Origin of the sequence: Bradyrhizobium manausense (assembly GCF_018131105.1) — a bacterium.
In the GTDB taxonomy this organism is placed as follows: domain Bacteria; phylum Pseudomonadota; class Alphaproteobacteria; order Rhizobiales; family Xanthobacteraceae; genus Bradyrhizobium; species Bradyrhizobium manausense_B.
On sequence record NZ_JAFCJI010000002.1, the window covers coordinates 169,746 to 226,104 of the forward strand.

Sequence of the window (56,359 nt, forward strand, 5' to 3'; positions counted from 1 at the left end):
GCGGCTCGGCCACGGCGCCGCGCCGCGCATGAAGCTGTCGGAAAACGCGCTGCTCACCGGACACGCCGCCAGCGGCATGGTCAATCACGGTTTCATCGACACCGCGGCCACACTGCAGACGGTGGACAAGGCCACCGAAACGTTCGACGTGCGCAAGTCCAAGCGCGATCCGGAAGCCGCATCGCTCTCGGGCGGTAATCTGCAAAAATTCATCGTCGGCCGCGAGATCCTGCGCCATCCGACTTTGCTGGTGGTGAGCCAGCCGACCTGGGGCGTCGACGCTGGAGCAGCCGCCGTCATCCGCCAAGCCCTACTTGATCTCGCGACCGCAGGCGCAGCGGTGCTGGTCACGAGCCAGGATCTCGACGAACTCGCCGAGATCGCCGACCGCATCGCCGTGATGTTCCACGGCCGGCTGTCGGAGCCGCTCGCCGCGCGCGATGCGACACGCGAAAAGCTCGGCCTTCTCATGGGCGGCAGTAGCCTGGAGCCGGAGGAGGCCGCGCATGCGATTGGTGCTTGAGAAGCGAACTGAGCGCTCCCACGCAATCGCCCTGATCTCGCCGATGATCGCGATCGGCCTGACCATCGTGACCATGACCATCCTGTTCGCAATCCTCGGCAAGAATCCGCTTCTTGCGCTGCAAGCCTATTTCATCGCGCCGCTGACCGACGGCTATTCGCTCCAGGAGATCGCGGTGAAGGCGACGCCGCTGGTGATGATCGCGATCGGGCTGTCGCTATGCTATCTCGCCAACGCCTGGAACATCGGCGCCGAGGGACAATTCCTGGTCGGCGCCGTCGCCGGAAGCTGGATCGCCGTGAAAACGCAAGGCACTGACGCCGGCGCCTGGGTGCTGCCGGCGATGTTCGTGCTGGCCGCCGCTGCAGGCGCGCTCTATGCGCTGATCCCCGCGATCTGCAAGGTGAGGTTCGGCGCCAGCGAGATCCTCACCAGCCTGATGCTGGTTTATGTCGCCGACCTCCTGCTGGACTATCTCGTCCGCGGTCCCTGGCGCGACCCGAACGGCTTCAACTTCCCGACGACGGCCGACTTCGATCCGGTTGCGACCGTCCCGCTGCTGATCGAAGGCGGCCGGCTGCATCTCGGCTCGATCATCGCATTGCTGGTCGTCGCAGCAGCCGCGATCCTGCTCGGGCGCACCATCAAGGGGTTCGAGATCCGCGTGGTCGGAGCGGCGCCGCGCGCGGCGAGGTTCGGCGGCTTCAACGCCAACCAGCTGATCATCCTGACCTTTGCAGTGTCGGGCGCGTTGGCCGGCCTTGCCGGCATCATCGAGGTCGCCGGTCCCATCGGACATCTCCAGCCAGGCATCTCGCCCGGCTACGGCTTTACCGCGATCATCGTCGCCTTCCTCGGCCGGTTGAACCCGCTTGGAATATTGATTGCTGGCCTTTTTCTCGCGCTGACCTTCATCGGCGGCGAGCAGGCTCAGATCGCAATGAAAATCCCGCTGGACGTCACCAAGGTCTTCCAGGGCATCCTGCTGTTCTACGTGCTCGCGTGCGACTCCCTCATCCTCTATCGATTCAAGCTCGTCTTCCCGAACCGACAGGTGGCCCGTGGAGCTGGTTGAAGCCATCATCCTGTCGGTGCTTTCAGCCTCGACGCCGCTCCTGATCGCGGCAACGGGCGAGCTCGTGACCGAGCGCTCCGGCGTCCTCAATCTCGGCGTCGAAGGCATGATGATCGTCGGCGCGGCCTGCGGCTTTGCCGGCGCGTGGTTGACCGGATCGATCTTTATCGGGGCGCTGTTCGGCATCATCGCCGGCATGCTGATGTCGCTGATCTTCGCGCTGATGGCGCTTGGCCTCGCCGTCAACCAGGTCGCAACCGGGCTCGCGCTGACCATCTTTGGAATAGGCCTATCCGGCCTGATCGGCGCAGGTTTCGTCGGCGAGCGCATCGCGCCCGCAATCCATCTTTATATTCCCGGCCTCACCGACATTCCGCTAATCGGCCGCGTGCTCTTCGGCCAGGACGCCTTTGTCTATTTCTCCATCGCGCTCATCATCGCGGTCTGGTGGTTCCTGTACCGCACGCGCGCCGGATTGATCCTGCGTGCCTGCGGCGACAACCATGTCTCCGCCCATGCACTCGGCTACCCCGTGCTGCGCATTCGTACCTTCGCCGTGATGTTCGGCGGCGCCTGCGCGGGCCTTGCCGGTGCTTACCTGCCGCTCGCCTATACGCCTTTCTTCGTTCCCGGCATGACCGCGGGCCGCGGCTGGATCGCGCTGGCGCTGGTCGTGTTCTCGTCGTGGCGGCCGGGCCGGCTCGTGGTCGGCGCCTATCTCTTCGGCGCGGTGACGATCCTGCAACTGCATGCGCAAGGCTGGGGCGTTGGTATTCCCTCGCAATTCATGTCAGCACTGCCTTACCTCGCGACCATCATCGTGCTGGTCCTGCTCTCCCGCGCGCGCACTGGTGGCTCGACCGCACCGGCCGCGCTCGGCACCGTGTTCGTGCCTGACCGCTGATTTCATTCCGTGGCGTGCGCGATGGGGCGCACACGTTCCGGATCGTGGCTTTCCCCTGATGTTTGGAGATTGACGATGAGGAAATCACTTCTTGCACTGGCTGCCGGCCTCCTGCTTGCCGGGAGCATCAGTGCGGCCTCCGCCGCCGACAAGCTGAAAGTCGGCTTCATTTACCTCGGTCCGATCGGCGATCTCGGCTGGACCTACCAGCATGAGCTTGCCCGTCAGGCGCTGGTGAAAGAACTCGGCGACAAGATCGAGACCACCTATCTCGAAAACGTCTCCGAAGGTCCCGATGCCGAGCGCTCCATCGAGCAGCTCGTCCGCGCCGGCAACAAGCTGATCTTCACGACGTCGTTCGGCTACATGGACTCGACGCTGAAAGTCGCGAAGAAATATCCGAACGTGCATTTCGAGCACGCCACCGGCTACAAGCGCAACGCGAACTTGTCGACCTATTCGGCCAAATGGTGGCAAGGCCGCTACATTCAAGGCCTGATCGCGGCCAAGATGTCGAAATCGGGCGTGCTCGGCTATATCGGTTCGTTCCCGATCCCCGAGGTCGTTTCCGGCATCAACGCGACGATGATCGCGGCGCAGACGATCAATCCGAACATCAAGGTCAAGATCATCTGGGCCAACACCTGGTTCGATCCGGGCAAGGAGGCCGACGCCGCCAAGGCGCTGATCGACCAGGGCGCCGACATCATCATGCAGCACACGGACTCGCCCGCCGCGATGCAGATCGCCAGCGAACGCGGCAAGCTGGCTTTCGGCCAGGACTCCGAGATGATCAAGTTCGGCCCGAAGGCTCAATTGACGTCGATCCTCGACACCTGGGGCCCCTATTACATCGAGCGCGTCAAGGCCGAACTCGACGGCACCTGGAAGTCCGGCGACACCTGGGGCGGCCTCGACAGCCACATGTTCGCGATGGCGCCGTACACCAACATGCCCGACGATGTGAAAAAGATCGCCGAGGATGCCCAGGCCGCGATCATCGCGGGCAAGCTGAATCCGTTCAAGTGCCCGGTCCTTGGGCAGGATGGCAAGCCGATCGAGTGCAAAGGTGGCGATCACCTCGACGACGGCCAGATCCTCGGCATGAATTTCTACGTCAAGGGCATCGACGACAAGCTGCCGGGCAAGTAGCACGCTTCTTGCTTTGACTAAAACACCTGCTCCTCCCGGAGGAGGTTCGGAGGGGGTAGCCAGAAGCACCCGGCACTTCTGGCCGCCCCCTCTTTTAGTCTCAACCTGCCCGCATCGCGCGCGCCGCGGCGCCATGGCGGCGAATGAGGTCCGGAACGTCCAGCCCCGGGATCGCGCCGTCGACCACGGCCCAATTCCCCGCCACCATCACCCGGTCGGCACGATGCGCCCCGCACAGCACCAGCGCGGCCAGGGGATCGCCATGGCCGGAGAAGCGCAACTCATCGAGCTTGAACAGCGCGAGGTCGGCGGCCTTGCCGACCGCGATCTCGCCGAGTTCCGGACGGCCGACGCAGGCCGCCGAACCCTGGGTGGCCCAGCGCAGCGCGTCCTTGTGACTGACCTTGGTCACGCCGTAGCGCGCCCGCTGCACCAGGAACGCGGTTCGCACCTCCTGCATCAGGTTCGATCCATCGTTGGAGGCCGAGCCGTCGACACCGAGCCCGATCCCGACACCGGCCTCCTCCATCTCACACACCGGACAGCATCCGGAGGCCAGAATCTGGTTGCTGCAGGCGCAATGGCTGATCGTCGTCTTGGCCCTGCCGAGGCGCTTCATCTCGTCCGCATTGAAAAAGATGCCGTGCGCGAGCCAGGTCCGCGCGTTGAGCCAGCCGCACTGCTCGAGATAGTCGAGCGGACGGCAGCCATACATCTGCTGGCAGAATCTAGTCTCGTCTTCGGTCTCGGCAAGGTGGGTGTGCAGGCGCACGTCGAGCTTGCCGGCGAGATCGGCGGTGGCGCGCATCAGCGACGTCGTCACCGAGAACGGCGAGCACGGCGCGAGCGCGATCTGCACCATCGCATCCGCCCCGCGCTGGTGATACCTGGCGACCACGCGCGCGCTGTCGGCGAGGATGGTGTCCTCGTCCTGCACGACGCTGTCGGGCGGCAGGCCGCCGTCGCGCTGCGACAGATTCATCGAGCCGCGCGTCAGCAGCACGCGCATGCCGAGCCGCCTTGCGACGCCAACTTCGATGTCGACGGACTCTTCGAGCCCCGCCGGAAAGACATAGTGGTGATCCGTCGTGGTCGTGCAGCCCGAGAGCAGCAGCTCCGACATCGCCACGGTGACGCCGAGCTCCAGCGATTCGGGCGTCAGCTTCGCCCACACCGGATAGAGCGCCCGGAGCCAGGGAAACAGCTCGCGGTCCATCGCCGCCGGCAGCGCCCGTGTCAGTGTCTGATAGAAATGATGATGGGTGTTGATGAGGCCCGGCAACACGACGTGCTCGTTCGCATCGAACACCGCGACGTCCGCGGTCGCGGGGGTTGCGCCCGCGGGTACGAGTTCGATGATGCGGCCATCCCTCACGACGATCCCGCGCCTCGCGCCATCGGCGAGGATGGCGAGGGGATCCCTGATCCAGATCGGCTTTGCGTCGCTCATGCGCTTGCTTCTCCTCACATCCGCTGACGGTCGGCAAGGCAAGGGCCGGCCCGAGAGCGTGACTGCCGCGACTTGTCGTTGCTACTTCTTGTTGCCACTTGGCGCTGGTCTTGCAAGACTTTCCCTTAGGTCAAATCACCCGGCGCAGGCGCTGTCGCAGCCATGGACTTGAATACCATCACAGCGGTCTCCCATCCGCAAACGCGGGCCGAATTACCCATTTGGACACCAGGTGATGCTTGGCTTGCGGGCGGCACGTGGCTGTTCTCGGAGCCGCAGATCCACCTCACGCGGCTGATCGATCTCACCGATCTGAAATGGCCGGCGCTGGTGATTACGCCTGGTCACCTCAGCATCGCCGCCACCTGCACGATCTCGCAACTCGATGCGCTCACCTGCCCGCCTGGCTGGCTCGCAGCACCGCTGATCGGCCAATGCTGCCGCGCCTTCCTCGCCTCTTTCAAGATCTGGAAGACAGCGACCGTCGGCGGCAATCTCTGCATGTCGCTGCCGGCGGGACCGATGATCTCGCTCACCGCCGCGCTCGACGGTGTCTGCACGATCTGGAAGGCCGGCGGCGGCGAGCAGAGGATTCCCGTCGCCGAATTTGTCACGGGCAATCAGCGCAACCGCCTCTCGCCGGGCGACCTGCTGCGCCAGATCGATATTCCGATCGCCGCGCTGAAACGCCGCTCCGCATTTCGCCAGATCTCGCTCGCGCCGGTCGGCCGGTCCGCGGCCGTTCTGATCGGAAGCCTCGATAGCAATGACGCGCTGAGGCTGACAGTGACGGCATCGACCGTGCGCCCGATCCAGATATCGTTTCCTGGGCCGACCGATGCAAGCGCACTCCGTGCCGCCATCTTCGAGGAGATCGCCGACGATCTCTATCATACCGACATCCACGGCAAGCCACTGTGGCGCAAGCACATGACGCTGCGGCTTGCCGAGGAGATCCGAGCCGAACTCATGGGTGCAACGCCGCCATGAGCTTCGACATCAACGGCACGAATTTTCCGCAAGCGCCGGGCGCCGGCCAGTGCCTGCGCACGTTCTTGCGCGAACTCGGTCATTTCGGGGTGAAAAAAGGCTGCGACGCCGGCGATTGCGGAGCCTGCACCGTGCTGCTGGATGGCGAACCCGTCCATAGCTGCCTGATCCCTGCGTTTCGCGCGGAGGGACGCGCCATCACCACGATCGAAGGCCTCGGCGACGAGCATGGCGCGCATCCGATGCAGCAAGCCTTCCTCGACGCGCAGGGCTTCCAATGCGGCTTTTGCACCGCCGGCATGATCCTGACCTGCGTTTCTCTGAACCAGGCGCAGCGCACCGATCTCGGCGCCGCGTTGAAGGGCAATATCTGCCGCTGCACCGGTTATCGCGCGATCGAGGATGCGATCAACGGCAAGAACAATGTCGAGACAGGCGTCAAAGCCGGCGGAGCTTTCGGCCGCAGCCTGCCGGCTCCCGCCGGCCCGGACGTCGTCCGCGGCACGGCGCGCTACACGTTCGACACTGAGGTCGACAACCTTCTGCACATCAAGCTGCTGCGCTCGCCACACGCACATGCCAGGATCGTTTCGATCGACAGGGCGGCGGCGATGGCCGTGCCCGGCGTGCACGCCATCCTGACGCATGAGGATGCGCCTGCGGTGCTGATCTCGACGGCACGGCACGAGAAGGACTGGATGGACCCCGAGGACACCCGAATCCTCGACGACGTCGTCCGCTTCATCGGCCAGAAAGTCGCGGCTGTCGTCGCCGAGAGCGAGGGCGCGGCCGAGGAGGCCTGCAGGCGGCTGAAGGTCGCGTACGAGATTTTGCCCGCGTTGATCGATCCTGAAATGGCGATGGCGCCGGGCGCGCCTCTCGTCCATCCTGACCGGACCGGCGCGAACCGCGTTGCGGACGCGCAGCGCAATCTCGTCGCGGAGATTCATGGCGAGTTCGGCGATGCCGCTGCGGCACTCGCTACATCCGCCGTCACGTACGAAGCCACCTTTCACAGCCACCGGGTGCAGCACGCAGCGCTGGAGACCCATGGCGGTCTCGCCTGGCTCGATGAAGCAGGTGTGCTCAATGTCCGCACTTCGACACAGGTGCCGTTCCTGACCCGGCGCGCGCTCTCGAACATCTTCCAACTGCCGATGGACAAGGTCCGGGTATTCTGCGAGCGCGTCGGCGGCGGCTTCGGCGGCAAGCAGGAGATGTTCGTCGAGGATATCCTGGCGCTCGCGGCGCTCAAGACGGGGCGTCCCGTCAAGCTCGAGCTGACCCGCGAGGAGCAATTCATCGCGACCTCGACGCGGCACCCGATGCGGGTCCACATCAAGGCCGGCGCGGATGCCGCGGGCAAGCTCACCGCGCTCCAGCTCGATGTTCTCTCCAATACCGGCGCCTACGGCAATCACGGCCCCTCGGTGATGTTCCACGCGGTGTCTGAATCGATCGCTGTCTACAAGTGCCTGAACAAGCGGGTCGACGGCTTCGTCGTCTACACCAATACGGTGCCCGCAGGCGCGTTTCGCGGCTATGGCCTGCCGCAGAGCGTGATCGCGGTGGAAGCCGCGATCGACGAGCTGGCCAGGCAGCTCGGCATCAGCCCTTACGACATGCGCCGCCGCAACATCGTCAGGCCCGGCGATCCCATGCTGTCGCCGCCCGAGTCCGGCTATCACGACGTGCTTTACGGCTCCTACGGGCTCGACCAATGCATCGACCTCGTCGAACGCGCCATGCGGACAGATGCCCCACAGCCCGAGCTGTCGCCGGAATGGCTGATCGGTGACGGCATCGCGCTGACCATGATCGACACCGTGCCGCCCGCAGGCCACATCGCCGACGCCACGATCGCGCTCAACGACGACGGCAGCTTCGATCTCACCGTCGGCACCGCCGAATTCGGTAACGGCACCAGCACCGTGCACCGGCAGATTGCCGCGACAATTTTGGCGACCACCGTCGATAGAATCCGGCTGCGCCAATCCGACACCGCCCATGGCGGCCACGACACCGGCGCTTACGGCAGCACGGGCATTTTCGTCGCCGGCAAGGCGGCGCAGGCGGCCGCGATGCAGCTTGCGGCCGAGCTGAAGGCAGCCGCCGCGCGCGCGTGGCTTTGCGATGTCGGGAGTTGCACGCTCGAGGACGAGTTCGTTGTCAGCGGCGTACGGCGGATGTCCTTTGCTGAGATCGCGAAACTCGCGCGCGAGACGGGACGTCCGCTCGTGGCCCAAGGCAATTCCCAGGGAACGCCACGGTCTGTCGGATTCAACGTGCAGGGCTTTCGCGTTGCCGTGAACAAGGGCACCGGCGAGGTCAGGATTCTCCGGAGCGTGCAGGCCGCGGACGCGGGCGTTGTCGCCAATCCCATGCAGTGTCGCGGCCAGGTCGAGGGCGGCGTCGCACAGGCGCTCGGTGCAGCGCTGTATGAGGAGATGGTGATCGACGCGGCAGGCCGCATCACCAATCCCACATTCCGTGACTATCATCTGCCGTCCTTCGCGGACGTGCCGCGCACGGAAGTGTTGTTCGCCGAGACCTCCGACACCATCGGACCACTTGGCGCGAAGTCGATGAGCGAGAGCCCGTACAATCCGGTGGCCGCCGCACTCGGCAACGCCATCGCCGATGCCACCGGCATCCGTTTCACCGGGCCGCCGTTCAAGCCGGACCGGCTGTTTCCGGCCCTGCACGACAAGTTCGGCGATTAACTGCCGCGGTACGTCGAATAGCTCCACGGCGTCACCAGCAGTGGCACGTGGTAGTGTCCCTCGGCTTCGCTGATCGCGAACCGCAACGGGATCTCGTCGAGGAACGGCGGGTCAGGGAGCTGCACGTTGCGCTCGGCGTAATATCTGGCGACACTGAAGCGGAGCTCGTAGCGGCCGATCGGCAGCGGGCGGCCGCCGATCAGCGGCTGGTCGGTGCGACCATCCGCATTGGTAACGGCGCGCGCAATGACGCGGCTCTCGCCGAGCGCAGCGAGTTCGACAAGCTCGACCGGAATGCCGGTTGCGGGCCTGCCCGTGTAATTGTCCAGCACATGCGTCGAAAGCCGGCCGTGCACCTTGAGCTTGTCATCGGCGACGACGAGCTGATCGAGCCGCAGCGCGGCGATGCGAGAGATTTCCTCGAGCGCGCGGCGCGTCTCGGTCTTGGCGATGTTCTGCAGCCGCGCGTCGAAGTCCCGCAGGATGGAATCTTTGGTGTGCCGGCGCGCGCAGACGATATAGGGGATGCCAAATTTTTCACGATATGCCTTGTTCGCCCGCTCGAAGGCCGCGTATTCGGCGTCCGACAGACGGTCGAGGCCGGCGCTGTTCTGCTCGGCACTCGAGTCAAGCGTCAGTCCCGCCGCGCGTTGGGCCTTGTTGGCGAGGTCGGGATGCGCGCGTATCAGCGCCAGTTGCTCAGCGGGCTCGGCGCTCGCAATCGCCGCCTTGATCGCGTCGAGCAGTGGATTGATCCCGGCAAACGGACGGCGCGCCGCGGCTTGTTGGGCGATCCAAGGCGAATATTCGACCACGTTTTCAAGTACGGCGACGAAATCGTCGAAGCCCGCGACATTGAGATCTGACAAGGCGATCCGCGACATTTCTTCCCTATCCGATCTCGAAAGCGTTGTCAGCAAGACCCGCATGCTTGTCGTGCCAGTGCTGCGCGATCTGAAGCCGCGTCGGTACCCAGACGCGCTCGTGCTTGCCGATGTAATCGAGGAAGCGGATCAGGCCCGCGGCGCGGCCGGGCCGGCCGGCGAGACGGCAGTGCAGCCCCACAGACATCATCTTCGGCGCAGCCTCACCCTCGGCATAGAGCACGTCAAAGGTGTCCTTCAGATAGGTGTAGAACTGCTCGCCCTCGGCAAAGCCTTGCGGGTTGATGAAGCGCATGTCGTTGGCATCGAGCGTATAGGGTATGACGAGCTGCTTGCCGCCCGCGCCCTTGACCCAGTAGGGCAGATCGTCGGCATAGGAGTCGCAGAGATAGAGCAGGCCGCCCTCCTCCATCAGCAGCCTGAGGGTGTTGGTCGAGGAGCGCCCGGTGTACCAGCCGAGCGGCCGCGAACCGGTCGCCTCGGTATGGACGCGTATCGACTCGGCGATCTCGGCGCGCTCCTGCGCTTCCGACATGTCCTTGTGCTCGATCCATTTCAGACTGTGGCTCGCGATGTCCCAACCGGACTCCTTCATCGCAGCCACAATTTCCGGATTGCGCTTCAGCGCGGTGGCGACACCGAACACGGTCGTCGGCCAGTTACGTTCCTTGAACATTCGCCACAGCCGCCAGAAGCCGGCGCGCGAGCCGTATTCGAACATGGATTCGATATTGGCGTGACGCTGGCCAGGCCAGGGCTGCGCACCGAGCACGTCGGACAGAAACGCTTCCGAGGCGCGATCGCCGTGCAAAATGTTGTTCTCGCCGCCTTCCTCGAAATTGACGACGAACTGCACCGCGACCCGCGCATTGCCGGGCCACTCCGGATGCGGCGGGTTGCGACCGTAACCGCGGAGATCGCGCGGGTAGCTGCTGTCGGTCACTCAGACTTCCTCGAAGCGGATCGGCAGCGCGCCCTTCCAGAGCACGCTCTTGCCCAGCGTCGCCAGATTCTCCAGACCGGAGGTCACGGTGATGAAGTGGTTGCCGGCGAGCTGGCCCATCTTGCTGGCGAAATGCACGCCGCCATAGGCAAGCAGGATCTCGGTCTCGCTGATTCCGCCGGGATAGAGGATGATCTGCCCGGGCGCGGGATAGCTGGTGTGGTTCTCGTAGCCGACACCGAAATCGAGGTCACCGAGCGGCATCCAGACGCCCTCGCCGCTCCAGCGCACGTGGATGATGTGGCTCTCGAACGGCAGCGCCTTCCGGAACGCCGCAACGGTCTTGGGCGCCGCCTGCTCCTCGAAGCGGGCATCGAAGGTGAAATCACCGGCGCGGATAACGAGTTTGCTCATCTCATCTCTCTGGATCGGGGGGCGATCGCGCCCCACGGGGAACTTGCAAGCAAAGAGCATTCCAGCGGGCTTCGCGCAAGTGGCGGCGCGGCGATCACAAGGGGCCAGATATTTCGACGTCGCTGTCGCGCCTGAAACCCGATTGGGCCCATTCAACCGGATTGCAAGGGTCAAGTCCATCGGCGCTCGCAGGCAGTGACTGCCGAATATTTAGCCGGCTCCGGTGCGTCGGTGCGAGAGCGGAGTCTGTTGCATGACTTTCTCCACCTCGTCATTGCGATCGCAGTGAACAATCCAGAGTTTCTCCGCGGAGGGATTCTGGCTTGCTTCGTGCGCTCGCAATGACGGAGTGAGGGGTATTGGCGTCGCCCTCCGACTCACATTTTGACTTGCAGACACACCTTCGCAACCTCGCGGCGCAATCCGCCCGAGCTTTGCTCCGTCACTCCGCCCTCTTGTCCAGGAGGGCGCAGGGAAGGCCGGGTGCCGGCTTGGCACCCACGGTCCGCTGCGCGAATGTGTAGCGCAAGAAGACCGCACAGCGGCATACAGGTGAAGCCCAACACACGGCCTTCCCTGCGCGATGGTTTGACGGCTTATGCCGCGCTCTCCCGGGAGCCGAATTCGTTCTGGCCTCCCTCGCCTCGCAGATTGGCGATGCCGTCCGCCCGGTTGGGCTCGCTGACATCTCCGCGACAGGCTTGACCGTAGCGACGACGGCCAGGACCACACGGTTTTGCCGTACGCACGTCCGTGGTGCCACAGGGTCTTGCAGCAGTGTGCACACGCACTGCAAGAATGTTGGCGAGACGAACTTCACAGCGCCGTTCGTTCGCACGCGGTTTCGGGCTCACAGGGACTACCCGCCCTGCCCGCACCTCTCGCGCCGACGCTGCCGCGTCCACCGCAAAACCCGGTTCTCGATCAGTGACGACGTACGATCGCCCCTCCAGGTCGAACCGGGATGGGCGACACATACGTCATTTCCGAATTTCGGTAAAGCGGAATGTTTTTGCCTGGAGAGGTTGACAGACCCCGCAGGTGTTTTGCCCGTCGGGCAAAGGTCAGTACGGATTGTAGTAGCGCGGGCCGCCATAGTAGCCGTAGCCCGGATCACGATAGTAGTGCGGGCCGCCGTAATAGTAGTTGTTTTCGTAGTACTCCTGGCGCCGGCTCTCGGCGATCGCGCCTCCGATCAGACCGGCCGCGACGCCCATGAAGGCGAGGCCGGCCGCGCTCGGTCCGCGGCGATAATAGCGATGACGCCGCGCAGCGCTGAAATCCGTCACGTTGGATGAGCCCTGTCCTGCGACCGGCGCGACCGCGGCCTTCGCCGGGGACGCTGCGGCCGACGGCGACACGGATGCCGCGACCAGGGCGAGACTGGCGAACGCGGCAAGCGCAGTGTTGCGGCCAAATCTCGAATTCACGGTCCTGTCACTCATTTCAACGTCCTCTGCTTTCGACCAAGAAGGAGATAAGAAAACGCTCGATAACGCACAAACCACTGAAATGGTTTCGTGATCGCGGCAATCTGCCACGCTTTGAACGATTGTAAACCAAACCGCCTGATCCAGCTTGCGCCAGTCAACCTGAGCGGAAAATGAACGGGCGCGCGCCTGTCGCGCGTCGCGACATCCTCCGCTGCTCACCGGTTCAATTAGACTCGATCAAGCCCTAGACCCGATAGCTCCAGTATTTGCGAAGCGTGTCGCCTGCGGACTGGAGGTCGAAGCGCTGGTCGGGGGCGAGTTGCTGTACGATCAGGTTGAACATGTCGTTCAGGATCGAGCGCTTCTCGCCGAAATAGGAATGGTGCAAGCCGACGAGGCTGGTGTCGACCAGCGATGCGTCGATCGTATCGATGCCCTCGACGACCGTCAGGGCATCGCCGGCCTCGCCCGCCCGGGGATAGCCGTGGACGAATTTCGAAGCCAGCAGCGCCACATCGCGCGACGACGCATAAAGGGTCACGCGCGACGCGCAGCCTTTGAACTTTGCGGCGAGCTGAACAAAACGGTCGCGGTCGATATCTGGCGCGGCAAAGACGATCTGACCGAGCTTCGCGGCGCCGGCCGGCAGCGGCCACGACGCGACCCGTTCGAGCGTGTTGATCACCGCGCGGTTGCCCATGCTGTGCGCGATGATGTGCACCCTGCCCGCTCCGACCTCGCCGAGCGCGAGCTGGAGAAACGCCTCGAAATGGTCGCGCGACCAGTCGATCGTGCTCTCGTCCACCGTGTACTTCTTGGTATCCGCCGCCGACGCCCAACTATACAACAATGTCCGGCCGGCGAACTTCAGATCCACCGCAAGCTGCGCGGCACGTCGCGCGGCATCCGCGAATGTCACGTTGTAGCCGTGGACGAAGATCAGGACGTCGTGCAAATCCGCAGCCGCGAGCGAATCCTTGAGGCTTGCGACGAAGCCCTCGCGGCCAAGCGCGCCGACGCTTTTGAGGATAACGTGCTTCTCCGGATCGGGCGAGAATTCGAGACGCCACCAGCTGGGACTGGGGAGCTCACCGAGCTCGCGGCCGCGCGTGGGCACGCTGACCTCTGCCACGCCAAAAGACAGCGCCCCGCGCGCGCCGCCGAAATAGGTCGCCGGGGTGTCGTCGCCGCGGGCGCGATCGGTGCCATAGAAGACGGGAATCGTGACGACACCGGTCGCCTCATCCGTGGTCGGCCGGACGGTATCGGGGACAACGGGCGGTGATACCCGCCCGCGACGGGTCACGGTCTCCCGGGAGGCTACGGGTGCTGCCATGTCCGCCATCACGCGCTCGACCAGTTCCACCGCCGGCGGCTCCGCGAGCAACCGCACGACCAGGAGATCGAGCGCCTGGCGAAGCTTGTCCGGATCTTCGCCCTGGCCAGCACGACCGGCGAGCGCCTGCAATTCGTCGGCGTAAGGCGGCCATTTGTCGCCCAGCAGATCCTTCAGCCGGGGCCCGAGTTCGAGCAAGGCAAGCAACAGGCGAAGCGTGTCCGACATCGCGCGTCCCTCGTCGCTGAATGCGGCCAGGCACCAGCCCTGCCGTCCATCCCTAGCCTAGAGGTTGTGAACGATCTGGCAAGTCCGCTCAGCGTGCCAGCGTCAACTTGCCCGGGAACGCGTTCTTTACGACAGTGCGCCCAGCACGCCGCGCGTGGCCTTGTCGATCTCCTCGACATAGCGGCGGCGGGCAAAAGTCTCGCTCAGGAAGCCGACCACCTTGCGGCTGTCGGTGGAATCGACCACCGCCAGCATTTCGGCCTCTGCCTCGTCGAACACCGCCATCGCGCTCTTCACGTTCATTTCCGGGATCAGCACGATGTCGGTCAGGCGCGCGAGCTCGATGACCTGGATCTCGTCGGCGATGGTGTCGAGGTCGCTCGAGAACAGGTCGGGCAGCAGGACGAGGCCGACATATTCGTCAGCATTGTTGACGATGACGATGCCGGGCCGCGATCCCAGCACGAATTCCCGCCGTGTCGCGGCGATGGTGGTGGTCGACGGCACCTTGCCGACGTCGGAACGCATCAGCCGTTCGACGGTGAGGTTGCGCAGCCAGCCGACATCGTTGGCGCTGCGGATGGTCTCGCCGCGCAGATGCAGGCGCCAGGTCGAGAAGGAATGGCCGAACATGAAGCGGACGCAGATCGAGGTGACGATGCAGCCGGCCAGCACCACGGCGGTGACGTCGACATTGCGGGTCATCTCGAGCACGAGGAACGACATGGTCAGGGGTCCGCCGACGATGGCGACGCCCAGCGTTGCCATGCCGGTCAGCATCGCCACCAGCGGGTCGATCACGAAGTGCGGACTGATCAGGAGCAGCACCGCGGAGAAGAACTTTCCGATCAGGCTGCCGACGAACAGCGAGGCGAAGAACAGACCGCCGCGGAAGCCTGACGCCAGCGAGATCAGGCACGCCGTCACCTTCAACGCGATGATGATCGCGATCAGGCCGATCGTCATGTCGTGGAAGAGATCGAGCACCATGGCGCCGTGGCCGGCCGCCAGCACCTGCGGCGTGACGAGGGCGAAGCCGCCGACGATGAAGCCGCCGATCACCGGGCGCAGCCAGACCGGCAGCCATTTGAACAGGCGCTCGAACATCGAGGACGAGCGCATCACCGCGATGCCGACGCCGCTGGTGACGAGCGCGAGTCCGATCAGCGCCAGATATTGCTCGACGCCGACGGCGCTCACTTTCGGGATTTCGAGGGAGTAAGGCGCGCCGCCGAGCCATTGCGCGGTGAGCGCGCCGGCGAGCGAGGCCGCCAGAATCGGCGCGGCGCTGCCGACCGAATAGACGCCGACGATCAGTTCGCAGGCATAGAATGCGCCGGTGATCGGCGCGCCGAAGGCGGCCGCGATCGCCGCCGCTGCGCCGCAACCGACGATCAGGCGGAGGTCGTTGCGGCGGAGGTTGAAGAATTTGCCGAACAGCGAGGCGATGCCCGAGCCGATCTGGGTGTAGCCGGCCTCGAGACCGACCGAGGCGCCGCAGCCGTTCGAGATCAGCGTCTGGCTCGATACCACCACGCTGTCGCGCATCGACAGATTGCCGCCGCGCAGCGCATTGGCCTCGATCGGGTCGACCGCGCTCGAGATCTTCAGCCGTCGCCGCCACCACTCCATGACGCCGAGCAGGAGGCCGCCGAGCGCAGGCGCGATCATCGCCGCCCAGGGACTGATGTAGGCGTTGGCCGAGAGGCGCACGTCGATGGGGATACCGTAGATCACGACATGGGCGATCTGCGCGATCTCGGCCATCAGCGTCACCACCGCGCCGGCCAGCGTGCCGATGACCAGCGACAGCGGGATCAGGTAGAACTCGTTGCTGCGCAACAGCGCGCGCAACCGCACCATGGTGCGGTTGGTCCCCTTGCCGTCGACGAAATATCTGATCCGCGCGAACACCGCTTGTGAGCCCTACCCTTCCGACAGGCCGTAGCCGGCCATGCGCTGACGCACCCGCTCGATCTCGGCGCTCGACAGCAGCGGCGGTTTGCCGATCTGGAGGCAGCCGTGATATTGCCGCGCCAACGTCTCGACCTCGACCGCGAGCCACATCGCCTTCTCGAGCGTCTTGCCGATCGCGATCATGCCGTGATGGTCGAGCAGGCATGCGAGCCGGCCTTCCAGCGCGCGCACCGCATGCTCGGACAGTTCCACTGTCCCGAAAGTGGCGTAGGGCGCACAGCGGATGCTGTCGCCGCCGGCCGCCGCGATCATGTAATGCACCGGCGGGATCTCCATGCCCATGATCGCCAGGATGGTGCAATAGGTCGGATGGGCATGCACGACGGCGTCGGCGTCGGCACGGGACTTCAGGATGTCCAGATGGAAACGCCACTCGCTGGACGGCTTCTGGCCGGGGGCATGCGAGCCGTCCATCGCCATGAACACGATCTGGTCAGGCGTCATGGCGTCATAGGGCACGCTGGTCGGGGTGATCAGCAGCCCATCGCCATGCCGCACGCTGATGTTGCCAGAGGTGCCCTGGTTGATGCCGAGCGCGTTCATGCGGCGGCAGGCGTCGATGATGGCCTGTCTCTTGTCGAGTTCGTCCGTAGTCATCGACATCTCGATTTCATCTCGACCTTCTCGTCGATTTTCTTGCCAGTTTTCTTGCCAGTTTTCTTGGCGATGGGCGTTTGATAGACCCGAAGTACGTCAAAGCAATGTGGCAGTGCAAGCGAAAGCGGCCAGGATGGCAGCGGTCTTGTTGGATGTACCGTTACACCGGAAAATAGATCGTAATATCAACCTATTAACAGATTGACGCAGCCCTACGTCAGGCTGGCCTGCACCGCCGCGATCCCGTTGATCACGAATTGCACCGAATAGGCCGCCAGCAGCATGCCGAGCACGCGCGACAACACGGCATTTCCGGTGCGCCCGAGCGTCCGCGCGATCAGCTGAGCCGAGATGAAGCAGAGCATGCAGATGAGGCAGACCGCGAGGATAATCGCGATGATGATCGCGAGCTTGCCCCCATAACCGGCATCTCCGGCGAGCAGCAGCGTGGTCGCAATCGCGCCGGGGCCGGCCATCATGGGGATGGCGAGCGGAAATACCGCGACATCGGAGGCATGCTCGGCGGTCGCCTTGTCGGCCTCCCGCGCCTCGCGATGCGGCCGGTCACCGAAGATCATCTGGTAGGACACGCCGAACAGCAGCAGTCCACCCGCGATCTGGAACGCGGGGATGCCGATCCCGAGCTGGCGCAGCAGCCAGTTTCCGACCAGCGCAATCACGACCAGGATCGAGGCCGCGATGAACGGGGCGCGCAGTGCCACCGTCCGCTTGATCGTGTCGGGCATGCCCCCGGTCGCGGCCAGAAACGCAGGCGCAAGGCCGACGGGATCGATCACCAGCAACAGCGTGACGAAGGCGGACAGGGCGAAGTCGAGCATGGCTTGGGCGTCTCGGACGAGCGTGGACGGCCAGCCATAGCGGCTTGCTGGGGCCTTCGCGAGGAACATTTGCAAACGCCGGCTCTTGATCGCGTGAGGATTGAGGAAGGGCGTGCCTTCCCGTGTCACCTCATGAGGAGGATCAATGGCTAAGAAAGCAAAGAAACGTGCGTCCAAGAAAAAGACCGCGTCGCGCCGCCCGCGCCAGGCGCCTAAGATGTTGAGCGATCTGTTTCTGGAAACACTGAAAGACATCTATTTCGCGGAGAACAAGATCATCAAGACACTGCCCAAGATGGCCAAGGCCGCCCATTCGAAAGACCTTGCCGCCGCCTTCAACAAGCATCTGCGGGAGACGCAGGGCCAGGTCAAACGTCTGGAGCAGATCTTCCGGATGCTGAACAAGCCCGCGCGCGGCAAGCCATGCGAGGCGATCAACGGCATTACCGACGAAGGCGCCGAGATCATGAAGGATTTCAAGAACGCCCCTGCCCTCGACGCCGGCCTGCTCGCGGCGGCGCAGGCCGTCGAGCATTACGAGATCTCCCGTTACGGCACATTGCGCACCTGGGCCGAGGAGCTCGGCATGCCCGAGGCGGCAAGGTTGCTTCAGGCCACGCTGGACGAGGAAGAGGCCACCGATCACACGCTGACCGAGCTCGCCACATCAGTGATCAACCTTGAAGCGGAGGCCGAATACCGCGAAGCCGCCTGATCCACGTCCCGCCCAATTGTTGCCTTCGGCGCCGCGGAACATCTTTCGCGGCGTCGATGCGTCTGAGCGCAAGGGCCCCCTCCCGATCGAGGGGCCAGGCATGCCCCAGACGAGCGATGCTGGAATTTGCGGGAACCATCACCATATCCCCGTCTTCCAACCGCAGCGCCTTCCCCGAGTTTTGCCATGCAACCTAAAAATCCCTTTGACTGGATGCTGTCCGAGGCCCTCGACCAGCTGACCCGCGCCGAACGGCTGCGGCAGCAGTTCGGCCGTCAGGAAGCCTGCTGGGAGCCGCCGATCGACGTGCTCGAGACCGAGCACGAGCTCCTGATCCTGGTCGCGCTTCCCGGCGTCAATCCTGACAATGTCGAGACGGTGATCCAGGACGGCGTGCTCGTCATCTCGGGCCAGCGCACGCTTCCGCCGGAGCTTCGCAACGCCCGCATCCACCGGCTCGAGCTGCCGCAGGGGCGTTTTGAGCGTCGCATTGCATTGCCCCTTGGCCGCTACGCCATCAGCCGCTTCGTGATGGACGGCTGCGTCGCACTGCGCCTCGCCAAATCCTGAGGTCGATCATGGCCACCGAACAGATGAACACCGAACAGACCAATTCCGACGTGAATATCCCCGAAGACGCGCTGATCATCATCCCCGTGCGCGAGATGGTGCTGTTTCCCGGCGCCATCGCACCGATCGCGATCGGCCGGGCGAAGTCCATCGCCGCCGCCCAGCAGGCGCTGCGTGAGCAGCGCCCTGTCGGCATCGTGCTTCAGCGCAGCCCCGAGATCGAGGAGCCTGGCCCGGACGATCTCTATAAGGTCGCGACCATCGCCAACATCGTGCGCTACATCACCGCGCCCGACGGAACGCATCACATCGTCTGCCAGGGCGTGCAGCGCGTGCGCATTGTCGACTTCCTGCCGGGGACGCCGTTCCCGGCTGCGCGCATCCAGCAGATCCCCGAGCCGACCACGACTTCGCCCGAGATCGAGGCGCGTGCGCTGAATCTGCAGCGCCAGGCCATCGAGGCGATCGAGCTGCTGCCGCAGGCGCCGCCCGAGCTGGTCGCGATGTTCCAGAACACCACCGCGCCCGGCGCGCTGGCGGATCTGGCGACGTCGTTCATGGACATCAAGCCGCAGGACAAGCAGGAGGTGCTGGAGACCATCGACCTCGCCTTGCGCGTCGAGAAGGTGTCGAAGCACCTGGCCGAGCGGCTGGAAGTGCTGCGCATCTCCAATGAAATCGGCCAGAAGACCCGCGCGACGTTCGACGAACGGCAGCGCGAGGCGATCCTGCGCGAGCAGATGGCCACCATTCAGCGCCAGCTGGGCGAAGGCGACGGCAAGGCTGCCGAGGTCGCCGAGCTGACGGCTGCCATCGCCAAGGCCAACATGCCGCCAGAGGCGGATGCGCACGCGAAGAAGGAGCTGCGTCGCTACGAGCGCATGCCGGAGGCTGCCGGTGAATCCGGCATGGTCCGCACCTATCTGGACTGGCTGATCGAGCTGCCGTGGGCGCTGCCCCCGGAGAAGCCGATCGACATCAAGGAAGCACGCCGCATCCTGGATGCGGATCACTTCGGCCTGGAGAAGATCAAGAGCCGGATCATCGAATATCTGGCGGTGCGCAAGCTGGCACCGCAGGGCAAGGCCCCGATCCTGTGCTTCGTCGGCCCGCCCGGCGTCGGCAAGACCTCGCTGGGCCAGTCCATCGCACGCGCGATGGATCGCCCCTTCGTGCGCGTCAGCCTCGGCGGTGTGCATGACGAGGCTGAGATCCGCGGTCACCGGCGCACTTATATCGGCGCGCTGCCCGGCAACATCATCCAGGGCATCAAGAAGGCGGGCAGCCGCAACTGCGTCATGATGCTGGACGAGATCGACAAGATGGGCCGTGGCGTGCAGGGCGATCCCTCTGCCGCCATGCTGGAGGTGCTCGACCCCGAACAGAACGGGACGTTCCGGGACAATTACCTGGCCGTGCCCTTCGACCTGTCGCGCGTGGTCTTCATCGCAACGGCCAACATGCTGGATCAGATTCCTGGTCCGCTGCTGGACCGCATGGAGTTGATCAGCCTCGCTGGCTACACCGAAGAGGAGAAGCTGGAGATCGCGAAGCGCTATCTGGTGCGGCGGCAGATCGAGGCCAACGGCTTGACGGCCGAGCAGGCCGAGATCGAGCCGGAGGCGCTGAGGCTGGTGGTCAAGGGTTACACCCGCGAAGCCGGTGTGCGTAACCTCGAGCGCGAGATCGGCAAGCTGTTCCGCCATGCCGCGGTGCAAGTCGCTGAAGGAACGGCCACGAAGGTCGTGATCACGGCGAAGGACATCGGCGACGTGCTGGGACAGCCGCGCTTCGAAGGCGAGATCGCGCAGCGCACCAGCATTCCGGGCGTGGCCACAGGCCTCGCCTGGACGCCGGTCGGCGGCGACATCCTGTTCATCGAGGCCTCACGCGTGCCCGGCCGGGGCAGCATGATCCTGACCGGCCAGCTCGGCGACGTCATGCGCGAGAGCGTGCAGGCGGCGATGACGCTGGTGAAAAGCAAAGCCTCCCAGCTCGGCATCGAGCCGCAGGTGTTCGAGAAGAGCGACATCCACGTTCACGTCCCGGCGGGTGCAACCCCGAAGGACGGGCCGAGCGCGGGCGTGGCGATGTTCACGGCGCTGACGTCACTGCTCACCAATCGCACGGTGCGCAGTGACACGGCGATGACCGGCGAGATCTCGCTGCGTGGTCTGGTGCTGCCGGTTGGCGGTATCAAGGAGAAGGTGGTGGCTGCGGCCGCTGCCGGCTTGAAGCGGGTGATGCTGCCGGCGCGCAACAAGCGGGACTACGACGACATCCCGAAGAGCGCGCGGGACAATTTGGAATTCATCTGGCTGGAGCGCGTCGACGAAGCCATCGCTGCCGCGCTCGAGCCGGCGGAAACCAAGCCTGACGTCAAGATCGAAGCGGCGGAGTGATGCGATGAAGAAATTGCTGGAAGGAGCGAAGCGCTCGCGGAAGGCACAGCGGCTGCGCCAGCTGCTCGGTCGTGCCATCGACCGGGTGCGCGATGCACTTGCAGGACCGGAGCCGCGGCTTCAGCCGATCCCGGTCCGGGTGAAGCGCCGCAAGGGCTGATCCCCTCCGTATCGGCCCCTGCGTCACTCAAACCAAAAGGCCCCCTCTCATCGAGGGGGCCTTTGCGTTATCAGGCCACGGCGTCCTTGGCGGCCTTGACCGGGCGGGCGCGGACGATCTTCCGGGCCGGCTTGGCCTTGAACATCATCTCTTCACCCGTGAACGGGTTGGTGCCCTTGCGCGCCTTGGTCGCGGGCTTCTTGATGACCACGAACTTGGCGAAGCCCGGCACCAGGAACAGGCCGCTCTTCTTGAGCTCCTTGTGGCCGACGTCGGTCAGCGTCTCCATGACGTTCTTGACGTCGCGCTTGGAGAGCTCGGTGGCGGTCGCGATCTTTTCGATCAGCTGCGATTTCGACATTTGGGTTGGCATCGTGTCTCCTCTGATTCGTTGCCGGTTGCATATTAGACCAACCGGCGAAGGCCTATAGCCTTCTGCACAGTTTTGTCGCGGTTTTACGGGCTTTTTTGGCCCCCTGCGACAAAAACCCCTGCATTTTAGCGGCTTCCAGAGCGGAAGGTGCCTTGGGCAGCGGTTTTTGCCTTGTTTCAAAGGCCCGCAAGCAGCCTTGCTAAAGCTGATTCGATGCTTTCGACAAGCGACGACCGGCCTCTTTGTGAGAGGAGGAGCGCGATTCACCCTGAAAAATAAGGCTGGATCGTCGCTCTGAGGCGTTTCCCCCTGCCTTTTACGGGGCGCGGGGAGCTAGATGCGCTCGATGATGACCGCCGGAGCCATGCCTCCGGCGGCGCACATGGTCACGAGGCCGCGCTTGAGATCGCGCCGTTCGAGCTCGTCGAGCACGGTGCCGATCAGGATCGAGCCGGTCGCGCCGATGGGATGACCGAGCGCGATCGAGCCGCCGTTGACGTTGACCTTGGCGCGATCGAGCTTGAGATCGCGGATGTATTTTTCCGCAACGACCGCAAAGGCCTCATTGATCTCGAAGAGATCAATGTCGTCGACGGTGAGCCCGGCCTTCGCCAGCACCTTCCGCGTCGCCGGCACCGGTGCATTCAACATCAGGGTCGGCGAGTCCCCCATGTTGGCCATCGCGACCACGCGAGCGCGCGGCTTCAGGCCGTGCGCCTTGGCGTAGGACGGCGAGGCCAGCAGGATTGCGGCGGCGCCGTCGACGACGCCGGACGAGTTGCCGGCGTGGTGCATGAAGTCGATGTTGAGGTCAGGATATTTCTGCAGGATCAGGCCGCGATAGGTCGTGCCCTTGTCGTCCAGCGCATAGTCGGCGACCGCAGGGAATGCCGGCTTCAGCGCAGCAAGCCCCTCCATCGTGGTCTGCGGCCGCGGGTACTCTTCATGGTCGAGCGCGAGGCTGCCGTCCTCGCGATGGACGGGCACGAGGCTCTTCTTGAAGTGACCGCCGGCAATCGCCTGCGCAGCGCGCTTCTGGCTTTCCAGCCCGAGCGCGTCGACGTCCTGCCGCGTGATACCTTCCAGCGTCGCGATCGCGTCGGCGCAGACGCCCTGATGAGACTGCGGATGCCGCGCGCGCAGGCGCAGATTGCCGGAGTCCATCATCATCGGACCGCCGCCACGACGTCCCTCCATCGACATCATCTCGCAGCCGCCTGCGATGACGAGGTCTTCCGCGCCCGCCATGATCGAGGATGCCGCCATGTTGACGCTGGTGATGCCGGAGCCACAGAAGCGGTCCAGCGTCACGGCGCTGGCGCGCACGTCGTAGCCGGCATCGAGCGCCGACATGCGGCCGAGGTCGCCGCCTTGCGTTGCGACCTGTGCGCTACAGCCCCAGACGATGTCGTCGACATCGGCCGTGTCGATGCCGGTGCGGTCCGCCAGCGCACGCAGCACGGTCGCGCCGAGCTGCTGCGGATGAATGCCCGACAATGCTCCCTTGCCGGCCTTGCCGACGCCGCGCGGGGTACGGCAGGCGTCGATGATCAGCGCGTCGGTCATGGGCGTTGTCCTCTTGTTGTGAGCGTTGAGGACGGTTTTGAATCAGGGGGAGAGTGGAGTCAATGAGCGGCGAACATGCCCCTCTCTCCCGGATTTTCCGCTGCGCGTAAAATCCTGCCTCACGCCCCCGCGGCGTTCTTCGCGATCACGTTGCGGTAGAAGCTCGCGCTGAGTTTGGGCGTTCGCATCTGGGTGTCGAAATTGACGTGGTACAGCCCAAACCGCTTGTTGAGCCCGTATACCCATTCGAAATTGTCCATCAGGCTCCAGAGGAAGTAACCGCGCACCGGCACGCCCTCGGCGGTAGCGCGCTGGAGCTGGGCGAGATAGTTGCGAAGGTACATGATGCGGTCGGTGTCGTAGATCTTGCCGTCTTGCGTCACCTGGTCGTCGCCGGAAGTGCCGTTCTCGCTGATGTAGATCGCGTTCGTCTTCCAGATCTTGGCGGCGAGCCTCGGCACCCAGTAGATCGTCTCCGGGCCGACGCGGAGCCAGTCCGAATTCATGTGCGGAAAGGCCTTCGGGATCGGCAGCGGCATGAAGCCCGCCCCCTGATCGGACGCGACGATGTAGTGTTGCGGCGCGTAGATGTTGAGGCCGAGGAAATCGACCGGCGAGGAGATGATCTTCAACTCCGCATCAGTGTATTTCGGCGCGTCGGCGCCGGCATATTTCAGAAACGCATCGGTGTAGCGACCGGTCATGATGACGTTGAGATAGCCGCCGTTCATCTCCCGCAGCGCGATCTCGGCGGCGCGGACGTTCTCGGGCGTATCGATCGCGGGAATACAGGCATCAATATTTTCGGCCGGCCCGACCCGCGTGCCGCGGCGGCCATGGGCGCGTACCGCCTGCACCGCGAGCCCGTGCGCAAGCGCGCTGTTGTGCCTGATCTGGTTCACTTCGGCTTGCGGCAAGGTCAGGCCCGGCGCATCGATTCCGATGCCATAACCGAAATAGACGAAGCGGCCGCTCTCGTTCAGCGTGAACACGTTCTTGACGCGATCGGTCAGGTGCTCGGCGACATAGGCTGCGTAGTCGCCGAATATCTTGCAGGTCTCGGTCGAGCGCCAGCCGCCGAAGCGATCCTGCAGCGATTGCGGCAGATCCCAGTGATAAAGCGTCAGCCACGGCTCGATGCCGTTCTTGAGGAGCTCGTCGACCAGGCGATTATAGAAGTCGAGTCCTTTCGGGTTCGGCTTGCCGTCGCCGTCAGGAAATACCCGCGGCCAGGCCACGGAGAAGCGATAGGCCTTGCAGCCGAGTTCCCTGATGAGCGCGATGTCTTCCTTGTAGCGATGGTAGTGCTCAACGGCGCGGTCGCCGGTGGTACCGTCCTCGATCTTGCCGGGGATACGCACGAACTTGTCCCAGATCGAGGCTCCTCGCCCGTCCTCTTCGACCGCACCCTCGACCTGATAGGACGAGGTCGCGGTGCCCCAGACGAAGCCTGCCGGGAAGCCGCCGGCGCTGCGTGGCGCCGTTGCCGGCTTGGCCTCCGCGACCTCAAGAGGAGCCGTGATTCCAGCGGCGGACAGACCCGCGATTTTCGCGAACTGGCGACGCGAGACCTTGTCCGACATTGATGCTGCCTCCGGCTGATTGCTGCGGCGGCACCATGGCGGGGCGGAAGCGTTTTGAGAAGCGCCCGCACCGAGATTTCAGGATGCAGAATTGCGCCGCGCGGGCGCACCATGTCGGGGCAGGCAATGCGGCGAGCCGCGATGGCTTCTGTGCTCAGCGCGAGCGTTTCGGCAACCTTGGAAGCTTGCCGGGATTGAACGCTGGGACCTGCCCGGCTGGTTCGGGCGATGCCGCCGGCGGTTCCGTCAGAATGAGCGTTCCCTGCAGGACGACTCCCCGCGCCTGCCCTGCTGTCGCCGTGTAGGTCGCAATCTTGCCGGGGCACGTCCCTTCGATGTCCAGCGTGAGTTCATCATAGACGCCGAAGACCGTGACGCGTCCCTCGGTATGGCGCTTGGTCAAAACGGTCGCGGTGAAGCGATCGCCATCAACCCTGCACGAGCCGTGATACGTCATCAGGCTGTCGCGGCCCCAAATCTGGCCGTCTGCGACATGGACAATGCCGGTGCCCTGATCGAGCGGCGTGTTGTACCACGCCGCGTAGGTACCATCCTTCAGCATGGGAGCAGTCTCCCCCTGGTCTCGCCACGCCAATCATCCGCACGATCAGCGCTAAAGCCCGGTTAACGACGCGGCCCGTACCAACCCGGTAGGCCGCCTCGGAGACTTCAAGTTCCTTGATCAAGTTCAGGATGATGAACGCCCGCCAGGCGAGCGCCGGGGCGATTTCGCGCGAACGTCAGCCCCTGTTGCACGCTCGGCGTGCCTTTGCTACGCTGAGGTACGTGCCTCATTTCACCTCACGGGCCGGCGGGTGACCGCGCCTGCCGCAAGGATGCGGTCGGCGGCCGACCTGCGCGGCCCGCGAGATTGAGACATGCGCCCAATTCGGGCTCAAGCAGAGTTGGCCTTCATGAAGGGCTGACCGCACAAGGGGAGGATGAACATGCAGCGTCTCTTGATCGCAGGTGTATCTGTCGCATTCACAATTGCTCTGGGCCTCGGTTCGGCGAACGCGGCCGACAAGAAGGTTCTGGCCTTCGTCGTCAACGGCGCGTCCGACTTCTGGAAGATCGCGGAAGCCGGCGTCAAGAAGGCCCAGGGCGAGCTGCCCAATTACAATCTTCAGCTCAAATATCCGGAACAGGCCGCCGCTGCCGTTCAGCAGCGCATGATGGACGACCTCGTCGCTGCCGGTGCCGCCGGCATTATGGTGAGCGCGGTCGATCCGAAGAACCAGGTCGAGCATCTCAACAAGATCGCCTCGCAGACGCTGCTGTTCACCACCGACAGCGATGCGCCGAACTCGAAGCGCATCGCCTATATCGGCTCGTCCAACGTCGATCTCGGCAAGGACGCCGGCAAGCTGATGCTCAAGGCGCTGCCGAACGGCGGCAAGTGCGTCGGCTTCGTCGGTCTGCCCGGCGCCGACAACGCGCGCGAGCGCATCGAGGGCGTCAAGGAGACCATCAAGGGCTCGAAAGTCGAGCTGGTCGACGTTCGCGGCGACGAGATCGATCAGACCCGCGCCAAGCGCAACGTCGAGGACATCCTCGCCGCCATGCCTGACGTGAGCTGCCTGGTCGGCTTCTACTCCTACAACACGCCGCGCATCTATGAAGTGCTGAAGGAGGCCGGCAAGCTCGGCAAGATCCAGATCATCGGTTTCGACGAGGATCCGATCACGCTGGGCGGCGTCAAGGAAGGCGCGATTGCCGGCACTGTCGTGCAGCAGCCCTTCGAGTGGGGCTATCAGGGCATGAAGCTGATGGCGAAGTACATCGAGGGCGACAAGTCCGGCGTGCCCGCCAACGGCATCATCATCGTGCCCGGCAAGGTCATCGACAAAGCCAATGTCGACGACTTCATGGCCTCGATGAAGTCGATGCTCAAGAAGTAGGAGACCTGCGGGCGTTGCCCGCAACCGTCAATGCCTGAGCCTTTTCTCGAACTGATCGACATCAGCAAGAGCTATCCCGGCGTGGTCGCACTCGACCACGTCGGCCTTGCCGTGTCGCCGGGCGAGGTGATCGCCCTGATCGGCGAGAACGGCGCCGGCAAGTCGACGCTGATGCGGGTGCTCGGCGGCGTGGTCGAGCCGAGCGGCGGCAGCATCCGCGTCGACGGCGCCGAGCGGAGCGCGTTCACCGTGGCCGAGGCGATCGCCGCCGGCATCGCCTTCGTGCATCAGGAACTCAATCTCTTCGACAATCTCGACGTCGCCGGCAACGTATTCATCGGCCGCGAGCCCGTGCATGGCGGGCCGCTGCGGCTGATCGACCGCAAGGCGCTCTACGCCAGGACACAGCCGCTGCTGGACCGCCTGGGGGCCGATTTCGCGCCGGACGCGCCGCTCGCCGAGCTGTCGCTGGCGCAGCGTCAGCTCGTCGAGATCATGAAGGCGCTGTCGCTCGATGCGCGGCTCGTCATCATGGACGAACCGACCTCCAGCCTGACGCTGGCCGAGACCGACCGGCTGATGCGGGTCATCGCCGGCCTCAAGGAAGACGGCGTCAGCATCATCTTCATCACGCATCGCCTCAACGAGGTGATGCAATGTGCCGACCGCGCCGTGGTGTTGCGCGACGGGCGCATGGTCGGCGCGCTGACCCGCGCCGAGCTGTCTCCTGCGGCCATGATCCGCCTGATGATCGGGCGTGACCTCAAATCGCTCTACGTGCCGCCGGCCGCTCCGCCCGGCGAGGCCGTGCTCGACATCGTCGAGGCCGTGACCGAAACCTATCCGGAGCGCGCGGTGAGCTTGTCGGTTCGACGCGGCGAGATCCTGGGGCTCGCAGGCCTCGTCGGTTCCGGACGCACCGAGCTGGCGCGCGCGATCTTTGGTGTCGACCCGCTCCGCGACGGCGTGATCAGGCTCGAGGGCGATCCGATCCGGGTCGCGAACCCGCGCGCGGCGATCGACCATGGCATCTACCTGATCCCGGAGGACCGCAAGGCCTGCGGGCTCCTGCTCGACGTGTCGATCGCGGAGAACATTTCGCTGCCGGACCTGTCGTCCTATCTGCGCTTCTTCCTGGTGAACACGGCGCAGGAGACCGAGAATGCCCGCAGCCAGCGCGAGCGGCTCAAGATCCGCGCGCCCGACGTCAAGACCACGGTCGGCTCGTTGTCCGGCGGCAATCAGCAGAAGGTCGTGCTGGCCAAATGGCTGTCGATGCGGCCCAAGGTGCTGATCTTCGACGAGCCGACGCGCGGCGTCGACGTCGGCGCCAAGCAGGAGATCTACGAGATGCTGCGCCGGCTGACGGACGCGGGCGTCGCGATCCTGATGATTTCGAGCGACATGGAGGAGGTGATCGGGGTCAGCGACCGGATCGCCGTCATGCACGAGGGTGCGATCTCGGGTTTCCTCGATCGCAGCCAGTTCAGCGAGCACAACGTGCTCCAGTTGGCCGTCGGCCACGCGGTTGAGATGAGGGTGCCTTGAACAAGAAAGATCTGAGCCTGCTGGTCCTGATCCTCGTCGTCGGCGCGGTCGTGGCCTTCATCAATCCGCGTTTCCTCTACGTCGGCAATCTCTCCAACACGCTGAACCAGGTCGGGATGTTCGGCATCTTCTCGATCGCGGAAGCCTTCGTCATCATCATCGGCGGGATCGAGCTCTCGGTCGGATCGGTGATCGCGCTGCTCGGCGTTCTCTTCATCGACCTCATCGTCAATCACGACGTCAACTGGATGCTCGCCTTTGCCGCGATCATCGCGAGCGGCCTCGTGATCGGCGTCGTGCACGGCGCGCTGGTGACGCGGATGCATATCCAGCCGTTCGTGGTGACGCTGTGCGGACTTTTGATCTATCGCGGCGCGGCGCGCTATTACACCGAGGACGCGACCGCCGGCTTCGGCTACGGCGCGAGCTTCCCGACGCTGGAATGGCTGATGGCCGGCCGCACCAACGTCCTGGGCTTTCCGCTGCCGCACAGCGTGGTGGCGCTGATCGTGGTCGCCGCCGTTGCGTGGGTGCTGCTGCACCGCTCGGTATTCGGCCGCTACCTCTACGCCGTCGGCAAGAACGAGGAGGCCGCGCGCTATTCCGGCATCCGCTCCGAGCGCGTGATGATCTCCGCCTACGTCATCTGCGGCGGGCTGACCGCGTTCGCCGCGATCCTGTTCGCGATGTACACCCGCTCGATCTCGCCGGCCGTGCACGGCTCGTTCTATGAGCTCTATGCCATTGCAGCGGCCGTGCTCGGCGGCTGCTCGCTGCGCGGCGGCGAAGGCTCGATCATCGGCGTCGTGCTCGGCACCGTGCTGCTCCAGGTGCTGCAGAACCTCGTCAATCTGCTGGGCATCCCGAGTTCGCTGAACTTCGCGGTGATGGGCGCGGTGATCCTGATCGGCGTGCTCGCCGACCAGTATCTCGTCCAGCGCCGGCAGCGCGTGGGTGCGGCCAAGGGCCGAGGGCAGCCGAGCCTCGCGGCCGCCCCGCTCGAGCAGGTGAAGGCGGAGTGAGGAAGCCCGAAAACAACCCCATGCACAGTAGGCGAGGACAGCGAAATCAAAAGCTTAAGACGTGATGAGATCGGGGTAAATCGTCATCGCGCATGAGCCTGCTGTTGAGGCGCATGATTTCTGAAAAACAGCATATCGCTTGACCCGTCGGGCAAAACAGGCGCATAGTGGCATCATCGCGACCTTTGGCCGTCCCGCCTCCTGGCTACGCTGTTGAGCCCAAGCAGGCGACATGCACGCAGGCCTTACCATTTGAATGACGCCGCCACCTCGTAGCTTCGCGGCGCGCCCAGGATGATCTGGTCGGTATAACCGGGATCGCCCCAGGCCGCGTAGAGCTTGTTCGTCAGATTGCGCACGCGGAACGAGAGCCGCGTGTTCTCGACGCCGCTGAAATAGGTCTTCGGGATGTCGACGAACGCGAATGCATCGAACGTCGTGTAGGCGTTCATGACGACCATATTGTCCTGAAAGTTGAAGCGGTCGCCGACGTGACGCATCGAGGCGCCGATCTCGACCGGAAGTGTCGTGTCGAACCGATAGGACGCGCCGGCATTCGCGACGAAGTTGGGCACATTGGGCGGCGTCTTGCCCGAATAGGACTGGAACACGCCACCACCGTCGACATAGGTGAAGTCGATGAAGTGCGATTGTACGAAGGCGGCATTGCCCCACAGTTTCAGCCCGTCGACCGGGTTGATCGCCGCCGCGATCTCGATGCCCTTGGACTCGATCTTGCCAGCGACGTTGAAGACGATGCCACTTTCGGGGACGTAGACGTTCTTGCGCTCGATGTCGAAGGCCGAGAACGTGGCCTCGGCGCGTTTGTCGGCCGATTGCAGCTTCACGCCGGTCTCGTAGGTCCGCGACGTGGTCAGCAGCAGCGGCACCGACGGCGCCAGGATGAAGATGTTGGCCACCGTCGGGTCCGCAGCAGTTGCGTACTGGCTTTACAGCATGACGCCGGAGGCGATGTCCCAGGTGTAGCCGATGCGGCCGGTGATGGGATTGAAGGTGGTCGAGAAGGGATAGCCCTTTGCGGATTCGAGCACACCACTGGGGTCGAACCGGGTGCGGTCCAGCTTGATGTCCTCGAAGCGGATGCCGCCGATCAACGCGAAGGTCGAGGTCAGCTTGAGCCGGTCCTCGAACGACAGCGATGCGGTGTTGACACGGGTGTAGATCTTCTCGTCGCTCCGGTTGCCGTAGAGCCCACGATCCGGATTGAGCAGGTCGACGTAATCGTTGCCGAACAGCGTATCCTGCGAGACGTTGAACTGGTTGTTGCTCGCCGCCACGGTTGCAACGAAGCGATTATCCATGCCGCCGATACTGGAATTGACGGTGAGATCCGTAATGTTGCCGTAGAGCCGTTGCGCGTGATCCAGCGCCAGGCGTTCGCGATAGATGCTTTGCGCACCGGCGAGGCCGCCAACGGTCTGGTCGAACGAGGATATCTCGTTGTTGAACCAGTGCCGGTGGGCGTCATAGCCGTAGACCTGGCTCTTCAGCGAGATGTCGTTGGTGATGTCCCATTGAAAGCCGCTGCGCAGCCAGAGTTCGTTGGCGCCGCTGTGATTGTCGAGGACGTTGTAATTCGTCGTCAACGTGCGCGCGTCGATGGTCGCCGGAACCGACGTGCCGCCGCCGAGATAATAGTTGCTCCAAGTCCCGGAGACGATGCCATTCGTCGGCACGATACCTGCCCCGTTCGCCGGCACGATCGGTGTTCCCCAGTAGAAGCGGTCCTTGTCCTGCTTGTACTCCGCCGCCCCCCAAACCTTCAGGCTGTCGTTGACGCGATAATTCAACTGACCGGAGACGTTGCTGAGCTTCGAATAGGAGTCATCGATAAAGCTCTTGTCGTTGAAATGACTGATGTCGAAGCGGTAGTCGAGACCGTTGATCAGCGTAGAGCCGCCCGATCCGTAGCCGGCGCGATAGCCGTTGAAGGAATCGTAAGAGGTGAAGGCCTCATTCACGATCGGACCCGTATGCGGCGCCTTGGTTACGTAGTTGACTGCGCCGCCGGTCGCGCCGAGGCCGGCCACGAGCGAATCCGGCCCCTTGATAATCTCGACCTGCTGGAGGCCCGCAACGTCCATAGGGCGGCCGGTCATGGTCGACGGCCCGATCGGGATGCCGTTATAGAGCGTCGTGAGCTGATCGCCGCTGAAGCCGCGCATCGAGAAGATCGCGGGCGCGCCTGGCGCATCGCCGCCGGTGACACCGACCGCCGCCTTCGCGACGTCAGTGGTAGTCCGGATGCCCCGGTCCTGCATGGTCTGCTGGCTGATCACCTCGACGGTCGCGGGTGTTTCCCGTGCCGAAATGCCAAGGCGAGAGGAGACCCCGGTGACCGGGGCGGTGTTCAGCGGTGTCGTGTCGCTCGTGGGCTGGTTGATGGGCTTTGCAGCGATCAGTGCCGTCGGTCTCCGCGTCGTGGCCCGGCGCGCAGTGCGAGGCTTCTGATTGCCCGGGCTGACCGCGAGGGCCGGCTTGGGGGTGGATGGGGTGACGGTCACGGGGCCGATTTCGACCGGTGGCTTGTTCTGGGCCGCATTCTGCGCGAGCGCCGCCGATGACAGCGACGCTGAAGAGAGCAGAGAGATCAAGAACACACGCGAAAACCCTGGCGTAACGCCAGCATGAAAATGAAGATATTGCACGACAACGCTCTGCGGCGACGCAAACAAACTGCCACCGCGGTTGCCTTCGTTATCTACCTTCGCCCCAGGCGGCAGATACTCCGGCTACTTGTCAGACATCAGGGCACCCCGCCCAATGCGTTCGCGCGTGACTCATGGCTGGCAGCAGGTTTCCTGGCTCGCGGGTTATCGCCTTCGACCACCTTCCCAGAGACCAGAACGCGCTCCAGTGGCTTTGTTGGTCGTCGGCTATCCGCCTACAGTTGCGGGGGCAGCCGCGGAATTGTCCACTGATGTGGACGCACCGCATTCCCTTGAATAGTCCTTGCGGACACTACCGACCGAAAAACTGACATCCGACGCCAAGCTGGTCAACACCGCGGGTGGGCCACAATGTCGCAATGAGGCACGACGGCGCCGTACCGTGTCACTTTGGCAACGATCTTCCGATGCCCGCGAAGCGGACCGCCTCAGTTGCGAGCCGCTAAACCGGGGCCCAAGCTCGGACCTGAGAATGAATCAACCATTCGCCGTCAGCGTACGCATCAATTCGCAATGGTCTGCGACCTAGAACGTCACCCGCATCCCCGCGTAAAACGCGCGCGGCCTTGCCGGGCTCAGTGAGCGCGGATCGGTGAAGGGGTTTCCGCCGTTGGTGAAGTTCGGCACAGCCGTGGTGTCGAAGAACTGTCCGTAGGTCGCGTACCTGTTGTCGAAGATGTTGTCGACCTTGCCGTAGAGCTGGACGTTCTTGGTGACCTGATAGGACGTGTGCAGGTTGAACACCGTGTAGGATGGCAGCTTCGAATATTGGTTGGATTCATCGCCGACCAGGTACTGGCTGGAGACGAACAGCGCGTTGCCGCCGACTTTCCACTCATCGGTGATGGCGTAGTCGACACCGAGCTTGACGCGGTGGCGCGGGACAGCGGGGATCTGGTTGCCGGGCAGCACCTGGATGTTGCCGTCGGCATCCGCGAACGGGCTGTCCGAGCCGAGCGTCACGGCGTCGAGGAAGCGGGCATCGACGAAGGTGTAGCTCGCCTGGAACTGAAGCGTCGGTGATTTGATGTTGACCTCGGCCTCGAGCCCCTGCCGCCTCGTCCTGCCCACGTTGGTGAAATAGCCAAAACCGGTCCGGCCGGGAACGGGGACGGCCAGGATGTCGTCATAGTTGGTGGCGCGGAAGCCGCCGATCTTCCAGCCGAGCGTGCCGATGTTCAGCTCCCTGGTGCCGCGCAGGCCCGCTTCCACGGTCTTGGACACGACCTGCTTCAACGGCGGATCGGAGACCAGAAACGCCGCGATCAGACAGGGGTTGTTCGGATCGGCGCAGCCGAGCTCGAGCGGCGTCGGCACGCGGTTGGCCTCGGAATAGCCGGCATAGGCGGTCAGCTCCGGCGTGATCTTGTAGGTGCCGCCGATGACAGGATTGAACCTTGTGTAGGTGTAATCGCCGTTCAGCGCGGTGCCGAGCTGGTCCTCCAGCGAGATGCGCGCCACGTTGAAGCGGCCTCCGCCCGAGATCGCGAAGGCGTCCGTGACGTTGAACGTATCCGTCGCATAGAAGCCGTTATACTGATTGACGGTCCGCAGCGAGACGGGGCCGGCAACGGGGTCCGTCGTGGGCGTCGGGCCCAGGAAGATGCCGCTGCCGCTGACGACGTAATTTTCCCCTATCGTGCCGATTTCCGCGGTGGCGTTGTAGCGCGTGACGCTCGCATCATAGCTCGTGCCCATCACGAAGCGGTTGTCGTGCCCGAACAGCTGGTCGGTATTGGTCGCCTGCCCCGATACACCGAAGGTGGTCGAACGTATGGAGCTGCGATCGATCTCGCCGAGAATCGTGCCCGTCGGAAAAGGATTGGCAATCGGCAGGCCGTTGACGCCGTTTGCGGCCGTGGCGCCGTCGCCAAAGCAGAGAAGACCAGCAAGTCCCGGATCGGTGCACTCTTGCGCGTCGGTCGGATTGCCGTCGACGATCTTCTGCTCGTACCTGCGCAGATGCGCGGTGCCTTCGAGCGTCCAGGTCGGCGTCGCGTCGGCCTTGGCGGTCAGGTTGAGGTAGCCGACGCGGTTGGAGCTGGTCTGAGGTGTGGTGTAGGTCGCGCCCCAGTAATTGTTCAGGAGCTCGGCCGGAACGGTGGCGCTGGCGCCGAAATCGTTCTTGGCGACTCCCATGTTGACGTGGAATTCGCTGTCGCCGGCCTTGTAGCCGACGTCGCTGTAGAAGCGCCGCACGTCCGATTGGGAGAAGTTGCGGAAACCATTGTCGTGCAGGCCTTCGAGCGCAGCGTAGACGCCGTAGTTCTGGTCGACCTGCTTGCCCCATTGCGCCGAACCCTGGATGCGGCCGAACGAGCCGCCCATGAGATCGACCTCTGCGCCCTGATAGGTGAAGCCGTCCTTCATCTGCAGATTGATCGCGCCGCCGAGCGCGTTGAGGCCGAAGACAGGGTTGTTGGTCACCAGTGTCACCGACCGAATCGCGGCGGTCGGGATCAGGTCCCAGTTGACGGCGTCCGAGAAGGCCTCGTTGATGCGCACGCCGTTCTGGTACACCGCGAGTCCTTGCGGCGTGCCTGTTATGGGCGAGGCGACAAAGCCGCGAAACTCGACATTGGGCTGGAACGGGTTGCCGGTGACCTCGCTGATGCTGACGCCGGCGATGTTGTCGCGCAACGCATCCGTGACGTTGAGCGAGCCGGTGCGCTTGATCTGGTTGGCATCGACGGCGTTGATCGCCGACGGAACCTTGTCGACCTCGAGACCTCGGCCGGTGCCGGGCGCGGTTGGATAGACGTAGATCCTGCTGCGACCGCTGGGCTTGCCGGAGTTCGCTACAGCCCGTGCGACCGGCCGCCGGGCCGCGCGCCGTGGGGTCGGCTGCGGCGCCACCACCTCGACAGCGGGCAGGTTCTGGACGTTGGTTTCCTCGTCCTGCGCAGCGCCTGCCGCGGTCACGAAAGCGAGTCCGGACAGCAGCCCGGTCGAGACCGAGGCCATCAGCAGACGTCGCGCGTGTCCCAGCTTGCCCATCCCCAACGCTCCACCCGTCACCTTCGGCTGTTTTCGATTTCGCCGCTTGGTTGAGACGAGTGTATTCGGCAGTGGCTCGAGCACTAGCTACAAAAGGTCGGGCATTGTCCGCACCCGTTTTCCCGACCAAATCGGGAATTATTCCCGATCGGGAATTTTCCCGAGCAGGATCAGGCCGCGGCGGTCGGAACCAACGCCTCCACGGTGACGCCTCCGCCCTCGCCCGAAGCCACGTTGAGCGTACCGCCGAGCGCCAGAATGCGCTCGCGCATGCCGACGAGGCCGAAGCCCAGTTTCTGGCCGGGCTCCATGCCGCGGCCATTGTCGCTGACCCGCACCCGGGCACAGAAGCGGCCATCGCGGCCCGGCTGCTCTCCCGGCTCGATCACGACGTTGATCGCGGTCGCACCGGCATGGCGGAACGCGTTCGTCAGCGCCTCCTGCACGACGCGGTAGATCGTGAGATCAGCCGTCTCTCCGGTGGCCCCGAGCGCCGGCGAGATCGTGGTCTCGATCGTCACGTCAGGATGCGACTCGCGCCACAGCCGCGACAGCGATTCCAGCGCCTTGCCGAGGCCAAGCTCGGCAAGGCCGACCGGCCTCAAGCGCTCCAGCACGCGACGGGTGAACTGTTGCAGCGCGTTGATCTGCTCAAGAAGCGCGCCGCCGTGTTTTCGCACCGCCTCCGCGCTCGGCGCGCGGCCGTCCGCCAGCTTTGCCAGTGCGCTGGCATGCGCGCGCAGCGAGAACAGGTACGGCCCGAACTCGTCATGCAGCTCGCGCGCGATCTCCTTGCGCTCGACGTCCTGGAGCGACACCGCGCGCTCGGCAAGGCGCCGCTTGTCCTCGACCGCCTCGCCCAGCGTCGCCGCCAGATGATTGAGCCTCGTGCAGATCGCGGCCAATTCGGGCGCGCCCCCGGGTGCGACTCGCGCGTCGTAGTGCCCGTCCTCGAGCTCGCCCATGGTCTGCGCCAGGGATTCCAGCGGCGCGAGTGCCCGGCCCACGACCGTCATCATCACCAGGAACAGCACCAGCGCGATCGCTGAGCCGACTTCGAGCTGGGTGACGATCGCGTCCCAGATCTCCGCGATTTCGTCATTGGGGTGCGAGGTGATCACGAGCGAGCCGGGCTGGCCATGGACCGAGGCCGGCACGCTGACCGCGGTCTGCTCGGGATGAACCAGGCTGACGAACCAGGCCGGCGGCCCGGGCGTGTCGTCATCGGTATCAGGACGCGGCGGCGTCAGCGGGTTCCCGCCGGCGTCCCGGAGCGCGATGCTGACATGGCGCAGGCGGTTGAAGTCATGCGCGATCTGATTGAGCCGGGCATTCGGATCCGGCGCCTCGTTGAGATCGGCAACGATCATCTCGATGAATTCGCGCGCGAGCCGGATCACGCTCTGGTCCTCGGCCTGCACGCGCGGCCCGGCCTCCGCGACCTGACGGCCGATGTTGACGGCGAGCCCGAGTGCCAGCAGCAACGCCAGCAGAAGGTTGATGCGCCCGCGCAAGGATAGATTTTGCCACATTGCTTTCGCCCAAGCCTCGCCAGGGATCGCTCGTGCCCGTCCGATAGCGTTGACAGAGCCGAAGCGCCCGATATCTAATCGGAAGCGTACAGCAATCCCGGCCGGGTTGCATGAGCCGACGCGCTTCGTCATTCGGCATCATGCGGCGCGACAATGCAGGCCGGCGCTGTCACGGGGAACGCCTATGCGCATTCTGATCGTGGACGATCATCCCATTGTCGCCTCCGGCTGCCGCGCCGTGCTGGCCGATGAGGGCGAGATCGAGATTCTGGAAGCCGCCGACGCCGAGGATGGCGAGAGCATCTTCATCGTCGAGCGCCCCGACCTCTGCGTCATCGACATCAACCTGCCGACCGTCTCCGGCTTCGAGCTCGCGCGCCGCATCCTCGAGCGCGCGCCCGAGGCCCGCATCATCATGTTCAGCATGAACGACGACCCGGCCTTCGCGGCGCGCGCGATCGAGTGCGGCGCCAAGGGCTACGTGTCCAAGACCGGCGATCCCGACGATCTCGTCGAGGCGATCCGCACCGTCGGCGGCGGCGGCACTTATCTTCCGAGCGCGATCGCGCGCAGCATCGCCTTCGCAGGACCTGCGCTGACGCAGAGCCCGCTGTCGAAGCTGAACGCGCGCGAGATGGAGATCTTGCGGCTGCTCAGCGCCGGAAAAAGCCTGTCCGAGATCGCCTGGCTGGTGCAATCGTCATACAAGACCGTGGCCAACACCTCCTCGATCATGCGCCAGAAGCTCGGGGTGAAGACTTCGGTCGAGCTGGTACGGCTGGCGATCGACAGCGGCGTGGCCTAAGAAGCTCGCCACAAACTTCGGTCACACAAGCATTGCATCCTCGATGTGGCGAGATGCCACGGAGCTATCAGGCATGACGATCCAGACTGTCTCGACCAATACGTCCTATGGCGGCGTGCAGGGCGTGTATCGCCATGCGAGCGCGGCGACCGGAACCGACATGGTGTTCTCGGTCTATGTTCCCCCACATGCGCAAGGCGCCAAGCTGCCTGTAGTCTGGTATCTGTCCGGCCTCACCTGCACCCACGCCAATGTCACCGAGAAGGGTGAATTCCGCAAAGCCTGCGCCGAACTCGGCCTGATCTTCGTCGCCCCCGACACCTCGCCGCGCGGGGCGGACGTGCCTGGCGATGCCAACAACGCCTATGATTTCGGCCTCGGCGCCGGCTTCTATGTCGATGCGACCGAAGCGCCGTTCGCCCGCAATTACCGGATGTGGAGCTATGTCACCGACGAACTGCCCAAACTGGTATCGGGAAATTTTCCCGTCGATGCCAGGCGGCAGTCGGTGATGGGCCATTCCATGGGCGGTCACGGCGCGCTGACGGTGGCGTTGCGCAACCCTCATCGCTATCGCGCCGCCAGCGCCTTTGCCCCGATCGTGGCGCCGTCGCAGGTGCCCTGGGGCATCAAGGCGCTGACCGGATATCTCGGGCCGGACAAGGAGACCTGGCGCAGCCATGACACGGTGGCGCTGATCGAGGACGGCGCGAAATATTCAGGCTTCCTGGTCGATGTCGGCGAGGCCGATAATTTCCTCAAGGAGCAGCTCAAGCCGGAGCTGCTGCAGGCCGCATGCACCAAAGCCAACATCCCGCTGACGCTGCGGCGCCAGCCGGGCTATGATCACAGCTATTATTTCATCTCGACGTTTATGGGCGATCATCTGCATTGGCATGCAGAGAGATTGAAGGCCTAGCGGCTGCTCGCTGCTTTCTTCCTTCTCCCCTTGTGGGAGAGTGAAACGGCACCGCCGCTGCGACGCCACCTACTCCGGCTTGCCGTAATTCGGCGCGAGCAGGCGGTTGCGGATCAGATAGCTCATCGTGCGCGACCAGGATTCGTCGGTGTTGCCGCGCATGTCGGCGCTCGCCGCCGTGATCATCTTTCCTGTCTTCACGTCGCGCAAATAGATGTTGAGGTTGATGATCAGGTTCGAGACCTTCTGCACCATGCCGGTGATCTCGATGTCCGCGCCCAGCTGCCCGGCAAGCTTGAGGTCGCAGTCACCGCAGGCCTGCAGATTGGCGTGACGGGCGGCATCCCTGATCGGGGCGATATCGAGCATTTGGAACCGGCCTGAGTCAGCCAGTTCCTTGCGCAACTGGTCGCCGATATGCGCGAGCCGCACCTCTTCCGGCCTGGAGCCGTAGAACTCACCGGGCAGGCTGGTGTCGATCAGTTCGAAGTCGAACACCGCAAGCTTCGGCGGATCGGCGAATGCGGCCGATGCCGTCAACAGCAATGCGGTGACACACAGCAACGCTCGCACGATCGTGATTCCAGCGCGCGTGCGCGCGAGGACGAAATGCGGGGTTGCAAGCCTTGCCAAATCGGTCATGCTTCCAGCAGAAACAATTCTCCACCGGCGGTCAAGCCGGGGAGGATATCTGGAGGAAGCATGATCCGATGGTTGCTTGGCCCGATCGGCCTGTGTCTGGCAGCGATGCAAGCGCTCGCGGCCGACCCGGTCACGATCGGCGTCGGCTATCTCGGTGTCGCCGGCACCCGACCGACGCTGTCGCTGGTCGAGCAGCCCGCGGAGAATGACGGCGTCGCCGGTGCCAGGCTCGCGATCGAGGACAACAACACCACCGGAAGATTCCTCAACCAGCGTTTCACGCTGGAGGAGCACCGCATCAGGGAAGGCGAAGACCCGGTCCAGGCCGCGACCGCGCTTGCCGAGAAGAACGGCTTCATCATTGCCGACCTGCCGGCCGATGCGCTGCTGAAAGTCTCCGACGCCTTGCGCGACCGCGGCACGCTGCTGTTCAACGCCGGCGCGATCGACGAGCGGCTGCGCGAGGCCGATTGCCGCGCCAATGTCATCCATACGGCGCCGACACGCTCGATGCTTGCGGATGCGCTCGGCCAGTATCTGGTGTGGAAGAAGTGGCCGCGCTGGCTGCTGGTGGTCGGCTCGCATGACGAGGACAAGCTCTACGCCGATGCGCTGCGGCGCGCAGCAACGCGGTTCGGCGCCAAGATCGTGCAGGAGCGCACCTTCGAGGACAAGGGTGGCGCACGTCGCACGGATTCGGGCGTGACGCTGATCCAGCGGCAGATGCCGGTGTTCACGCAGCAGGCGCCCGCCTACGATGTGCTGGTCGCCGCCGACGAGAGCGAGGTCTTTGCAGCCTACCTGCCCTACCGCACCTGGGACCCGCGTCCCGTCGCCGGCTCGGCCGGCCTGATGCCGCGCAGCTGGGATGCCGCGCAGGACCAATGGGGCGCGATCCAGATGCAGAACCGCTTCATGAAGCTCAATTCACGGCGGATGACCGCGCTCGACATGCAGGCCTGGACCGCGGTGCGCATGATCGGCGAAGCGACGTCCCGCACCAATTCCGGCGACGTCAAGAAGGTCACCGACTTCATCAAGGGGCCCAACTTCGAGATCGCCGCCTTCAAGGGCACGCGGCTGACCGTGCGCGACTGGAATCTCCAGCTCCGCCAGCCGATCCTGCTGGTCGACGGCCGCATGGTGGTGTCGGTGTCGCCGCAGGAAGGGTTTCTGCACCAGGTCTCCGAGCTCGACACGCTCGGCTACGATCGCCCGGAGAGCAAATGCAAGCTGAAATGACGACACGGATGTTGCGCGCGGGATTGCTGTCCGGATTGATGCTGGCGGCCGCACCCGCGCATGCCTTCATCGCCTACGTCTCGAACGAGAAGGGCAACACGGTGTCGGTGATCGACACCGACAGCTGGACCGTGACCAAGACCATCAAGGTCGGCCAGCGCCCGCGCGGCATCGAGTTCACCCGCGACGGCAAATTCGTGATGGTCGCGGTCGGCGACGACGACACCATCCAGGTGATCGACACCAAGACCCAAGCCGTGGTGGACAGCCTGCCTTCCGGCCCCGACCCCGAGTTGTTCACCCAGGATGCCGCCGGCAAGACGCTCTATGTCGCCAACGAGAACGACAATACGGTGACGGTGATCGATCTGGAGAAGCGCGCCCGCCTCGGCGACATCCAGGTCGGCGTCGAGCCCGAGGGCATGACCATCAGCCCCGACGGCAAGATTCTGATCAACACCTCCGAGACGACCAACATGGCGCATTTCATCGACACCTCGTCGCGCCAGATCGTCGCCAACGTGCTGGTCGACCCGCGCCCGCGTTTTGCCGAGTTCAAGCATGACGCCTCCGAACTATGGGTGTCCTCCGAGATCGGCGGCACTGTTTCGGTCATCGATCCCAACAAGCATGAGGTGATCGGCAAGGTCACGTTCGAGATTCCGGGCCTGCGGAAAGAGGCGATCCAGCCGGTCGGCATCGGCATGACCAAGGACGACAAGACCGCCTTCGTCGCGCTCGGCCCCGCCAACCGCATCGCCGTGGTCGACACCGCAACGCGCAAGGCGACGAAATATCTGCTGGTGGGACAGCGCGTCTGGCACATGGCGTTCACGCCGGATGAAAAATATCTGCTCGCGACCAATGGCGTCTCCAACGACGTTTCCGTGATCGACGTCGCCGCGCAAAAGGTGATCAAGACCATTCAGGTGGGCGAACTGCCCTGGGGCATCACGATCGCGCCATGACCACCCCCGCCCCCATTGCAAAACCGCAGGAAATGCCGAGGCCCGATCCGGCCGGGGTGTCGGCCCTGTCGATCGACGGCGTCAGCCATGCCTACGGCCCGCGCCGCGCGCTGATGGATGTCTCCTTCAACGTCCAGCCGGCAAGCTTCACTGCGCTGCTCGGCCTCAACGGCGCCGGCAAGAGCACGCTGTTCTCGCTGATCACCCGCCTGTTCGGCATCCAGACCGGCCGCGTCGGCATCTTCGGCCACGACGTCAGCCGCACACCCGGCGAGGCGCTGCGGCTGCTTGGCGTCGTGTTCCAGCCACGCACGCTCGATCTCGATCTTTCGCTGACGCAGAACCTGCTCTATCACGCCGCCCTGCACGGCATCAGTCGGCGCGAGGCCGCCGCGCGCAGCGCCGAGCTGCTCGCGCGCATCGGCCTTTCTGATCGCGCCGGCAGCAAGGTGCGCGATCTCTCCGGCGGGCAGATGCGGCGTCTGGAGATCGCGCGCGCGCTGCTGCACCGGCCGCGGCTGTTGCTGCTGGACGAGCCGACCGTCGGCCTCGACGTCAAGGCGCGTGCCGATATCATCAGCCATGTCCGCCAGCTCGTCACCGAGCAAGGCATCGGCGTGCTCTGGGCCACGCACCTGTTCGACGAGATCATGGCCGGCGACGATCTCGTGGTGCTGCATCAAGGCAAGGTGCTGGCGCAAGGACCGATGGCCCGCGTCATCGCCGAGGCCGGCGCGCAGGACGTCAACACGGCCTTCATGCGCCTGACCGGTGCGCAAATGATGCCAGGAGGCGGCGCATGAGCAGCATCACCACGCGCGACGCGCCGCGCGGCTTCTCGACTTCGGAGTACATGACCTGCCTCACCGGCATCGTCTGGCGCGAGGGTCTGCGTTTCCTGCATCAGCGCGAGCGGTTCGTCTCGGCGCTGGTGCGGCCGCTGGTGTGGCTGTTCATCTTCGCCGCCGGCTTCCGCCAGGTGCTCGGCATCTCCATCATCCCGCCTTACGAGACCTACATCCTCTATGAGGTCTTCATCGCGCCAGGACTGATGGCGATGATCCAGCTGTTCAACGGCATGCAGTCCTCGCTCTCGATGGTCTACGACCGCGAGATGGGCAATATGCGCACGCTGCTGGTGAGCCCGCTGCCGCGCGGCTTCCTGCTGTTCTGCAAGCTGCTGGCGGGCACCGCGGTGTCGCTGCTCCAGGTCTATGCGTTCCTGATCATTGCCTGGTTCTGGGACATCACGCCGCCGCCGATCGGCTACCTCACCGTGCTGCCGGCGCTGATCCTGTCTGGGCTGATGCTGGGGTCGCTCGGCATGCTGATCTCCTCGGGCATCAAGCAGCTGGAGAACTTTGCCGGCGTGATGAACTTCGTCATCTTCCCGATGTTCTTTGCGTCCTCCGCGCTGTATCCGCTCTGGCGCGTGCAGGAAGGCAGCCCCTATCTCTATTATGTCTGCCAGGCCAATCCGTTCACCCATGCGGTCGAGCTGATCCGCTTTGCACTGTATGGGCAGGTCAACTGGATCTCGCTCGCCGTCGTCGCCGGCTGCACAATCGTCTTCATGATCGCCGCGATCTATGCCTATGATCCCTCGCGCGGGCTGGCACGGCGCGGGCCCGCGGGAGGCGAAGGATGACGGTTCGGACACTTGCCATGGCGGCTCTTGCGCTCGCGGTCTCCGCGACCGCCGTACACGCCGCCGATCCGCGCTATCCCAACTGGCCGTGTGCGCAGGCCAAGGTTCCGGAGATTTCGCTCGCCGCGGTCTGGGCCGGTCCTGCGCTCGACGACGCCGAGACCAAGTGGAAGGACGACAGCAAGGTCAGCGCGCTGGTCTCGAAGCTCGCGGCGCGCAAGACGCCGCTGGAGGAGGCCGAGAAGTCGGTAAAGGAGTTCCTGGCAGGCTCCGCCGCCGACAAGACCGCCAACGCCAAACTGCTGTTCGCCGGCCTGTTCGACACGCTGAACGCCCAGCGCTCCCAGGTCATGGGCGGGCTCGAGCGTGTCAGCCGCAAGCAGCGCGAGGCCGCCGACAAGATCCGCGAGGAGACTATCCAGCTCCAGGCGCTGCAGGACGCAACGCCGCGCGATGACGCCAAGGTCGACAGCATGAGCAACCAGCTGATCTGGGAGACCCGCATCTTCGAGGACCGCCGCAAGGTGGTGCGTTTCGTGTGCGAGGTCCCGACCACGATCGACCAACGCCTGTTCGCGCTCGGCCGCGTCATCCAGCAGGAAATGGAATAGCGCGAGCCTTATAACGTCAATCCTGCTGACGACTTTCATAAAAGTTCCCGCGATATCAACGCGATCGTTAATGTTTGCCGCGCTATCTGCCGGAACCAAATCGATCTAGGATGGCTTGTCCTGTGAATCTCCAGCAACGGGAGGGCTCGATGGGAACAGCAAAATTCATCCTCGCAGGTGCTGCGGCCATCACGGTGCTCGCATCCAGTGCCTTTGCTGACGACATGACCGGAATGGTCACCAGCATCAACAGGCTCAACAGCACGATCTCGATCCAGCAGACGCAGAAAGGCACGGTCGGCGGCAGTGCCGGCGGCGCCGGCGCGCTCCAGCAGTACAAGGCCAAGGACGCCGCGATGCTGGATGCCGTCCATGCCGGCGACAGGGTGACTTACACCGCGACGGACAGCGACGGGTCGCGCACGCTGACCAAGTTGCAGAAGCAGTAGCTCGCCGCACTTGCGACGAAGCAATCACGAGGAGTGAGCCCGCCTACTGCTCGGGCCGCGGCTCCGGCTGCGCCTCCTCCGTCGGCAAACGCGCGTGCTCCCAGCCGTCGGTGCCCTCGGGATACCAGGCGACGTTGGAATAGCCGTAAGCCAGCGCGCGCTTGGCGGCGTTCCAGGACATCCAGCAATCGGCGAGGCAGTAGATCACGAGCAGCGCGGACTTGTTGCCGTGCGAGGCTTGCGCGAGACCGCGCCGGAGATAATCGTCCATCGCCGGCGGCAGCGCGCCGTAGCCGGTGTCCGGCAGCCAGATGCTGCCGGGAATGTTTTTGCGCGGCGCGTCTCGCCACACCGTGCCGGCTGGCAAGTTCTTCGGCTTCGGCGCGCGCGGCAGCACGTCGATGAAGGCACCGCTCTTCGCGCGCCAGATCGTCTCAGTCTCTGCCGTCGTCAGCACGCGCGCGCCTTCCAGCGTCGCCGGCACCGGCGCGCGGTAATTGTCGGTGCGATAGCCCTCGGGTTCGAACGGCTCCTGCTGCTGTGCCAAGCCTTGCTGCGCCAAGCCCGGCACCGCGAGGGCGGCGACGACGAGCGCAGCGGCAAGATGTCGCCTCATGGTGTTTTCTCAAGGTGTTTTCTTGGCCGCCTCCACGCCAAGCGGCCGGTCGTTTTCGTCCAGCAGCGGCACGCCGAAGTCGAGCAGGATCTTGTTGATCTCGCCCTGGTTCTCCTGGATCAGCTTGTTGAGCTGCCGCTTCCAGTTCTGGTCAGCGGCGCGCACGCCCATGCCGATGCGATAGACCAGCTTTGGCCCTGTCGTTTCCTTCACCAGCGGCGTCACGTGCATCGAGCCGACCTTCTTGGCATAATAGCCCGCCATCGGCCCCCACAGCACACCCGCGTCGATCTTGCCGGCGGTGAGATCGTCGATCATCGCCTGCGCCGAATTGTCGTAGCGCGTGTCGATCATCAGCGGATAGGGCTTTGCGTCACCCATCAGGCCTGCAATTGCCATGTTGGTCGCCGGCGGCGTGCCGGCGACGATGCCGACATGCTTGCCCTTCAGCTTTGGATCCTCGAGCGTGTCGACATCCTCGAGCCCGCTGCCTGCCTTGGCGACCAGCGCATAGGTCGTGCGGTAATAGGGATTGGTGCCCTGCACGATATCGTCGCCCTGCGGGAAGCCCATGATGACGTCGCAGCGATGCGCGCCCAGCGTCATGCGCACGAAGCCCGTGGCCTGCGGGAAGAACACGTAGTCGAGCTTCTTCTGCAGCTTGTCGGCGAACAGCTCGGCGAGCTTGTTCTCGATCCCCTCGCCCTTCTCGTTGGAGAACGGCATGTTGCGTGGATCGGCGCAGACGCGCAGCACCTTTGGGTCGACCAGCTCGAACGAGAGGTCACCACTGTCATTCGTCTGCGCGCGGGCGATGTCGCCGATCGCACAAGACGCCACCATCACACACAGTGAAATCAACCAGCGACGATGTCGTCCGGCCTCCATCGCGCTTCCTCCTCGTTTCATTCGAATGCTATCCATGCAACGCATGGACGCATTCTATTTGCCAAACTTGGCGTTGGCTTGTTGTGTTGCAGCGCAACGCGGCGAACCCTGAACTGAGGCGGAAAAGTGTCGCATCTCACGTCAAAGATCGCAGCCCTGTCCCTGCTGGGGATGGCGACGCTAGCACGCGCCGGGGCGGCCGAATTGCCTGTGAGCGAAGTGGCGAGCGGAATCTTCGTGCACTCCGGGACCATCGCCCTGATGACCCGCGAGAACGAGGGCGATATTGCCAATGTCGGCTTCATCATCGGCGAGGATGCAGTGGCCGTGATCGATACCGGCGGCAGCCTTCGCGAAGGCGAGGCGTTGCTGGCGGCGGTGCGGGCCCGCACCAGGAAGCCGATCCGCTATGTCATCAACACCCACGGCCATCCCGATCATGTCTTCGGCAATGCCGCTTTCGTCGCAGACGGAACCAGCTTCGTCGGCCACAGCAAGCTGCCGCAGGCGCTGGCGACGCGTGGGCCGTATTATCTCGATAATTTCCGGCGCATCATGGGCGCCGAACTGATCGATCCCGTGAAGATCGTTCCGCCCACCCTGCTGGCCAAGGACACGATGACGCTCGACCTCGGATCGCGCCAGATCACCTTGCGGGCATGGCCGGCCGCGCACAGCGACAACGATCTGACGGTGTTCGACGAGACGACGAAAACGCTGTTCGCCGGCGATCTGGTGTTTCTCCGCCATATTCCGGTGATGGATGGCAGCATCCGCGGCTGGCTTGCTCTGCTGAAGGATCTCGAGGCCATTCCCGCGGTTCGCGTCGTTCCCGGTCACGGCCCTGTGAGCGATTGGCCTGCCGCGCTAGCGGATGAGCGGCGTTATCTCTCGACGCTGCTGTCGGACGTCCGTACCTCGAACAAGAAGGGCGAGCCGATCCGGACCGCCGCCGACAAGGCCGCGGCCACGGAGCGGCCGCATTGGGAACTGTTCGATGATTATAACGCCCGCAACGCAACCGCAGCATTTTCTGAAATTGAATGGGAGTAGCGGGCGCGCTACGTTAGGTGATTGCTTCGCCCGTGCGAGACCACGACCATGATGGGATGCACACGCCGCCTGCCCCTGATCGCCGCGCTGCTCGGCATCGCCTTTGCGCTGCCTGCGAGCGCCGAAGAGGCCTACGACCCATGGCCGGGCCTGGTGCAGGACATCTTCAACAACCGTCCGATGAACGACGGCAACGACGTCATCGCGATCGAGATGCCCTATCGCGCGGAGGACGCGGCGATCGTGCCGGTGACCCTGCGCAGCAAGCTGTCGCCCGCTGACGGCAGGCGCATCCGCTCGATCACGCTGGTGATTGACCGCAACCCGGCGCCGATGGCGGCAAAATTCGAGCTCGGTCCGGATGCCAACGTCACCGAAATCTCCACGCGCGTGCGCGTCAACAATTACACTGACGTCCATGCGGTGGCCGAGCTCAGCGACGGCCAGCTCTACGTCTCGAAAGTCTATGTGAAGGCATCAGGCGGCTGTTCGGCACCGGCCGGCAAGAATGCCGAAGAGGCCAACAACCACCTCGGCCAGATGCGCTACCGCCAATTCGCACGCGAGGACGCGCCGGCAAGCCGCATCCGCGAAGCCCAGATCATGATCGGCCATCCCAACAATTCCGGCTTGCAGATGGACCAGGTTACGCAGCTCTATATTCCCGCTTTCTTCATCAACCAGCTGAAGCTGACGCAGGACGACAGCCCCGTGCTGTCGATGGAAGGCGGCATCTCGATCTCGGAAGATCCCAATCTGCGCTTCACCTATGTCTCGAACGGCGCCAAGCGATTCCGCGCGGAAGCCAAGGACACGGACGGACACGTGTTCCGCAATGAGTGGGACGTTGGGAAGCCGGGGACGTAGCCAGGGCTCACTTCCCCTCTCCCCTTGTGGGAGAGGGTGGATCGCCGCGATAGCGGCGAGACGGGTGAGGGGTTGTCCCGCACACACTTCTCTCGCCAGAATTTGCCGATAGAACCCCTCATCCGGCGCTTCGCGCCACCTTCTCCCACAAGGGGAGAAGGGATTGCACCGTCTGTGCCGCAACAGCTAGAAACACCTCACCTCGGCCTCGGCCTGCGCGCGCCGCAAATCATTGACGGCCGAATTCGCCTGCTCTGATGTCCGGAACTGGGTGCCGAGGTTGCCGCGGACCTGGGACATGCTGAGCGCGGTCTCGGCGGTGACATACCGCTCGTAGGAAACGATGGAGGCGACCACGTCGATGGAGCAGGAGCACTGCTCGATGGCCTGCCGCGTCTCGCCATTGGCTTTCATGCAGCCATAGACATATTCCGCGCGCGCCGAGGTCGGATAGTCATTGGCCTCCTCGGCCCGGGCCGCATACGCGGTTGCCGCGAGCACAAATACAGCGGCGACAATCGGTCGTACCTGTCCCGCAAAACTCATGAGCATCCTCCCGCTGGTTGCGATGGAAGCTATGCTATGCCTATTGTCCTGAAAAGCACTCTGTCAGAGGAAACGGCTCACAAGGTGATGAGAGTTTTGGCACGACCATTGGCGCTCGCGATGATGCTGGCGCTGGCGCTGGGCACGACGGCTCATGCCGCTGATGTCATCCGCCTGGCGGTGCAGAAGACCGGAACGTTCTCCTGGGAACTGGCAACCATTCGCGAGGCCGGGCTCGACAAGGACGCCGATCTGGCGCTGGAGGTCACCGAGCTAGCGAGCCCCGAAGCCGGCAAGATCGCGCTCCGCGCCGGGAGCGCCGACCTCATCCTGTCGGACTGGCTGTGGGTGTCCCGTGAGCGTGCGCTCGGCGCCAAGCTCACCTTCTATCCCTATTCCAGTGCGCTTGGTGCCGTGATGGTGCCCGCGGCCTCGCCGATCAAGTCGCTTGCCGACCTCAAGGGCCGCAAGCTCGCCGTCGGCGGCGGTCCGATCGACAAGAGCTGGCTGCTGCTGCAGGCGCGGATGAAGCAGGATGGCATCGACCTGAAGTCGGATGCGACCATCGTCTATGGCGCGCCACCCCTGATCGCGGCCAAGTCGCTCGCCGGCGAGATGGATGCGAGCCTGAATTTCTGGAATTTCTGCGCCCAGCTCGAGGCCAAGGGTTTTCGGCGCCTCGCCGGAATCGAGGACATCTTGCCGAAACTCGGCGCGAAGGGCGCAGTCTCCGCCGTCGGCTATGTCTTCGACGAGGGCTGGGCCGCGAAACATCGCGACGCCGTGGCGCGCTTCATCGCCATGACCCGCAAGGCCAAGCAATTGCTGGTCACCTCGGACGCAGCCTGGGACAAGATCGCTCCGCTCACCGGCGCGAGCGATCCGGCCATGCTCAAGACCTATCGCGATCGCTATCGCGACGGCATTCCGCGCCGGAGCATCGATGACGAGGAGGCTGACGCGCGCGTGCTCTATCGCGTGCTGGCCGAGATCGGCGGACGCGATCTGGTCGGGCCGGCGACCGAGCTCGATCCCGGCACGTTCTATCACGCTGTCCCCGGAGACTGAGGTGCTGCGCCTTCTCTCCTTTGCCCTGTTTCTCGCGATCTGGTGGACAGCCGCGCTGTTCGTCGGCGGCGCCAAGCTGCCCTCCCCGCCCGCCGTGCTCAACGTCATCATCGCGGAGGCCGCGAGCGGCGCGCTGTTCCTCCATCTCGGCGCGACGCTGGCACGCGTCGCGCTCGCTTTCGTGCTGGCGATGTCGCTAGGCAGCGCCATCGGTTATCTGATGGGACGGGTGAAGCTCGCCGATCGGCTCGGCGATCCCTGGCTGATCCTGTTGCTCAACCTGCCGGCGCTGGTCGTGATCGTGCTGGCCTATATCTGGGCCGGGCTGACCGAGGCCGCCGCGATCGCCGCCATCGCCATCAACAAGCTGCCGACCGCGGTCGTCACCTTGCGCGAGGGCACACGCGCGCTCGACCGTTCGCTCGACGAGATGGCAACGGTGTTTGCGATGCCGCGCTGGCGCGCGTTCCGCCATGTCGTGCTGCCGCAGCTTGCGCCCTATATCGCGGCCTCAGCCCGCTCCGGCCTGTCGCTGGTGTGGAAGATCGTGCTGGTGGCCGAACTGCTGGGACGGCCGAACGGCGTCGGCTTCGAGATCGGCGTTGCGTTCCAGCTGTTCGACACGCCGCGCCTGCTCGCCTATTCCCTGACCTTCGCTGCAGTCGTGCTCGTGATCGAGACGGCGCTGGTGCAACCGTTCGAGGCGCGCGCAACGCGATGGCGGCCCCGTGCGGCTTGAGGTCGAGATATCAGGCAAGACCTACCGGAGCGCGGCGGGCGGAACGCACGAGGTGCTGGCGCCGGTCAAGTTCGCGCTTCAATCCGGCGAGGTCGGCGTCCTCATCGGCCCCTCAGGTTGCGGCAAGAGCACGATGCTGCGCATCATTCTCGGGCTCGACCGCGATTACGATGGCCGTGTCGCGCGTCCGCCCGAGGCGCGGATCGGCATGGTGTTCCAGGAGCCGCGGCTGTTGCCGTGGCGTTCGGTCGAGCAGAACGTGCGCCTGGCCGCGCCTGATGTGACCGATGCCAAGCTGTCGGAGCTGTTCAAGATCCTCGAGTTGGAGGCACATCGCAGCCATTTCCCCGGCGAACTGTCGCTGGGCCTCGCCCGTCGCGTCGCGCTCGCCCGCGCCTTCGCAGTCGAGCCCGATCTGCTGGTGCTCGACGAGCCGCTCGCCTCGCTCGACGATGCCCTCGCCGGCCGGCTGCGCGACGAGATCGCGACCCTGGTCGCGAGCCGTTCGGTCATGACGCTGCTCGTTACCCACAGCCTCGACGATGCCATCCGTCTCGGCGATCGGCTGTTCTTCCTGTCGCCGCGCCCGGCGCGCATCGTGCAGGAGGTGCCGATCGCGATTCCGCGCGCAGATCGCAGCGAGGCCGAGCTTGCCCGGATCAGGGCGGAGCTTGCGACGTTGCAGCTTGAATCGAAATGAGAACTCGTGATCAACTGCGTCGAACGAGATTGTCGAGGGAGGTCACCATGCGCCGTCAACTGATTGCGATCGGCATCCTGTTGGTTGCGATGCCGGGTGCGGCGCTTGCGCAGACCAAGGGCAAGGGCGTCCGGCTCTGGAATCTGACGAGCGAGACGATCTCCGGATTCCAGCTCGCACCATCAGGCAAGACCGACTGGGGTCCGAACCAGTGCCTGAACGACAAGGACAAGGAGGTCGACCACGACGAGCGGCTGCGCATCACCGGCGTCGAGCCCGGCCGCTATGACGCCAAGGTCAGCTATCCCAGCTCGCGGCAATGCGTGGTCCGCGACATCGAGATCAAGGCCGATGCGGTGTTCTCGATCGCCGACAAGGATTTGAAGGACTGCACGAAGTAACGGCTCACGCCTTGTCGTGCCTGTGCGGGTATTCGCAGCGCCAGCGCACTGCCTGCCACTTCGGATGCTCCCCGATCCATTGCGCGATATAGGGCGGCGCTGCCATGGAGCATTGCGCCGGCGAACCGCCGAAGTTGAACACCAGATGCTGCTCCTCGCAGGTCGCAGGCGAGAGCAACGCACACACGGTCACCACCAGGTCGATCGGATTCATGCAGGGCATCCTTCAGGGATCGCAAGGAAACTACCATAAAAACCTACGTCTCGGGCAGCCGGAAGTTTCAAACGGGTGTGAGTCATGCCGGACCGGTCACGGCTTTGCTCCACACGTAACGGCCGTCACCGCGGTAACGACCGTGCAACCGGCGCCTTGCCGCCCGTTCATTTCGTCAATAAGCTGGTTCCCGACAACTGCTAACAGGCTGATGGCTCTTACGGAAACCTCCCGCCGCGGCGTCGCGGCCGCAGTCTGCGTGCTGGTGCTCATCGCCGGCAGCTGGGCCGTCACGGGTTACGTCCGGCAAGCAGCCGCCGAGACGCCGCCGGACAAATCGAATTCGGGCCGCACCGAGCCTTCCCGCACCGCAGACAGCGACCAGCCGGTCGTCAAGCTGACGGCGAGCCAGCAGGCACAGGTCGGACTCGAAACCGCGGCTCTGGAGGCGGCACCCCATCCCGAGCAATTCCGCGCCTATGGCGCCGTGCTCGACATCTCCCGCATCACGGAGCTCACAAACAACTACGCCAATGCGCAAGCCCAACTCCAGACGGCGCAGGCCAAGCTCGAAGTCGCCAAGAGCGCATACGACCGAACCAAGAATCTCGTCGACTCCGCCGCGCTCCCGAAGAAAGAAGCCGAGACCGCCGAAGGAACGTTGCGGATCGACAAGGCCGCACTGGCCGCGGCGGAATCCCAGCTCAGAACTCTCACCGCAACGGCGCAGCAGGAATGGGGGCCGGTCATCGGCCGGGGAATCGTCGAGCGCTCGCCTGCCGTTGTCAAACTGATCGAACGCGACCAGTTTCTGGTTCAGGTGACGTTGACTCCCGGCGTAAGCGTCACCGGCACTCCGGGAACGGCGCTGGCGCAGGCACCGACGCGGAACGCCAATATCGATCTCCAGTACATCTCCCCGGCAACGCGCACCGACCCTCGGATTCAGGGATTGAGCTATTTTTTCTCTGCGCCCGGCGACAGCGGGCTGCTGCCCGGCATGAACACCACCGTTTACGTGCCGTCGGGCAATACCTATGAGGGCGTGTTCATCGAGGACACCGCGATTGTGCGCTGGCAGGGGCGATCGTGGGTTTACCTGCGCGTGACGCCCGACAGCTTCCGACGGCACCCCATCAGCATGGATCAGCCGGTCTCCGACGACGACTACGTCGTCCGCGACATCCCGTCCGGGTCCGAAATCGTCATGCGCGGGGCGCAGGTTCTGTTGTCCGAGGAGGCCAAGAGCGAGCTTCGGGGCGGCGATGACGATTGATGACATCGGCTCAGGCAGGCCAGGGCCGCAAGCCGCTCTCATCGCATTCGCCATTCGCTTCCGTGGCATCGTGCTTGCGCTTTCGTTCGCGCTGCTTGGCTACGGCCTGTTCGCACTCGGCGACGCCAAATACGGCGTCTTTCCGGAATTCGCGCCGCCTCAGGTGACGATCCAGACCGAAGCTCCCGGTCTCAGCCCTGAACATGTCGAGATCCTGGTCACGCAGCCGGTCGAGACGTCGATCAACGGCCTGGCCGGCGTCGACAGCCTGCGCTCGTCATCCATCCAGGGCCTCTCGGTCGTGACCGTCGTGTTCCAGCCGCACAGCGATATCTACCGCGCGCGGCAATTGGTGACGGAACGCCTCGCGGCCGTCGCCTCGCGATTGCCGCAAGGCGTTCAACCGCCGTCGATGACGCCGTTGACTCCGCTCGCCGGCACGGTGCTGGTCATCGGCCTGACGTCCGGCAAGCGATCGCTGATGGACCTGCGCACCATTGCGGACTGGACCGTGGCGAGACGGCTGCTGGCCGTCCAGGGCGTGGCGCAAGTCTCCATTTACGGCAAAGACGTCCGGTCTCTCCAGGTTCAGGTCCGTCCGGATGATCTGATCCGCTTTCGCGTCGGCCTGAACGACGTATTGGCTGCCGCGCGCAAGGCTACGGGCGTGCGCGGCGCCGGGTTCATCGATACCGCCAATCAGCGCATCACCCTGCAAACCCAGGGTCAGTCGCTGACGCCCGACCAACTTGCGCGCACCGTTCTTCTGCATGAAGGCGGTGCCAGCGTAGTCCTCGGCGACGTCGCCACCGTCGTCACCGCTCCCGAGCCGCCGATCGGGGCCGCCCTCATCGACGGCGTGCCGGGCATCATGCTCATGGTCAGCCAGCAATATGGCGCGAACACACGAGAGGTCACCCTTCGCGCGGAAGCCGCGCTCGAGGAGTTGCGCCCCGGCCTTGAAGCCGACGACGTCAAGCTGCACGCGGACATATTCCGTCCCGCCAACTTCATCGACGCCGCAACGAAGAACGTCCTCAACGCCCTCCTGATCGGCGGGGCGCTCGTGGTCGTCGTGCTTTTTCTGTTTCTGTTCGACTGGCGCACCTCGATCATCAGTTGCACCGCGATCCCCCTGTCGTTGATCGCGGCCGTGCTCGCGCTGCAATGGATGGGCGAGACGCTGAACACGATGACGCTGGGCGGCCTCGCAATCGCGATCGGCGAAGTCGTTGATGACGCCGTCATCGGCGTCGAAAACGTTGTACGCCGGTTGCGCGAAAATCGCCGCGCGACGGTGCCGAGACCCGAGGCTCGCGTCGTGCTCGACGCCTTCCTCGAGGTGCGCACCGCCGTTGCCTATGCGACGTTCGCGGTGCTGCTGGTGTTCTTTCCGGTCTTGACCCTTTCCGGCATTGCGGGCCGCCTGTTCGGCCCCCTGGGCATCGCTTACATCCTCGCCGTGATCGCCTCGCTCGCGGTCGCTCTCACGGTGACGCCGGCTCTCTCCATGCTGCTCCTCGTCGGCAGAACCGGCGGAGAACGTCTGCATGGACCGCCCGCGGTCCGGTGGTCCCGTCGCCATTACCAGGCTTTGCTGCGTCGGATCGGCCGCTTCCCGAAGCTGGTGATGGCAGCCGCCGCGGCCATCACCATCGCCGGGGCAGCGATGCTGCCCTTCTTCGGCGGAACTTTCCTGCCGGATCTGCGCGAAGGCCATCTGATCCTGCACGTCTCGGCGATCCCCGGCACCTCGTTCGACGAATCCCTTCGTATCGGCAAACTGATCACGGATACGCTGCAACACATCCCGGGCATCCGCAGGGTGGCGCAGCATGCAGGGCGCGCCGAGGCTGGTGTCGACACGGTCGGCCCGCACTCCAGCGAGTTCGAGGTCGATCTGGAGCCGCAGCTCTCGGGTCAGGCGCAATCCCAAACCGAAGCACGCATCAGGACCGCCCTGGCCGACTTTCCGGGAATTTCCTTCTCGAGCAAGACCTATTTGACGGAGCGCGTGGAGGAAACCGTCTCCGGATTCAGCGCGGCCGTGGTGATCAACATCTACGGGCCAGATCTCGACCTACTCGACCGCGCCGCGCGCGACGTCGCGCGCGAACTCGACGAAGTCGGAGGTGCGGCCGATGTGCAGCGCCGAACTCCGCCGGGAATGCCGCAGGTCAATGTGACGCTTCGCCCGACCGATCTGCAGCGCTGGGGCCTCGATGCGGTCGAGGTGCTCGAACTGGTACGCACCGCCTATCAGGGCGACATCGTCGGCCAGGGATATGAAGGTAATGCCGTCTTCAATGTCATCGTGATTCTCGATGCGCATGTCCGCGCGCGGCTTACCCAGATCGGCGAGTTGCCGGTACGCACGCCGAGCGGCGCTTATATTCTGCTCAAGCAAATCGCTGACGTCTACGAAACCTCGGGCCGCTATCAAATCCAGCACCAGAACGCGCAGCGGGTTCAGACCGTCACGTCGAATGTCAGCGGACGCGACCTCGAATCCTTCGTGGCCGCGGCCAAACGCAAGCTGGCCCGCGAGGTCACGCTCCCGCCGGGTGCCCGCCTCGAATTTGCCGGCGCAGCCGAGGCCCAGGCCCGGTCTCGCCGCGATCTCATCGTCAACTCCCTGTTGGCCGGAACGGGTATCGTCGTTCTGCTTGCGATGGTCACCGGCCATTGGCGCAATCTGCTGCTGGTCATGATCAATCTGCCTTTTGCCTTCGTCGGCGGTGTGTTCGCATTGGCGCTGACGGGTGGCCTGCTTTCGCTCGGATCGATGGTCGGCTTTGTCACGCTGTTCGGCATCACGCTGCGCAACTCCATCCTCATCATCTCGCACTACGAACATCTCGTCCTGATCGATGGCCGCGTGTGGAACCTCGATACCGCGATCGAAGGCGCGGCTGACCGTCTCGTGCCGATTCTGATGACGTCCCTCGTGACAGGCCTGGGGTTGTTGCCGCTTGCGATCGGCGCGGGAGAGCCGGGACGTGAAATCGAAGGGCCGATGGCGATCGTCATCCTCGGCGGGTTAATGACGTCGATGGCACTTAGTCTGCTGGTCCTGCCGACCCTGGCGCTTCGATACGCGCGGTTCAAGAACCATCCCGAAGGCACGCGGGCGCGCGATGATGCGAAGCTTCAAGCGCAGCGCTGACCGGGCTTCAGCGCAGACGGTGGGCGAAAAGCAAGGGGTGGACTTTGGCGGGGAGAGGACCGTGCCCGGGCCCGATCAGATGTGCTTCTGAATGAACGGCGGGACGGGCCACATCACAAGCCGCGATGCCGATCCCAAACACAGCAACGGCTTCGATGGCGTTGACCATCGAAGCCGCGGCAGGTTCGTCAATCTTACTTGCGCGCAGCGCAGGCGTACATGTTGATTTCCATGCCCACCGGCACTTCCACGATCTTCGGAGCTTTCCAGGCCATTCGGGTCTCCCCAAGTATTGAGCGCGACATCGCGCCGGCGAAAACCTAGGGCTGCGTCAGGCCCAGTGCAAGTCTGGAATCGGACCGCGAACACAGCGAAGTATCGCGAAACACGCGCAAATTTCACTCTCGGGCAAATCGCCTTCGCTCCCAGTCAAGCGCGGCTGATCTCAGCGCAGCAATCGCAGCAATGCCCGGCCTGCACGCGAGTTCAGCTCCTTGGCGTCGAGCGTGCCGTCCTTGTCGGGATTTGCGGCGTTGAAGCGCTGCTCCACCACGGCGAGATATTCGTCGAGCGTCAGCGTGCCGTCGTGATCGGGGTCCGCAGTGGCGAGTTCTTTCGCCGTTAACCGTCCGCGCAATTCGCGCGCGTCGAGCGTGCCGTCATGGTCGGGATCGAGCTTTGCGAACAGCGCGGCGGCGGCCTTCTTCACCTCGGCCAGATCGAGCGTGCCGTCATTGTCGGTGTCGAACATTTTGACGGCGCTGGCGGATGCCGACCAGGCCGGACCGGACAGCACAGCGAACGTGAGCGCAAGCGCAACTGAGCGACGCGATATCATTGTGATCTCCCCGAGCCCCGATTCGATCGGGATCGAACGATATAAAGGCTCAAGGCGGCTACGGTTCAAGTCCGCGATTGCCACCCGCGTCCCGTACAACCGGGGAGCTCGGGCGGCCCGAGACGCTCAACGCTCCGCTGCCCTCTCATGCGGCGGAATTTTTTCAGCGCCTGCAC

At 64.4% G+C, this 56,359-nt stretch carries 53 protein-coding genes and 1 riboswitch (1 of these 54 running past the window's edge); of the genes, 29 read left to right on the forward strand and 24 right to left on the reverse strand.

The genetic code is table 11. The features are described from left to right. The 4 genes from JQ631_RS21105 to JQ631_RS21120 all read left to right on the forward strand — a co-directional run. On the forward strand, nt 1–523 hold the 3' portion of the coding sequence (locus JQ631_RS21105) for an ABC transporter ATP-binding protein (protein WP_212328846.1). Its footprint begins 1,049 nt before the window's first position; 523 of the gene's 1,572 nt are visible here — the last part of the coding sequence; its start codon lies off the left edge, out of view; the stop codon is at nt 521–523. Further along, entirely contained in the window at nt 507–1,598 is a 1,092-nt protein-coding gene (locus JQ631_RS21110; RefSeq protein ID WP_212328847.1) for an ABC transporter permease, read from the forward strand. Before JQ631_RS21105 ends, JQ631_RS21110 begins: the two co-directional genes overlap by 17 nt. Next, nucleotides 1,585–2,502, forward strand: a complete 918-nt coding sequence (locus tag JQ631_RS21115) for an ABC transporter permease (RefSeq protein ID WP_212328848.1) — start codon at nt 1,585–1,587, stop codon at nt 2,500–2,502. The genes JQ631_RS21110 and JQ631_RS21115 overlap by 14 nt, the downstream gene beginning before the upstream one ends. Before the next feature lie 75 nt (nt 2,503–2,577). Further along, entirely contained in the window at nt 2,578–3,654 is a 1,077-nt protein-coding gene (locus JQ631_RS21120) for a BMP family ABC transporter substrate-binding protein (protein ID WP_212328849.1), read from the forward strand. A gap of 100 nt (nt 3,655–3,754) precedes the next feature. Here the strand turns inward: JQ631_RS21120 and JQ631_RS21125 are convergent, their stop codons facing one another. Continuing rightward, entirely contained in the window at nt 3,755–5,104 is a 1,350-nt protein-coding gene (locus JQ631_RS21125) for an 8-oxoguanine deaminase (protein ID WP_212328850.1), read from the reverse strand. Between the two features lie 162 nt (nt 5,105–5,266). On the opposite strand from JQ631_RS21125, the gene JQ631_RS21130 reads away from it, so the two are divergent. Together JQ631_RS21130 and JQ631_RS21135 are read left to right on the forward strand one after the other, a co-directional pair. Then, nucleotides 5,267–6,094 carry an FAD binding domain-containing protein gene (locus tag JQ631_RS21130; RefSeq protein WP_212328851.1) on the forward strand — a complete coding sequence of 276 codons (828 nt, stop codon included), beginning with the start codon at nt 5,267–5,269 and terminating at the stop codon, nt 6,092–6,094. Further along, a complete protein-coding gene (locus JQ631_RS21135; protein WP_212328853.1) occupies nt 6,091–8,817 on the forward strand; it encodes a molybdopterin-dependent oxidoreductase in 2,727 nt (908 codons plus the stop codon). The genes JQ631_RS21130 and JQ631_RS21135 overlap by 4 nt, the downstream gene beginning before the upstream one ends. Here the strand turns inward: JQ631_RS21135 and uraD are convergent. From uraD to JQ631_RS21175, 8 genes are all read right to left on the reverse strand, one after another. Further along, a complete protein-coding gene (uraD, locus tag JQ631_RS21140; RefSeq protein WP_212328855.1) occupies nt 8,814–9,701 on the reverse strand; it encodes a 2-oxo-4-hydroxy-4-carboxy-5-ureidoimidazoline decarboxylase in 888 nt (295 codons plus the stop codon). The two genes, JQ631_RS21135 and uraD, sit on opposite strands and share 4 nt — an antisense overlap. A gap of 7 nt (nt 9,702–9,708) precedes the next feature. Beyond that, on the reverse strand, nt 9,709–10,644 hold the full coding sequence (gene puuE / locus JQ631_RS21145; protein WP_212328857.1) for an allantoinase PuuE: 936 nt from the start codon (nt 10,642–10,644) through the stop codon (nt 9,709–9,711). Next, the gene (locus tag JQ631_RS21150; protein WP_188096533.1) at nt 10,645–11,058 is read right to left on the reverse strand and encodes a DUF3830 family protein; all 414 of its coding nucleotides are present in this window, start codon (nt 11,056–11,058) and stop codon (nt 10,645–10,647) included. A gap of 1,064 nt (nt 11,059–12,122) precedes the next feature. Beyond that, nucleotides 12,123–12,503 (reverse strand): hypothetical protein, encoded by a 381-nt coding sequence (locus tag JQ631_RS21155; RefSeq protein ID WP_212328859.1) that lies wholly within the window; start codon nt 12,501–12,503, stop codon nt 12,123–12,125. A gap of 232 nt (nt 12,504–12,735) precedes the next feature. Next, nucleotides 12,736–14,055 (reverse strand): alpha/beta hydrolase, encoded by a 1,320-nt coding sequence (locus tag JQ631_RS21160; protein ID WP_212328861.1) that lies wholly within the window; start codon nt 14,053–14,055, stop codon nt 12,736–12,738. Nucleotides 14,056–14,181: 126 nt separating this feature from the next. Next, complete coding sequence (locus JQ631_RS21165; protein WP_212328863.1) at nt 14,182–15,969, reverse strand: chloride channel protein; 1,788 nt, start codon at nt 15,967–15,969, stop codon at nt 14,182–14,184. A gap of 12 nt (nt 15,970–15,981) precedes the next feature. After that, the gene (locus tag JQ631_RS21170) at nt 15,982–16,635 is read right to left on the reverse strand and encodes an L-fuculose-phosphate aldolase (RefSeq protein ID WP_212328864.1); all 654 of its coding nucleotides are present in this window, start codon (nt 16,633–16,635) and stop codon (nt 15,982–15,984) included. A 206-nt stretch (nt 16,636–16,841) separates the two neighbouring features. Beyond that, nucleotides 16,842–17,468, reverse strand: coding sequence for a MarC family protein (locus tag JQ631_RS21175; RefSeq protein WP_212328866.1), 627 nt, complete (start codon nt 17,466–17,468; stop codon nt 16,842–16,844). A 145-nt stretch (nt 17,469–17,613) separates the two neighbouring features. Between JQ631_RS21175 and JQ631_RS21180 the strand changes: the two genes are divergently transcribed. The 4 genes from JQ631_RS21180 to JQ631_RS21195 all read left to right on the forward strand — a co-directional run bounded on the left by JQ631_RS21180 (nt 17,614) and on the right by JQ631_RS21195 (nt 21,315). Then, nucleotides 17,614–18,183 (forward strand): YciE/YciF ferroxidase family protein, encoded by a 570-nt coding sequence (locus JQ631_RS21180; protein ID WP_212328868.1) that lies wholly within the window; start codon nt 17,614–17,616, stop codon nt 18,181–18,183. Nucleotides 18,184–18,369: 186 nt separating this feature from the next. Further along, on the forward strand, nt 18,370–18,753 hold the full coding sequence (locus tag JQ631_RS21185) for an Hsp20/alpha crystallin family protein (protein WP_212328869.1): 384 nt from the start codon (nt 18,370–18,372) through the stop codon (nt 18,751–18,753). Nucleotides 18,754–18,761: 8 nt separating this feature from the next. Continuing rightward, nucleotides 18,762–21,155 (forward strand): endopeptidase La, encoded by a 2,394-nt coding sequence (gene lon / locus JQ631_RS21190; RefSeq protein ID WP_212328870.1) that lies wholly within the window; start codon nt 18,762–18,764, stop codon nt 21,153–21,155. A 4-nt stretch (nt 21,156–21,159) separates the two neighbouring features. Beyond that, complete coding sequence (locus tag JQ631_RS21195) at nt 21,160–21,315, forward strand: hypothetical protein (RefSeq protein WP_212328871.1); 156 nt, start codon at nt 21,160–21,162, stop codon at nt 21,313–21,315. Nucleotides 21,316–21,385: 70 nt separating this feature from the next. On the opposite strand, the gene JQ631_RS21200 is transcribed toward JQ631_RS21195, so the two are convergent. The 4 genes from JQ631_RS21200 to JQ631_RS21215 all read right to left on the reverse strand — a co-directional run bounded on the left by JQ631_RS21200 (nt 21,386) and on the right by JQ631_RS21215 (nt 25,399). Then, a complete protein-coding gene (locus JQ631_RS21200; protein ID WP_195803191.1) occupies nt 21,386–21,688 on the reverse strand; it encodes an HU family DNA-binding protein in 303 nt (100 codons plus the stop codon). A gap of 333 nt (nt 21,689–22,021) precedes the next feature. Beyond that, the gene (locus JQ631_RS21205; protein ID WP_212328872.1) at nt 22,022–23,254 is read right to left on the reverse strand and encodes an acetyl-CoA C-acetyltransferase; all 1,233 of its coding nucleotides are present in this window, start codon (nt 23,252–23,254) and stop codon (nt 22,022–22,024) included. A gap of 119 nt (nt 23,255–23,373) precedes the next feature. Next, nucleotides 23,374–24,837, reverse strand: a complete 1,464-nt coding sequence (locus JQ631_RS21210; protein ID WP_212328873.1) for a GH1 family beta-glucosidase — start codon at nt 24,835–24,837, stop codon at nt 23,374–23,376. A gap of 154 nt (nt 24,838–24,991) precedes the next feature. Continuing rightward, nucleotides 24,992–25,399 (reverse strand): hypothetical protein, encoded by a 408-nt coding sequence (locus JQ631_RS21215; RefSeq protein WP_212328875.1) that lies wholly within the window; start codon nt 25,397–25,399, stop codon nt 24,992–24,994. A gap of 385 nt (nt 25,400–25,784) precedes the next feature. On the opposite strand from JQ631_RS21215, the gene JQ631_RS21220 reads away from it, so the two are divergent. From JQ631_RS21220 to JQ631_RS21230, 3 genes are read left to right on the forward strand one after another with little or no spacing between them, the layout of a single operon-like run. Beyond that, nucleotides 25,785–26,738 (forward strand): sugar-binding protein, encoded by a 954-nt coding sequence (locus tag JQ631_RS21220; RefSeq protein WP_212328877.1) that lies wholly within the window; start codon nt 25,785–25,787, stop codon nt 26,736–26,738. 30 nt (nt 26,739–26,768) lie between these two features. Beyond that, nucleotides 26,769–28,286 (forward strand): sugar ABC transporter ATP-binding protein, encoded by a 1,518-nt coding sequence (locus JQ631_RS21225; RefSeq protein ID WP_212328879.1) that lies wholly within the window; start codon nt 26,769–26,771, stop codon nt 28,284–28,286. Then, entirely contained in the window at nt 28,283–29,308 is a 1,026-nt protein-coding gene (locus JQ631_RS21230) for an ABC transporter permease (protein ID WP_212328880.1), read from the forward strand. The genes JQ631_RS21225 and JQ631_RS21230 overlap by 4 nt, the downstream gene beginning before the upstream one ends. A 245-nt stretch (nt 29,309–29,553) precedes the next feature. Here JQ631_RS21230 and JQ631_RS32350 read toward each other — a convergent pair whose 3' ends face one another. The 4 genes from JQ631_RS32350 to JQ631_RS21245 form a co-directional block, all read right to left on the reverse strand. Further along, the gene (locus JQ631_RS32350; protein ID WP_349645011.1) at nt 29,554–30,228 is read right to left on the reverse strand and encodes a TonB-dependent receptor domain-containing protein; all 675 of its coding nucleotides are present in this window, start codon (nt 30,226–30,228) and stop codon (nt 29,554–29,556) included. A gap of 30 nt (nt 30,229–30,258) precedes the next feature. Continuing rightward, complete coding sequence (locus JQ631_RS21235; RefSeq protein ID WP_349645012.1) at nt 30,259–31,929, reverse strand: TonB-dependent receptor; 1,671 nt, start codon at nt 31,927–31,929, stop codon at nt 30,259–30,261. Nucleotides 31,930–32,103: 174 nt separating this feature from the next. After that, nucleotides 32,104–32,310: riboswitch (cobalamin riboswitch) on the reverse strand. A 213-nt stretch (nt 32,311–32,523) separates the two neighbouring features. Continuing rightward, complete coding sequence (locus JQ631_RS21240) at nt 32,524–34,995, reverse strand: TonB-dependent receptor (RefSeq protein WP_212328882.1); 2,472 nt, start codon at nt 34,993–34,995, stop codon at nt 32,524–32,526. 170 nt (nt 34,996–35,165) lie between these two features. Then, on the reverse strand, nt 35,166–36,527 hold the full coding sequence (locus JQ631_RS21245) for a histidine kinase (RefSeq protein WP_212328883.1): 1,362 nt from the start codon (nt 36,525–36,527) through the stop codon (nt 35,166–35,168). Between the two features lie 184 nt (nt 36,528–36,711). Here JQ631_RS21245 and JQ631_RS21250 point away from each other — a divergent pair, with 184 nt between their 5' ends. Both JQ631_RS21250 and fghA read left to right on the forward strand, forming a co-directional pair. Further along, nucleotides 36,712–37,332, forward strand: a complete 621-nt coding sequence (locus JQ631_RS21250; protein WP_212328884.1) for a response regulator — start codon at nt 36,712–36,714, stop codon at nt 37,330–37,332. A gap of 73 nt (nt 37,333–37,405) precedes the next feature. Beyond that, nucleotides 37,406–38,251, forward strand: a complete 846-nt coding sequence (gene fghA, locus JQ631_RS21255; RefSeq protein ID WP_212328885.1) for an S-formylglutathione hydrolase — start codon at nt 37,406–37,408, stop codon at nt 38,249–38,251. A gap of 69 nt (nt 38,252–38,320) precedes the next feature. Here the strand turns inward: fghA and JQ631_RS21260 are convergent, their stop codons facing one another. Continuing rightward, nucleotides 38,321–38,893: a DUF3280 domain-containing protein gene (locus JQ631_RS21260; protein ID WP_212328886.1), complete on the reverse strand. Its 573-nt coding sequence runs from the start codon at nt 38,891–38,893 to the stop codon at nt 38,321–38,323. 60 nt (nt 38,894–38,953) lie between these two features. Here JQ631_RS21260 and JQ631_RS21265 point away from each other — a divergent pair, with 60 nt between their 5' ends. The 6 genes from JQ631_RS21265 (at nt 38,954) to JQ631_RS21290 (ending at nt 43,811) form a co-directional block, all read left to right on the forward strand. After that, on the forward strand, nt 38,954–40,135 hold the full coding sequence (locus tag JQ631_RS21265; protein ID WP_212328887.1) for an ABC transporter substrate-binding protein: 1,182 nt from the start codon (nt 38,954–38,956) through the stop codon (nt 40,133–40,135). Then, nucleotides 40,120–41,103 carry a YVTN family beta-propeller repeat protein gene (locus JQ631_RS21270; protein ID WP_212328888.1) on the forward strand — a complete coding sequence of 328 codons (984 nt, stop codon included), beginning with the start codon at nt 40,120–40,122 and terminating at the stop codon, nt 41,101–41,103. Before JQ631_RS21265 ends, JQ631_RS21270 begins: the two co-directional genes overlap by 16 nt. Beyond that, entirely contained in the window at nt 41,100–41,906 is an 807-nt protein-coding gene (locus JQ631_RS21275) for an ABC transporter ATP-binding protein (RefSeq protein WP_212328889.1), read from the forward strand. Before JQ631_RS21270 ends, JQ631_RS21275 begins: the two co-directional genes overlap by 4 nt. After that, nucleotides 41,903–42,751, forward strand: coding sequence for an ABC transporter permease (locus JQ631_RS21280; RefSeq protein ID WP_212328890.1), 849 nt, complete (start codon nt 41,903–41,905; stop codon nt 42,749–42,751). Before JQ631_RS21275 ends, JQ631_RS21280 begins: the two co-directional genes overlap by 4 nt. Next, on the forward strand, nt 42,748–43,362 hold the full coding sequence (locus JQ631_RS21285) for a hypothetical protein (protein WP_212328891.1): 615 nt from the start codon (nt 42,748–42,750) through the stop codon (nt 43,360–43,362). Before JQ631_RS21280 ends, JQ631_RS21285 begins: the two co-directional genes overlap by 4 nt. A 149-nt stretch (nt 43,363–43,511) precedes the next feature. Further along, nucleotides 43,512–43,811 (forward strand): copper-binding protein, encoded by a 300-nt coding sequence (locus JQ631_RS21290; protein WP_212328892.1) that lies wholly within the window; start codon nt 43,512–43,514, stop codon nt 43,809–43,811. Nucleotides 43,812–43,854: 43 nt separating this feature from the next. Here JQ631_RS21290 and JQ631_RS21295 read toward each other — a convergent pair whose 3' ends face one another. Together JQ631_RS21295 and JQ631_RS21300 are read right to left on the reverse strand one after the other, a co-directional pair. Then, a complete protein-coding gene (locus tag JQ631_RS21295; RefSeq protein ID WP_212328893.1) occupies nt 43,855–44,427 on the reverse strand; it encodes a PQQ-dependent catabolism-associated CXXCW motif protein in 573 nt (190 codons plus the stop codon). A 9-nt stretch (nt 44,428–44,436) separates the two neighbouring features. Next, complete coding sequence (locus JQ631_RS21300; RefSeq protein WP_212328894.1) at nt 44,437–45,315, reverse strand: substrate-binding domain-containing protein; 879 nt, start codon at nt 45,313–45,315, stop codon at nt 44,437–44,439. Between the two features lie 171 nt (nt 45,316–45,486). Here JQ631_RS21300 and JQ631_RS21305 point away from each other — a divergent pair, with 171 nt between their 5' ends. Then, nucleotides 45,487–46,368, forward strand: a complete 882-nt coding sequence (locus JQ631_RS21305) for a quinoprotein relay system zinc metallohydrolase 2 (protein ID WP_212331480.1) — start codon at nt 45,487–45,489, stop codon at nt 46,366–46,368. A 48-nt stretch (nt 46,369–46,416) separates the two neighbouring features. Further along, a complete protein-coding gene (locus tag JQ631_RS21310; protein WP_212328895.1) occupies nt 46,417–47,235 on the forward strand; it encodes a quinoprotein dehydrogenase-associated SoxYZ-like carrier in 819 nt (272 codons plus the stop codon). A gap of 186 nt (nt 47,236–47,421) precedes the next feature. Here JQ631_RS21310 and JQ631_RS21315 read toward each other — a convergent pair whose 3' ends face one another. After that, nucleotides 47,422–47,781 carry a hypothetical protein gene (locus JQ631_RS21315; protein ID WP_212328897.1) on the reverse strand — a complete coding sequence of 120 codons (360 nt, stop codon included), beginning with the start codon at nt 47,779–47,781 and terminating at the stop codon, nt 47,422–47,424. 87 nt (nt 47,782–47,868) lie between these two features. Between JQ631_RS21315 and JQ631_RS21320 the strand changes: the two genes are divergently transcribed. From JQ631_RS21320 to JQ631_RS21335, 4 genes are read left to right on the forward strand one after another with little or no spacing between them, the layout of a single operon-like run. Further along, the gene (locus JQ631_RS21320) at nt 47,869–48,849 is read left to right on the forward strand and encodes an ABC transporter substrate-binding protein (protein WP_249160859.1); all 981 of its coding nucleotides are present in this window, start codon (nt 47,869–47,871) and stop codon (nt 48,847–48,849) included. A gap of 1 nt (nt 48,850) precedes the next feature. Next, nucleotides 48,851–49,588, forward strand: coding sequence for an ABC transporter permease (locus JQ631_RS21325; RefSeq protein WP_212328899.1), 738 nt, complete (start codon nt 48,851–48,853; stop codon nt 49,586–49,588). After that, nucleotides 49,578–50,288: an ABC transporter ATP-binding protein gene (locus JQ631_RS21330; RefSeq protein WP_212328901.1), complete on the forward strand. Its 711-nt coding sequence runs from the start codon at nt 49,578–49,580 to the stop codon at nt 50,286–50,288. The genes JQ631_RS21325 and JQ631_RS21330 overlap by 11 nt, the downstream gene beginning before the upstream one ends. 47 nt (nt 50,289–50,335) lie before the next feature. Beyond that, the gene (locus JQ631_RS21335; protein ID WP_212328903.1) at nt 50,336–50,689 is read left to right on the forward strand and encodes a hypothetical protein; all 354 of its coding nucleotides are present in this window, start codon (nt 50,336–50,338) and stop codon (nt 50,687–50,689) included. A 4-nt stretch (nt 50,690–50,693) separates the two neighbouring features. On the opposite strand, the gene JQ631_RS21340 is transcribed toward JQ631_RS21335, so the two are convergent. Continuing rightward, a complete protein-coding gene (locus tag JQ631_RS21340; protein WP_212328905.1) occupies nt 50,694–50,903 on the reverse strand; it encodes a hypothetical protein in 210 nt (69 codons plus the stop codon). A 211-nt stretch (nt 50,904–51,114) separates the two neighbouring features. Between JQ631_RS21340 and JQ631_RS21345 the strand changes: the two genes are divergently transcribed. Beyond that, nucleotides 51,115–52,179 (forward strand): efflux RND transporter periplasmic adaptor subunit, encoded by a 1,065-nt coding sequence (locus tag JQ631_RS21345; protein ID WP_212331484.1) that lies wholly within the window; start codon nt 51,115–51,117, stop codon nt 52,177–52,179. Continuing rightward, nucleotides 52,169–55,345: an efflux RND transporter permease subunit gene (locus tag JQ631_RS21350; protein ID WP_212328906.1), complete on the forward strand. Its 3,177-nt coding sequence runs from the start codon at nt 52,169–52,171 to the stop codon at nt 55,343–55,345. The genes JQ631_RS21345 and JQ631_RS21350 overlap by 11 nt, the downstream gene beginning before the upstream one ends. Nucleotides 55,346–55,539: 194 nt before the next feature. On the opposite strand, the gene pqqA is transcribed toward JQ631_RS21350, so the two are convergent. After that, nucleotides 55,540–55,620: a pyrroloquinoline quinone precursor peptide PqqA gene (gene pqqA / locus JQ631_RS21355; RefSeq protein ID WP_012029362.1), complete on the reverse strand. Its 81-nt coding sequence runs from the start codon at nt 55,618–55,620 to the stop codon at nt 55,540–55,542. A 170-nt stretch (nt 55,621–55,790) separates the two neighbouring features. Beyond that, the gene (lanM, locus tag JQ631_RS21360) at nt 55,791–56,183 is read right to left on the reverse strand and encodes a lanmodulin LanM (protein ID WP_212328908.1); all 393 of its coding nucleotides are present in this window, start codon (nt 56,181–56,183) and stop codon (nt 55,791–55,793) included. Between the last annotated feature and the right edge of the window lie 176 nt (nt 56,184–56,359).

Excerpts from the sequence above, each read along its gene's own strand:
- JQ631_RS21110 (WP_212328847.1), top strand. The coding sequence starts at position 507 with ATGCGATTGGTGCTTGAGAAGCGAACTGAGCGCTCCCACGCAATCGCC.
- JQ631_RS21120 (WP_212328849.1), top strand. The coding sequence starts at position 2,578 with ATGAGGAAATCACTTCTTGCACTGGCTGCCGGCCTCCTGCTTGCCGGG.
- JQ631_RS21125 (WP_212328850.1), bottom strand. The coding sequence starts at position 5,104 with ATGAGCGACGCAAAGCCGATCTGGATCAGGGATCCCCTCGCCATCCTC.
- JQ631_RS21130 (WP_212328851.1), top strand. The coding sequence starts at position 5,267 with ATGGACTTGAATACCATCACAGCGGTCTCCCATCCGCAAACGCGGGCC.
- JQ631_RS21135 (WP_212328853.1), top strand. The coding sequence starts at position 6,091 with ATGAGCTTCGACATCAACGGCACGAATTTTCCGCAAGCGCCGGGCGCC.
- uraD (WP_212328855.1), bottom strand. The coding sequence starts at position 9,701 with ATGTCGCGGATCGCCTTGTCAGATCTCAATGTCGCGGGCTTCGACGAT.
- JQ631_RS21150 (WP_188096533.1), bottom strand. The coding sequence starts at position 11,058 with ATGAGCAAACTCGTTATCCGCGCCGGTGATTTCACCTTCGATGCCCGC.
- JQ631_RS21155 (WP_212328859.1), bottom strand. The coding sequence starts at position 12,503 with ATGAGTGACAGGACCGTGAATTCGAGATTTGGCCGCAACACTGCGCTT.
- JQ631_RS21160 (WP_212328861.1), bottom strand. The coding sequence starts at position 14,055 with ATGTCGGACACGCTTCGCCTGTTGCTTGCCTTGCTCGAACTCGGGCCC.
- JQ631_RS21170 (WP_212328864.1), bottom strand. The coding sequence starts at position 16,635 with ATGTCGATGACTACGGACGAACTCGACAAGAGACAGGCCATCATCGAC.
- JQ631_RS21175 (WP_212328866.1), bottom strand. The coding sequence starts at position 17,468 with ATGCTCGACTTCGCCCTGTCCGCCTTCGTCACGCTGTTGCTGGTGATC.
- JQ631_RS21180 (WP_212328868.1), top strand. The coding sequence starts at position 17,614 with ATGGCTAAGAAAGCAAAGAAACGTGCGTCCAAGAAAAAGACCGCGTCG.
- JQ631_RS21185 (WP_212328869.1), top strand. The coding sequence starts at position 18,370 with ATGCAACCTAAAAATCCCTTTGACTGGATGCTGTCCGAGGCCCTCGAC.
- lon (WP_212328870.1), top strand. The coding sequence starts at position 18,762 with ATGGCCACCGAACAGATGAACACCGAACAGACCAATTCCGACGTGAAT.
- JQ631_RS21195 (WP_212328871.1), top strand. The coding sequence starts at position 21,160 with ATGAAGAAATTGCTGGAAGGAGCGAAGCGCTCGCGGAAGGCACAGCGG.
- JQ631_RS21200 (WP_195803191.1), bottom strand. The coding sequence starts at position 21,688 with ATGCCAACCCAAATGTCGAAATCGCAGCTGATCGAAAAGATCGCGACC.
- JQ631_RS21205 (WP_212328872.1), bottom strand. The coding sequence starts at position 23,254 with ATGACCGACGCGCTGATCATCGACGCCTGCCGTACCCCGCGCGGCGTC.
- JQ631_RS21210 (WP_212328873.1), bottom strand. The coding sequence starts at position 24,837 with ATGTCGGACAAGGTCTCGCGTCGCCAGTTCGCGAAAATCGCGGGTCTG.
- JQ631_RS21215 (WP_212328875.1), bottom strand. The coding sequence starts at position 25,399 with ATGCTGAAGGATGGTACCTACGCGGCGTGGTACAACACGCCGCTCGAT.
- JQ631_RS21220 (WP_212328877.1), top strand. The coding sequence starts at position 25,785 with ATGCAGCGTCTCTTGATCGCAGGTGTATCTGTCGCATTCACAATTGCT.
- JQ631_RS21225 (WP_212328879.1), top strand. The coding sequence starts at position 26,769 with ATGCCTGAGCCTTTTCTCGAACTGATCGACATCAGCAAGAGCTATCCC.
- JQ631_RS21240 (WP_212328882.1), bottom strand. The coding sequence starts at position 34,995 with ATGGGCAAGCTGGGACACGCGCGACGTCTGCTGATGGCCTCGGTCTCG.
- JQ631_RS21245 (WP_212328883.1), bottom strand. The coding sequence starts at position 36,527 with ATGTGGCAAAATCTATCCTTGCGCGGGCGCATCAACCTTCTGCTGGCG.
- JQ631_RS21250 (WP_212328884.1), top strand. The coding sequence starts at position 36,712 with ATGCGCATTCTGATCGTGGACGATCATCCCATTGTCGCCTCCGGCTGC.
- fghA (WP_212328885.1), top strand. The coding sequence starts at position 37,406 with ATGACGATCCAGACTGTCTCGACCAATACGTCCTATGGCGGCGTGCAG.
- JQ631_RS21260 (WP_212328886.1), bottom strand. The coding sequence starts at position 38,893 with ATGACCGATTTGGCAAGGCTTGCAACCCCGCATTTCGTCCTCGCGCGC.
- JQ631_RS21265 (WP_212328887.1), top strand. The coding sequence starts at position 38,954 with ATGATCCGATGGTTGCTTGGCCCGATCGGCCTGTGTCTGGCAGCGATG.
- JQ631_RS21270 (WP_212328888.1), top strand. The coding sequence starts at position 40,120 with ATGCAAGCTGAAATGACGACACGGATGTTGCGCGCGGGATTGCTGTCC.
- JQ631_RS21275 (WP_212328889.1), top strand. The coding sequence starts at position 41,100 with ATGACCACCCCCGCCCCCATTGCAAAACCGCAGGAAATGCCGAGGCCC.
- JQ631_RS21280 (WP_212328890.1), top strand. The coding sequence starts at position 41,903 with ATGAGCAGCATCACCACGCGCGACGCGCCGCGCGGCTTCTCGACTTCG.
- JQ631_RS21285 (WP_212328891.1), top strand. The coding sequence starts at position 42,748 with ATGACGGTTCGGACACTTGCCATGGCGGCTCTTGCGCTCGCGGTCTCC.
- JQ631_RS21290 (WP_212328892.1), top strand. The coding sequence starts at position 43,512 with ATGGGAACAGCAAAATTCATCCTCGCAGGTGCTGCGGCCATCACGGTG.
- JQ631_RS21295 (WP_212328893.1), bottom strand. The coding sequence starts at position 44,427 with ATGAGGCGACATCTTGCCGCTGCGCTCGTCGTCGCCGCCCTCGCGGTG.
- JQ631_RS21300 (WP_212328894.1), bottom strand. The coding sequence starts at position 45,315 with ATGGAGGCCGGACGACATCGTCGCTGGTTGATTTCACTGTGTGTGATG.
- JQ631_RS21305 (WP_212331480.1), top strand. The coding sequence starts at position 45,487 with ATGGCGACGCTAGCACGCGCCGGGGCGGCCGAATTGCCTGTGAGCGAA.
- JQ631_RS21310 (WP_212328895.1), top strand. The coding sequence starts at position 46,417 with ATGATGGGATGCACACGCCGCCTGCCCCTGATCGCCGCGCTGCTCGGC.
- JQ631_RS21315 (WP_212328897.1), bottom strand. The coding sequence starts at position 47,781 with ATGAGTTTTGCGGGACAGGTACGACCGATTGTCGCCGCTGTATTTGTG.
- JQ631_RS21320 (WP_249160859.1), top strand. The coding sequence starts at position 47,869 with ATGAGAGTTTTGGCACGACCATTGGCGCTCGCGATGATGCTGGCGCTG.
- JQ631_RS21335 (WP_212328903.1), top strand. The coding sequence starts at position 50,336 with ATGCGCCGTCAACTGATTGCGATCGGCATCCTGTTGGTTGCGATGCCG.
- JQ631_RS21340 (WP_212328905.1), bottom strand. The coding sequence starts at position 50,903 with ATGAATCCGATCGACCTGGTGGTGACCGTGTGTGCGTTGCTCTCGCCT.
- JQ631_RS21345 (WP_212331484.1), top strand. The coding sequence starts at position 51,115 with ATGGCTCTTACGGAAACCTCCCGCCGCGGCGTCGCGGCCGCAGTCTGC.
- JQ631_RS21350 (WP_212328906.1), top strand. The coding sequence starts at position 52,169 with ATGACGATTGATGACATCGGCTCAGGCAGGCCAGGGCCGCAAGCCGCT.
- pqqA (WP_012029362.1), bottom strand. The coding sequence starts at position 55,620 with ATGGCCTGGAAAGCTCCGAAGATCGTGGAAGTGCCGGTGGGCATGGAA.
- lanM (WP_212328908.1), bottom strand. The coding sequence starts at position 56,183 with ATGATATCGCGTCGCTCAGTTGCGCTTGCGCTCACGTTCGCTGTGCTG.